Origin of the sequence: Rhodococcus jostii RHA1, assembly GCF_000014565.1 — a bacterium.
GTDB lineage: Bacteria > Actinomycetota > Actinomycetes > Mycobacteriales > Mycobacteriaceae > Rhodococcus_F > Rhodococcus_F jostii_A.
Map to the genome: position 1 here is coordinate 172,024 of NC_008269.1, position 57,671 is coordinate 229,694.

Annotated in this window: 49 protein-coding genes and 4 pseudogenes (2 of these 53 only partly in view); 26 read left to right on the forward strand and 27 right to left on the reverse strand. The window is 65.3% G+C overall.

Annotation, left to right across the window (positions count from 1 at the left end; genetic code table 11):
• The 5 genes in view from RHA1_RS36460 to RHA1_RS36480 are tightly spaced (at most 57 nt apart) and all read left to right on the forward strand, a layout consistent with a single transcriptional unit that may run on beyond the window.
• A protein-coding gene (locus RHA1_RS36460) for an aromatic ring-hydroxylating dioxygenase subunit alpha (RefSeq protein ID WP_011599110.1) crosses the window boundary here: on the forward strand, positions 1-478 show its final stretch. The gene continues 788 nt to the left of window position 1, outside the view; 478 of the gene's 1,266 nt are visible here — the last part of the coding sequence; the start codon falls outside the window, past its left edge; the stop codon is at positions 476-478.
• The gene (locus RHA1_RS36465) at positions 475-945 is read left to right on the forward strand and encodes an aromatic-ring-hydroxylating dioxygenase subunit beta (protein WP_005256013.1); all 471 of its coding nucleotides are present in this window, start codon (positions 475-477) and stop codon (positions 943-945) included. Before RHA1_RS36460 ends, RHA1_RS36465 begins: the two co-directional genes overlap by 4 nt.
• Positions 942-1,958, forward strand: coding sequence for a PdxA family dehydrogenase (locus tag RHA1_RS36470; protein ID WP_011599111.1), 1,017 nt, complete (start codon positions 942-944; stop codon positions 1,956-1,958). Before RHA1_RS36465 ends, RHA1_RS36470 begins: the two co-directional genes overlap by 4 nt.
• A complete protein-coding gene (locus RHA1_RS36475; protein ID WP_011599112.1) occupies positions 1,955-2,965 on the forward strand; it encodes a 2Fe-2S iron-sulfur cluster-binding protein in 1,011 nt (336 codons plus the stop codon). Before RHA1_RS36470 ends, RHA1_RS36475 begins: the two co-directional genes overlap by 4 nt.
• Positions 2,966-3,022: 57 nt before the next feature.
• Positions 3,023-4,402, forward strand: a complete 1,380-nt coding sequence (locus RHA1_RS36480) for an MFS transporter (protein ID WP_011599113.1) — start codon at positions 3,023-3,025, stop codon at positions 4,400-4,402.
• A 785-nt stretch (positions 4,403-5,187) separates the two neighbouring features.
• On the opposite strand, the gene RHA1_RS36485 is transcribed toward RHA1_RS36480, so the two are convergent.
• The gene (locus RHA1_RS36485; protein ID WP_007297316.1) at positions 5,188-5,391 is read right to left on the reverse strand and encodes a hypothetical protein; all 204 of its coding nucleotides are present in this window, start codon (positions 5,389-5,391) and stop codon (positions 5,188-5,190) included.
• A 105-nt stretch (positions 5,392-5,496) separates the two neighbouring features.
• Here RHA1_RS36485 and RHA1_RS46920 point away from each other — a divergent pair, with 105 nt between their 5' ends.
• Positions 5,497-5,733 carry a pentapeptide repeat-containing protein gene (locus RHA1_RS46920; RefSeq protein ID WP_237727048.1) on the forward strand — a complete coding sequence of 79 codons (237 nt, stop codon included), beginning with the start codon at positions 5,497-5,499 and terminating at the stop codon, positions 5,731-5,733.
• 158 nt (positions 5,734-5,891) lie between these two features.
• Entirely contained in the window at positions 5,892-6,707 is an 816-nt protein-coding gene (locus RHA1_RS36490) for an IS5 family transposase (RefSeq protein WP_050787620.1), read from the forward strand.
• A 143-nt stretch (positions 6,708-6,850) separates the two neighbouring features.
• Here RHA1_RS36490 and RHA1_RS36495 read toward each other — a convergent pair.
• A pseudogene (locus RHA1_RS36495) lies at positions 6,851-8,006 on the reverse strand (IS30 family transposase).
• Between the two features lie 208 nt (positions 8,007-8,214).
• Here RHA1_RS36495 and RHA1_RS36500 point away from each other — a divergent pair.
• The 5 genes and pseudogenes from RHA1_RS36500 to RHA1_RS36520 all read left to right on the forward strand — a co-directional run bounded on the left by RHA1_RS36500 (position 8,215) and on the right by RHA1_RS36520 (position 14,315).
• Positions 8,215-9,855 carry a flavin-containing monooxygenase gene (locus RHA1_RS36500; RefSeq protein ID WP_011599118.1) on the forward strand — a complete coding sequence of 547 codons (1,641 nt, stop codon included), beginning with the start codon at positions 8,215-8,217 and terminating at the stop codon, positions 9,853-9,855.
• A 37-nt stretch (positions 9,856-9,892) separates the two neighbouring features.
• Positions 9,893-10,954, forward strand: coding sequence for an alpha/beta fold hydrolase (locus RHA1_RS36505; RefSeq protein ID WP_011599119.1), 1,062 nt, complete (start codon positions 9,893-9,895; stop codon positions 10,952-10,954).
• Between the two features lie 116 nt (positions 10,955-11,070).
• Positions 11,071-11,382 (forward strand): EthD family reductase, encoded by a 312-nt coding sequence (locus RHA1_RS36510; protein ID WP_005564687.1) that lies wholly within the window; start codon positions 11,071-11,073, stop codon positions 11,380-11,382.
• Between the two features lie 93 nt (positions 11,383-11,475).
• A pseudogene (locus tag RHA1_RS52420) lies at positions 11,476-12,404 on the forward strand (AMP-binding enzyme); the annotation flags it as partial.
• A 177-nt stretch (positions 12,405-12,581) separates the two neighbouring features.
• Entirely contained in the window at positions 12,582-14,315 is a 1,734-nt protein-coding gene (locus tag RHA1_RS36520) for a sigma-54-dependent Fis family transcriptional regulator (RefSeq protein WP_237727049.1), read from the forward strand.
• Between the two features lie 586 nt (positions 14,316-14,901).
• Here RHA1_RS36520 and RHA1_RS36525 read toward each other — a convergent pair.
• Positions 14,902-15,906 (reverse strand): nucleotidyltransferase family protein, encoded by a 1,005-nt coding sequence (locus tag RHA1_RS36525; protein ID WP_237723823.1) that lies wholly within the window; start codon positions 15,904-15,906, stop codon positions 14,902-14,904.
• A 522-nt stretch (positions 15,907-16,428) separates the two neighbouring features.
• Here RHA1_RS36525 and RHA1_RS36530 point away from each other — a divergent pair.
• The 4 genes from RHA1_RS36530 to RHA1_RS36545 all read left to right on the forward strand — a co-directional run bounded on the left by RHA1_RS36530 (position 16,429) and on the right by RHA1_RS36545 (position 22,649).
• Entirely contained in the window at positions 16,429-17,886 is a 1,458-nt protein-coding gene (locus RHA1_RS36530) for a class I adenylate-forming enzyme family protein (protein ID WP_011599125.1), read from the forward strand.
• Between the two features lie 146 nt (positions 17,887-18,032).
• Complete coding sequence (locus tag RHA1_RS36535) at positions 18,033-19,898, forward strand: DUF3556 domain-containing protein (protein ID WP_011599126.1); 1,866 nt, start codon at positions 18,033-18,035, stop codon at positions 19,896-19,898.
• A 4-nt stretch (positions 19,899-19,902) separates the two neighbouring features.
• On the forward strand, positions 19,903-21,318 hold the full coding sequence (locus RHA1_RS36540; protein ID WP_011599127.1) for a phytoene desaturase family protein: 1,416 nt from the start codon (positions 19,903-19,905) through the stop codon (positions 21,316-21,318).
• Positions 21,315-22,649, forward strand: coding sequence for a PucR family transcriptional regulator (locus RHA1_RS36545; RefSeq protein WP_011599128.1), 1,335 nt, complete (start codon positions 21,315-21,317; stop codon positions 22,647-22,649). Before RHA1_RS36540 ends, RHA1_RS36545 begins: the two co-directional genes overlap by 4 nt.
• A 151-nt stretch (positions 22,650-22,800) precedes the next feature.
• Here RHA1_RS36545 and RHA1_RS46935 read toward each other — a convergent pair.
• Positions 22,801-23,500, reverse strand: a pseudogene (locus RHA1_RS46935) (IS1380 family transposase); the annotation flags it as partial.
• 705 nt (positions 23,501-24,205) lie between these two features.
• Between RHA1_RS46935 and RHA1_RS49755 the strand changes: the two are divergent.
• Positions 24,206-24,511 (forward strand): hypothetical protein, encoded by a 306-nt coding sequence (locus RHA1_RS49755; protein ID WP_007295561.1) that lies wholly within the window; start codon positions 24,206-24,208, stop codon positions 24,509-24,511.
• Between the two features lie 444 nt (positions 24,512-24,955).
• On the opposite strand, the gene RHA1_RS52425 is transcribed toward RHA1_RS49755, so the two are convergent.
• A complete protein-coding gene (locus tag RHA1_RS52425; RefSeq protein WP_237720323.1) occupies positions 24,956-25,210 on the reverse strand; it encodes a hypothetical protein in 255 nt (84 codons plus the stop codon).
• A gap of 37 nt (positions 25,211-25,247) precedes the next feature.
• Here RHA1_RS52425 and RHA1_RS53000 point away from each other — a divergent pair, with 37 nt between their 5' ends.
• From RHA1_RS53000 to RHA1_RS45375, 4 genes are all read left to right on the forward strand, one after another.
• Positions 25,248-25,418 carry an excalibur calcium-binding domain-containing protein gene (locus RHA1_RS53000; protein WP_272942787.1) on the forward strand — a complete coding sequence of 57 codons (171 nt, stop codon included), beginning with the start codon at positions 25,248-25,250 and terminating at the stop codon, positions 25,416-25,418.
• Between the two features lie 626 nt (positions 25,419-26,044).
• Positions 26,045-26,620: a TerD family protein gene (locus tag RHA1_RS36570; protein ID WP_007295564.1), complete on the forward strand. Its 576-nt coding sequence runs from the start codon at positions 26,045-26,047 to the stop codon at positions 26,618-26,620.
• Positions 26,621-26,746: 126 nt separating this feature from the next.
• Positions 26,747-27,889, forward strand: coding sequence for a DUF475 domain-containing protein (locus RHA1_RS36575; RefSeq protein WP_041813152.1), 1,143 nt, complete (start codon positions 26,747-26,749; stop codon positions 27,887-27,889).
• A 155-nt stretch (positions 27,890-28,044) separates the two neighbouring features.
• Entirely contained in the window at positions 28,045-29,232 is a 1,188-nt protein-coding gene (locus RHA1_RS45375) for a TerD family protein (protein WP_007297000.1), read from the forward strand.
• Between the two features lie 810 nt (positions 29,233-30,042).
• Here RHA1_RS45375 and RHA1_RS36585 read toward each other — a convergent pair.
• From RHA1_RS36585 to RHA1_RS36600, 4 genes are all read right to left on the reverse strand, one after another.
• A complete protein-coding gene (locus tag RHA1_RS36585) occupies positions 30,043-31,080 on the reverse strand; it encodes an ABC transporter permease (protein WP_007296999.1) in 1,038 nt (345 codons plus the stop codon).
• Between the two features lie 6 nt (positions 31,081-31,086).
• A complete protein-coding gene (locus tag RHA1_RS36590; protein WP_007296998.1) occupies positions 31,087-32,613 on the reverse strand; it encodes a sugar ABC transporter ATP-binding protein in 1,527 nt (508 codons plus the stop codon).
• Positions 32,610-33,830, reverse strand: coding sequence for a substrate-binding domain-containing protein (locus RHA1_RS36595; RefSeq protein WP_011599134.1), 1,221 nt, complete (start codon positions 33,828-33,830; stop codon positions 32,610-32,612). The genes RHA1_RS36590 and RHA1_RS36595 overlap by 4 nt, the downstream gene beginning before the upstream one ends.
• A gap of 274 nt (positions 33,831-34,104) precedes the next feature.
• A complete protein-coding gene (locus RHA1_RS36600) occupies positions 34,105-35,553 on the reverse strand; it encodes an aldehyde dehydrogenase (protein ID WP_007296996.1) in 1,449 nt (482 codons plus the stop codon).
• Between the two features lie 186 nt (positions 35,554-35,739).
• Here RHA1_RS36600 and RHA1_RS36605 point away from each other — a divergent pair, with 186 nt between their 5' ends.
• Complete coding sequence (locus RHA1_RS36605) at positions 35,740-37,014, forward strand: ROK family transcriptional regulator (protein WP_237720390.1); 1,275 nt, start codon at positions 35,740-35,742, stop codon at positions 37,012-37,014.
• An 846-nt stretch (positions 37,015-37,860) separates the two neighbouring features.
• Here RHA1_RS36605 and RHA1_RS36610 read toward each other — a convergent pair.
• The 6 genes from RHA1_RS36610 to RHA1_RS36635 all read right to left on the reverse strand — a co-directional run bounded on the left by RHA1_RS36610 (position 37,861) and on the right by RHA1_RS36635 (position 44,163).
• On the reverse strand, positions 37,861-38,673 hold the full coding sequence (locus tag RHA1_RS36610; RefSeq protein ID WP_011599136.1) for a mycofactocin-coupled SDR family oxidoreductase: 813 nt from the start codon (positions 38,671-38,673) through the stop codon (positions 37,861-37,863).
• 152 nt (positions 38,674-38,825) lie between these two features.
• Positions 38,826-40,166 carry an MFS transporter gene (locus tag RHA1_RS36615; RefSeq protein WP_007296993.1) on the reverse strand — a complete coding sequence of 447 codons (1,341 nt, stop codon included), beginning with the start codon at positions 40,164-40,166 and terminating at the stop codon, positions 38,826-38,828.
• A gap of 10 nt (positions 40,167-40,176) precedes the next feature.
• Positions 40,177-41,196: a Gfo/Idh/MocA family protein gene (locus tag RHA1_RS36620; RefSeq protein ID WP_007296992.1), complete on the reverse strand. Its 1,020-nt coding sequence runs from the start codon at positions 41,194-41,196 to the stop codon at positions 40,177-40,179.
• The gene (locus RHA1_RS36625; protein ID WP_007296991.1) at positions 41,189-42,448 is read right to left on the reverse strand and encodes a Tm-1-like ATP-binding domain-containing protein; all 1,260 of its coding nucleotides are present in this window, start codon (positions 42,446-42,448) and stop codon (positions 41,189-41,191) included. The genes RHA1_RS36620 and RHA1_RS36625 overlap by 8 nt, the downstream gene beginning before the upstream one ends.
• Positions 42,449-42,460: 12 nt before the next feature.
• Positions 42,461-43,270: an SDR family NAD(P)-dependent oxidoreductase gene (locus tag RHA1_RS36630; RefSeq protein WP_011599137.1), complete on the reverse strand. Its 810-nt coding sequence runs from the start codon at positions 43,268-43,270 to the stop codon at positions 42,461-42,463.
• Between the two features lie 56 nt (positions 43,271-43,326).
• Positions 43,327-44,163, reverse strand: coding sequence for a phosphoenolpyruvate hydrolase family protein (locus RHA1_RS36635; protein WP_007296989.1), 837 nt, complete (start codon positions 44,161-44,163; stop codon positions 43,327-43,329).
• Between the two features lie 912 nt (positions 44,164-45,075).
• Here RHA1_RS36635 and RHA1_RS36645 point away from each other — a divergent pair.
• Positions 45,076-45,783, forward strand: a complete 708-nt coding sequence (locus RHA1_RS36645; RefSeq protein ID WP_007296988.1) for a hypothetical protein — start codon at positions 45,076-45,078, stop codon at positions 45,781-45,783.
• Between the two features lies 1 nt (position 45,784).
• On the opposite strand, the gene RHA1_RS36650 is transcribed toward RHA1_RS36645, so the two are convergent.
• The 4 genes from RHA1_RS36650 to RHA1_RS44885 all read right to left on the reverse strand — a co-directional run bounded on the left by RHA1_RS36650 (position 45,785) and on the right by RHA1_RS44885 (position 49,264).
• Positions 45,785-46,024, reverse strand: coding sequence for a hypothetical protein (locus tag RHA1_RS36650; protein WP_237720389.1), 240 nt, complete (start codon positions 46,022-46,024; stop codon positions 45,785-45,787).
• Between the two features lie 366 nt (positions 46,025-46,390).
• The gene (locus RHA1_RS36655; RefSeq protein ID WP_007296986.1) at positions 46,391-47,305 is read right to left on the reverse strand and encodes a nucleotidyl transferase AbiEii/AbiGii toxin family protein; all 915 of its coding nucleotides are present in this window, start codon (positions 47,303-47,305) and stop codon (positions 46,391-46,393) included.
• Positions 47,302-48,267: a type IV toxin-antitoxin system AbiEi family antitoxin domain-containing protein gene (locus RHA1_RS36660; RefSeq protein WP_011599139.1), complete on the reverse strand. Its 966-nt coding sequence runs from the start codon at positions 48,265-48,267 to the stop codon at positions 47,302-47,304. The genes RHA1_RS36655 and RHA1_RS36660 overlap by 4 nt, the downstream gene beginning before the upstream one ends.
• 799 nt (positions 48,268-49,066) lie before the next feature.
• Positions 49,067-49,264 carry a three-helix bundle dimerization domain-containing protein gene (locus tag RHA1_RS44885; protein ID WP_007296984.1) on the reverse strand — a complete coding sequence of 66 codons (198 nt, stop codon included), beginning with the start codon at positions 49,262-49,264 and terminating at the stop codon, positions 49,067-49,069.
• A 246-nt stretch (positions 49,265-49,510) separates the two neighbouring features.
• Between RHA1_RS44885 and RHA1_RS36675 the strand changes: the two genes are divergently transcribed.
• Complete coding sequence (locus tag RHA1_RS36675; protein WP_007296983.1) at positions 49,511-50,500, forward strand: pentapeptide repeat-containing protein; 990 nt, start codon at positions 49,511-49,513, stop codon at positions 50,498-50,500.
• A gap of 399 nt (positions 50,501-50,899) precedes the next feature.
• Here RHA1_RS36675 and RHA1_RS36680 read toward each other — a convergent pair whose 3' ends face one another.
• On the reverse strand, positions 50,900-51,103 hold the full coding sequence (locus RHA1_RS36680; RefSeq protein WP_007296982.1) for a hypothetical protein: 204 nt from the start codon (positions 51,101-51,103) through the stop codon (positions 50,900-50,902).
• Positions 51,104-51,290: 187 nt separating this feature from the next.
• Between RHA1_RS36680 and RHA1_RS53325 the strand changes: the two genes are divergently transcribed.
• The gene (locus RHA1_RS53325) at positions 51,291-51,602 is read left to right on the forward strand and encodes an adenine nucleotide alpha hydrolase family protein (RefSeq protein WP_011599145.1); all 312 of its coding nucleotides are present in this window, start codon (positions 51,291-51,293) and stop codon (positions 51,600-51,602) included.
• 1,010 nt (positions 51,603-52,612) lie between these two features.
• Here RHA1_RS53325 and RHA1_RS50810 read toward each other — a convergent pair.
• Positions 52,613-52,828, reverse strand: coding sequence for a hypothetical protein (locus RHA1_RS50810; RefSeq protein WP_039951055.1), 216 nt, complete (start codon positions 52,826-52,828; stop codon positions 52,613-52,615).
• A 195-nt stretch (positions 52,829-53,023) separates the two neighbouring features.
• Between RHA1_RS50810 and RHA1_RS46990 the strand changes: the two are divergent.
• Positions 53,024-53,179 (forward strand): annotated as a pseudogene (locus RHA1_RS46990) (GmrSD restriction endonuclease domain-containing protein); the annotation flags it as partial.
• Between the two features lie 377 nt (positions 53,180-53,556).
• On the opposite strand, the gene RHA1_RS49775 reads toward RHA1_RS46990, so the two are convergent.
• From RHA1_RS49775 to RHA1_RS36715, 6 genes are all read right to left on the reverse strand, one after another.
• Positions 53,557-53,772 carry a hypothetical protein gene (locus tag RHA1_RS49775; protein WP_007296976.1) on the reverse strand — a complete coding sequence of 72 codons (216 nt, stop codon included), beginning with the start codon at positions 53,770-53,772 and terminating at the stop codon, positions 53,557-53,559.
• 273 nt (positions 53,773-54,045) lie between these two features.
• Entirely contained in the window at positions 54,046-54,324 is a 279-nt protein-coding gene (locus RHA1_RS49780; protein ID WP_007296975.1) for a hypothetical protein, read from the reverse strand.
• 1,452 nt (positions 54,325-55,776) lie between these two features.
• On the reverse strand, positions 55,777-55,947 hold the full coding sequence (locus RHA1_RS50815) for a hypothetical protein (RefSeq protein WP_007296974.1): 171 nt from the start codon (positions 55,945-55,947) through the stop codon (positions 55,777-55,779).
• Between the two features lie 67 nt (positions 55,948-56,014).
• Positions 56,015-56,185, reverse strand: coding sequence for a hypothetical protein (locus RHA1_RS50820; protein WP_007296973.1), 171 nt, complete (start codon positions 56,183-56,185; stop codon positions 56,015-56,017).
• A gap of 58 nt (positions 56,186-56,243) precedes the next feature.
• Positions 56,244-56,600, reverse strand: a complete 357-nt coding sequence (locus RHA1_RS44900) for a hypothetical protein (protein WP_007296972.1) — start codon at positions 56,598-56,600, stop codon at positions 56,244-56,246.
• A gap of 318 nt (positions 56,601-56,918) precedes the next feature.
• Positions 56,919-57,671, reverse strand: partial view of an Lsr2 family DNA-binding protein gene (locus tag RHA1_RS36715; RefSeq protein ID WP_041813391.1) — the 3' portion only. 372 nt of this gene lie beyond the right edge of the window; 753 of the gene's 1,125 nt are visible here — the last part of the coding sequence; its start codon lies beyond the right edge, outside the window — the gene reads right to left on this strand; it ends in the stop codon at positions 56,919-56,921.

Genomic DNA, 57,671 nt, shown 5'->3' on the forward strand with positions numbered 1-57,671 from the left:
CGCGTACTCAGATCAGAACATCCGGTCCGAAAGCGCCTACACACTGGCCGATCCAACCTTGCTCGAGGGGTTCAGCGAGGTCGGTGACGATACGACGCTGCAGATCCTCTCCGTCTTCCCGGGCTTCGTGTTGCAGCAGATCCAGAACTCCGTGGCTGTGCGCCAGATCCTGCCGACCGGGGTCGAACGAACACGGCTGAACTGGACGTACCTCGGCTTCGAAGAAGACACGCCCGAGCAGCGGGAAGTACGACTCAAGCAGGCCAACCTCGTGGGCCCCGCAGGCTACATCTCGATGGAGGACGGCTGTGTCGGAGGGTTCGTGCAACGCGGAATCGCAGGTGCGGCAAGCCAGTCCGCCGTGCTCGAAATGGGAGGCAGTCTCGCCGAATCCAGCGAAAGCCGTGTCACCGAAGCATCGGTCCGCGGCTTCTGGAAGGCATACCGGGCCGCGATGAACCGACAGGAAGAGGCATGAGCGTGAACGACTTCCAGCGAATCGGCCGCGTGCAGGCCGACTACTCCCGCTGCATCGACGAGGGGCCGCTCGAGCAGTGGCCGGACTTCTTCGTCGAAAACTGCATGTACCGGATCACCACCGCACAGAACTACAGCGAAGGCCTGCCCGCCGGACTGGTGTGGGCCAACACTCGCCGGATGCTGGTCGACCGCGTATCGGCGCTGCGTGAAGCCAACATCTACGAGCAACACACCTACCGTCACATCCTGGGCCAGCCCTCGGTCCTGGAAGAGAACGGTGACGGTATCCATGCCGAGACCAGCTTCCTGGTGGTGCGGGTGATGCGCGACGGCCAATCCGACATCTTCGCCAGCGGGCGGTATGTCGACCGGTATGTCGACGTGGACGATCAGTTGAAGATTGCCGAACGAGTCGTGGTGTGCGACAGCACCAACATCGATACCCTGTTGGCGCTCCCGCTATGAGTGGGTCCCCCCCGCGGGTCCTGCTCACGATCGGCGATCCGAATGGAATCGGCCCCGAGCTCGCGGTGAAGGCCGTCATGGCAGCGCAGGAGCATCCCGCATTCAATCCGGTCCTGGTGGGCGATCGATGTGTCGTCGAGCCGCTCGCCCACCGGGCAGGCATGACGGTCCGCGAGACAGCCGACGGCTTGGCCACGCCCATGGCCGATGTCGTCGACCTGCTTCCGGTGCCCTCGCTGCCCGCCGGGGCCTTCGCCCCGGGCCGGGTGACAGCCGAAGCCGGGAAGGCGACGGTGGCGTACCTGGAACGGGCCGTGCGCTGCCTGCAGGGCGGCGGAGCCCGCGGCATCGTCGCGTGCCCGCACTCGGAAACCGCGGTCAACGCCGCCGGCATCTCCTTCGACGGATATCCGAGCTTGCTGGCCGAACTCGTCGGCGCGCGGCCCGATCAGGTGTTCTTGATGTTGATCGGTGCCGGTTTGCGCATCGTGCACGCAACGTTGCACGAATCGCTGCGGGATGCGCTTGGGCGCCTCACGCCCGAGCTGGTGCACGGGGCGGCACGTGCCGCGGTGGAGACGTTACAGGCGCAGGGCATCCCGTCCCCGCGCATCGGCGTCTTCGGCATCAATCCACACGCCGGCGAGGGCGGTTTGTTCGGTGACGAGGACCTGCGGGTGACAACGCCAGCGGTGGAGCGGCTGCGCGCCGCAGGGATCGACGCCTCGGGACCGGTCGGGGCCGACCTCATGCTGGCAGACCCCGGCTTCGACGCGTTCGTCGCCATGTACCACGATCAGGGCCATATTCCCGTCAAACTCCTCGCTGGGCGCAGCGCAGCCGCGATGACGATCGGCGCCGGAGTGCGGTTCTCCAGTGTCGGCCACGGCGCGGGGTTCGACATTGCCGGCAAGGGCACAGCCGACCCGGATGCGGTAGTCGGGGCGTTGCGACTCGTCGGCGCCGCCGAAACCCACATGTCCGCACCCGGCCCCTTTGGAGCTACCTCATGACCTACACAGTTACTGTCACCGGAACGGACATCAGCTTTCCGTGCGAGCCCGATGAGAGCGTGCTCGACGCGGCGGAACGTTCCGGATACGCGATCCCGTACTCGTGCCGCAAAGGCGTGTGCTCGAGTTGCGAAGGCGCACTCGATGCCGGCTGCCTCGATGTGCGCGGCTGGGGGATGTCGCAAGGCCCTCAGAGTGGAGTGCTGTTCTGCCAGGCCCGGCCGAGCACCGACACCTCGATCACGCCCAAGCGGATCACCCAGCAGGACAGGGTGATACGCAAGACCCTGACCGCAAAGGTCCATCGGATCACCCGTCCGTCGCCCGATGTCACGGTGGTGCAGCTGCGTCTCCCCACCGGGGTGCGTGCGAAGTTCGCTGCCGGGCAGTACCTGAAAGTCTTTCTCGACGACGGTGACAGCCGGAATTATTCGATGGCGAATCCGCCGCATGAGAACGACGGAGTGCAGCTGCACATTCGTCGGGTGCAGGGTGGACGCTTCTCCGATGAGGTGCTCGGCGGGCTCGAAAAGGGAACCAGACTGAGGATCGAGCTGCCCTACGGCGAGTTCTCACTGAACCCCGACTCGGACAGGCCGGTCATCTTCGTCGCCAGCGGCACCGGCTTCGCCCCGGTCAAATCGATCATCGAGGACCACCTCAAACGTGGTGGAGAACGGTCCGTGCACCTCTACTGGGGCGCACGAGGACAGGGCGACATCTACCTACCCGAGTTGCCCGAGAAGTGGGCCTCGGATCCGGGTCGTGTCTCATTCACTCCCGTCCTGTCACATCCCGCGGAGGACTGGACCGGACGCACCGGGCTCGTTCATCGAGCGGTGCTCGAGGACTACGCGAACCTCAGCGACCACGAGGTCTATGCATGCGGAAGCCCCGCAATGACCTCGGCGGCACGCGAGGATTTTGTCCACGAGGCCGGTTTGGCGCCAGACAATTTCTATTGCGACGCCTTCGTACCGTCGGGCGAGCCCGTTGTCACCGCGTGATCCGCTACCACAACCACATCATCCGGGCAACCGGGCATCAGATAATGTGAGGCAATCATGTCCTTAGCACCATCGCGCGTGACACTGCCGGATTTCATCGATTCGCGGCCAGTGAGTCGATACCAGTACATCGTGATCGCCCTGTGTGGGGTGGTCATGTTCATCGACGGCTTCGACACCCAGAGCATCAGCTACATGGCGCCCCACATCGCCGAGGAGTGGGGCCTGTCGAAACAGGTGCTCGGGCCCATCTTCTCCGCCGCTCTCGCCGGTCTCATGGTCGGCTATCTGGCGCTCTCGCCGCTGTCCGAGCGGTTCGGCCACCGCCGGATGATCCTCACGAGCACGGTCATCTTCGCGCTCGGCACGTTGGCGGCGGCCTGGTCACAGAACGTCACCGAACTGATGGCGTTGCGCTTCATCACCGGAATGGGGCTCGGTGCCGCCGCGCCGAGTGCCATCGCACTGACGGGCGAATTCAGCCCCAAGCGTCTTCGAGCAACCTTCGTCCTGGTGATCTATTGCGGCTTCTCCCTCGGATTCGTCGCGGCAGGGCTGGTCTCCGGTTGGCTGATCCCGATCCTCGGCTGGCGGTCGGTACTCGTCGTCGGCGCAGTAGCACCGCTGCTCCTGCTCCCGGCGTTGCTGCGCTACCTGCCGGACTCACTCACCTCAATGATCAACCGAGGCGCGGAGCCCAACAGAATCCAGGCGATCTTCCGCAAAATGGATCCCGCCCTCGCCGTCGGCCCCGACATCACCTACGAGGCCGAGAAGCGGACCGACGGACAACGCACTGCACTGAGGAGCCTGTTCACCCGTGACCGGGTCTTGGGAACCCTGCTGCTGTGGCTGGTCTTCGTCATCAACCTCGGCGAGTTTTACGCGCTGCAGAGCTGGCTACCGTCGATCATGACGAGCCTGGACTACGACATGGGTACGGTGGTCACCGCCACCACCCTCACGACTGTCGGCGGCATCGCCGCTGCATTTGTCACCGGGCCCTGTATGGACCGACTCGGCGCGTACGTCACCCTCGGAACCGTTTATGTCGTCGGATTCGCATTCGTTGCGCTGACCGGTGTCGCCTTTACGGCGCCGTTGTGGGTCCTATTGACGGCCAATTTTTTTGCGGGGGTCTGCATCAGCGGTGGACAGAAGAGCCTCATCGCGCTGTCCGCGGTGTTCTATCCGACACCGATGCGGTCCACCGGGGTTGGATGGGCGTTGGGTGTTGGCCGCCTCGGCGGCATCGTCGGGCCGATCGCGGTCGGAGCGGCACTCGGCATGGGCTGGTCCGCCAGTGCAGTCTTCTACGCAATGTCAGTCCCCATGCTCGTCGCCGGAGCTGCGGTCTTCCTCCTCGGCCGCTGGGTCCGAAGCGACAATCACCCCGATCGCAAGTCGGCAGAAAGTCATTCGCTCGCCCGCAAGTAGTGTGGATCGGCAACACCGGCCGGGTGATCTCAAGGCCTGCGATCTCCAGCTGGGTCGGCTACCACGACCGCGGTGCACGGGCAACGCGCTGCCACCCCGCCTGGGCGATGTCACCCCCTTCGTGATCTCGCGGCCGTCCAGTCCGAGACCGAGCTCGCCGAACCGTGGGAGGGCGGTACCGTGGATACCGAGGACATTCTGGGCCGAAACCCAAAGACCCGGCCTCGGCGTCGAACCTCGGATTTCGCGTTCACCGCCACACCCCAAGGGCGAAGATCTGCAAACTGTTCGGCCGCCCGGCCTGGACGGCACCCGGCGCTGTTCCAGGCCCTCGACGGCCCGAGTTCTGGTGGGTCATCGCAAAAGTACAAGACGTCAACCTTTTGAAAAAGTGGAGTCGGCGGACGAACTCCATGGAACCCGCAGTTCGTCAAGTCAAATGAGCACCCAGTTCCGTTCCCGGGACGCCTCGCAGGCCTGAAAATGGGGTCGGGTCGCCCGCCGACGCCGACGTTTTCTTGGGAGTGTAAGCCCGTAAATAAGCCTGGCGCCGGGGCCCGACCTTGGAAGGGTCACGCACTGTTGCTTCGAGCACGCCGGTCAGAATTTCGGATTCCCTCGACCGAGGCCCCCAGGCGGCCCGCCCGTGGAGAGTTCCGACGCGACTGGAGGACAAACAAAGTGGAGCCGGAACTGGAAGAGATTCCCGACGATGATCACGAGTTGGTGATCGATCGGGTTGCTGCGATCGATGTGGCCAAGGCGGCGGGCAAGGTGGTGGGACGTCAGCGCCGCCCGATCCCCGTCGCCGGCGCACACGTGACGGTCGCTTCAGCGCGTCGAGGACGGCGACGTCCTCGATGGTGGAGGGCACGGTATTCCTCGTGGTCGGCGATCTGCCGCATCGTCTTGCGCAGGATCTTGCCCGAGCGGGTCTTGAGCAGCGCCTGCACCACCGTCAGCGACGCGTCCGGGAACCACCGGTACATTCGCCTCCCCCTCGTATGTCGCTTGCCAGGGTGATGGGACCACCTCGTTGCCACGAGCATTGGACCATCCGTAGGTGTCATCGAGCATCGCCTTCTGAACTGCCAATGGGACTGCCCCGGCTCTGGTTGTCACCCGCGCAACCACCGAAGCCAGATCCACAAGAGCAAAAAGCGCGCATTGCAATATTGAGTGCGATCCGGAAGCGCCCTCGGGGAGACCAAAATCGCTGGGCGGGTTGCCGATTCGACTTGTCATCTGCAGACCTACCATCTGCAGACCTGTCCGGCGCGGACCTGCTCAAGGCAACTTTGACCCACGCGGACCTGACTGACGTGTTTTAGAGCGCATCTGAAAACTCGGGGTGATCGGCGTGTGACTGGTGAGGAATGGGTGAACTCCTGGTAGGTCAGTAGGTGCTTACGCCACGACCCGACCAGGAATTCACTTGCCATCATCGCTCATCGCACTGTGTCCGTCATGCCCTACCCCGGATCCGGGGATCGGGCATCGGTGCGCGGTCTACTCGTCATCCTCGGTGACCGATGCTCAATGGGCGATTCTCGAACCACTGCTTCCTCCACCCGGCAACACCACCGGCAGCGGTGGTCGTCCCGAAAAGCACTGCCGCCGTCTGCTACTCGATGCGATCTTCTATGTCGTTCGAGGTGGGATCGCCTGGCGGCAGTTGCCGGCGGAGTTTCCTCCCGCGACCACGGTGTACGCGATCTTCGTCCGCTGGGTCCGCGCGGGAGTATGGCAGCGGATCCACGACGCGCTGCGCGATCGAGTGCGGGTCCAGGGCGGCGGCCACCCGTTGCCGTCCGCGGCGATCGTCGACGCCCAATCGGTGCAGGGCGCCGACACCGTGCCCCGGTCGAGTCGTGGATACGATGCGAGAAAGAAGACGAACGGCCGTAAACGGCACATCGCTGTGGACTCGAACGGGCTGCTGCTGGCGGTCGTGGTGACGATGGCCGGGATTCAGGACCGTGACGGCGCGTTCCGGCTGCTGGCTGCGTTGCGCGCCCAGTTCTCGACAATCAGCCTGGTCTGGGCGGACGGTGGCTATGCCGGACGGCTGATCGACTGGTCGAAACGAGTTGTGTCACTGACGGTTCAGGTCGTCAAGCGCACCGACGATGTCAAAGGGTTCAGGGTTCTTCCCCGTCGGTGGGTGGTCGAGCGGACCTTCGCCTGGATCTGCAAACACCGCCGATGCGTCCGCGACTACGAGACTCGACCCGACCACCACGAAGCCATCGTCTACATCGCCATGATCGCGACCATGTCACGCCGACTCGCCCGCACAGCGTGACCCGAGCCAGAGTTTTCAGATGCACTCTTACACCGACGAAACGGTATAGCCAGCCGGTTTCACTCCTCCACCGAGCCGCGTAGCACCGACCGAACGTTGGGGCGATCGGTTCCCGGTAGCGGAACGGCGGATTCTGGCGGTCATCACAACAGCAGTCGTTCCATCTCTTCGATGGGTGTGCGAAATTCTAACCGTTTCCGGGGACGCTCATTGAGTTGCCCTGAGACCCACTCCCAGGTCTGCTTTCGAGTGCACACTCAGGTCCGAACCTTTGGGGAAGTACTGACGGAGAATGCCGTTCGTATTCTGGTTGGTCCCGCGCTGCCAGGGTGCGTGTGGATCACAGAAGTAGATGTCGATCCCGGTGGCCGCGCTGACGCTCTTCCAGTCCCGCATCTCCGAACCCTGGTCCCACGTCAAGGTTCGGCGCAGGCTCGTGGGCAGCGTCTCGAGCTGTTCGGTCAACGCGGGTGCGGTCTGCTCGGGCTTGTATCCGTCGGGCAGATGAACGAGCATGACGGTGCCGGTGGAACGTTCGACGAGTGTGCCGATCGCGCTCAGATTCCGTTTGCCGATAATGAGATCACCCTCCCAATGTCCCGGTACTGCACGGTTTTTCACGTCTTTGGGGCGGTCCGCGATGTTGGCCATGTCGGGGATCCGATTCTTGCGCTGGCCGGCCTTCCGACTGGGTCGGCGCAGCCCACGTCCGGTCCGCAGCGATCGGGTGAGGGTGTGTTCGAGTCCGCCGCGGGCGGGTTGGTAGAGCGATTGGTAGATGGTCTCGGTGCTCACCCGCATCTGTGGATCGTCGGGGAAATCGAGTCGGAGGCGGCCCGCGATCTGCTCGGGTGAATGGCGCTCGGTCAGGGATTTCTCGACCGTCTCGCGCAGCGGCGGATTGGTGGCGAGCTTGGACGGCTTGGGCCGCGAGGCCCGATGGTAGGCGGCTGCGTGAGCCGATCTGGCTCGGTACCGCCCGGACGGCTCACGATTGCGGGCGATCTCGCGTGAGATCGTCGAGGGACTCCGGTTCAGGGTTTTCGCAATGTCACGAAGCGTGTGACCTGCGGCGATGCCGATGGCGATCTCTTCCCGTTCCGCGAACGTCAAACACCGGCCCTTGAGGTTGCGGCCACGCCGGGGACGCACCCCACCGCATGCCGCAAGCCACCGAGCACCCTGCTTGCGATACGAGCCGGCCGCCTCGGCCGCGTCCGTGATGAACTCACCCGCAGCCATCCCGGCCCAGAACGTCTGAAAGATCTCCGGAACCATCCGATGAGAATATTTCGCCATGTGCAACACCCTTTGATCAGTGGTGTTGCGATCACCGCACGAACCCAAGGAACGCCTACCGGGGCACCGTCCCGGAAAGGGGCGTTCACCGGCATAGGCAGTAGCTTCCGAACACGGGCCTACCGAACTGTCCGAAGCTGGGACAGTTGGCGGTGGCGGTTGTCACAAAAATGACTTCTCAGTGACCTGAACCACAGAAAGGTATGAGATGTCGACTACGGCTTCTGCGCCCACGGAAACTTCGGCAACGGAATCGCTCGAACTGGATGCGCTGATCATCGGCGCGGGGGTTGCCGGTCTGTACCAGCTGCACCAGCTCCGCGAACAGGGTCTGCGAGTGCGGGCCTACGACACCGCCGGCGACGTCGGCGGCACGTGGTACTGGAACCGCTATCCCGGTGCGCGCTTCGATTCCGAGGCGTACATCTACCAGTACCTGTTCTCGGAAGAGCTGTACAAGAACTGGAGTTGGAGCCAGCGTTTCCCCGGCCAACCGGAGATCGAGCGCTGGATGCATTACGTCGCAGACACCCTCGACCTTCGCCGCGACATCCAACTGTCCACCATGATCACCAGTGCGCACTACGACGAGCGGGCCGACAAGTGGATCGTGCGGACCGATCGCGGCGAGACGATCACCACCCGGTTCCTGGTCACCTGCAGCGGAATGCTCTCGGCTCCGATGTCGTACGTGTTCGAGGGCCAGGAAGAATTCAGCGGGCCGATCTTCCACACCTCCCGCTGGCCGAAAGAGGGCGCCGATCTCGACGGCAAACGTGTCGCCGTCATCGGCGTCGGTGCCACCGGCATCCAGGTGATCCAGACCGTGGCCGACAAGGTCGAACATCTGAAGGTCTTCATCCGCACACCTCAGTACGCCCTCCCGATGAAGAACCCCACCTTCGACGAGTCGGACGTGGCGGCGTACAAGAGCCGGTTCGCCGAGCTGAAAGAAACATTGCCGAATACGTTCAGCGGCTTCGAGTACGACTTCGAGCACGTGTGGGCGGATCTGACACCGGAGCAGCGCAACGATGTACTCGAGGAGATCTACGAGAACGGCTCGTTGAAGCTGTGGCTCGCCTCGTTCGGTGAGATGTTCTACGACGAGGAGATCAGCGAAGAGATCTCGGAGTTCGTTCGGCGCAAGATGCGCGCACGGCTCCAGGATCCCCACCTGTGCGACCTGCTCATCCCCACCGACTACGGCTTCGGAACACATCGTGTGCCGTTGGAAACGAACTACCTCGAGACCTATCACCGCCCGAACGTCGAGGCCATCGGAGTCCGCGACAACCCGATCACCCGGATCGTGCCCCAGGGCTTGGTCCTGGCCGACGGAACGCTGCACGAGGTCGATGTCATCGTGATGGCCACGGGCTTCGACGCCGGCACCGGATCTTTGACGCGGATCGACATCCGCGGGCGCGGCGGCCGGGCACTGAAGGACGACTGGAATCGCGACATCCGCACGACCATGGGCTTGATGGTGCACGGCTACCCCAACATGCTCACGACCGGTGCCCCTCTGGCGCCTTCCGCGGCACTGTGCAATATGACCACCTGCCTGCAGCAACAGACCGAGTGGATCGCCGAATGCATCCGGTACATGCGGGCGCACGACCACACCGTCATCGAGCCGACGCGGGCCGGTGAAGACGAGTGGGTTGCCCATCACGACGAGACCGCGAATGCCACGCTGGTCTCGAAGACGGACTCTTGGTACAACGGCGCCAACGTCCCGGGCAAGCCTCGGCGAGTGTTGTCCTACATCGGCGGAGTCGGCACCTATCGGGAGAAGACCCTCGCCGCAGCGGCCGCCGGGTACAAGGGTTTTCAACTGAGCTGATCCGACATCCATTTCATCGGTCCAAAGGAGGACGACAATGATCGAGAACCCGTACTACACAGACGAATTTCATGGCGATTACGAACTGATCGGCATCGGACAGCTCGACTTGGAGGAAGGCGGTTCCATCCCCGACTGCCAGCTGGCGGTGGCAACCTTCGGCGTATTGAACGAGGCCAAGGACAACGCGATCCTCATCCCGACGTGGTATTCGGGTACACACCAGATCTGGCGGGATGTCTACATCGGCCCCGACCACGCGCTCAACCCGGAGAAATACTTCATCGTCTGCATCGACCAGATCGGCAGCGGGCTGTCGGTCTCCCCACATAATGCCGCCGGCGCCAACGCCGGTATTGCGATGTCGAAGTTCCCGCACGTCCGCATCGGCGACAACGTGGTCGCGCAGGAGCGACTGCTGCGTGAGCACTTCGGCATCGAACGCCTCGCCCTGGTGACCGGCGGGTCGATGGGCGCCCAGCAGACCTACGAGTGGGCGGTGCGCTTCCCCGACAAGGTGCTGCGCGCCGCGCCGATTGCGGGCACAGCACAGAACACGCCGGGCGACTTCCTCATCGCCGAGGCGATGCGCGAAGCGATCCAGTCGAGTCCGGGCTGGAACGGCGGGGAATACACCTCCAACGAACAGGTCGTCGACGGGCTCATCCGGCAGGCCCACATCTGGGCCATCGTCGGATTCTCCACCGAGTTCTGGAAGCATGAGGGGTGGCGGGCGATGGAGTTCGACTCCAAGGAGGCGTTCCTGAGCGGATTCCTCGAGCCCTACTTCACTGCGATGGACCCCAACGCGCTCCTCACGCAGTCGTGGGCGTGGCAGCGCGGTGACGTCGCCCGCCATACCGGCGGTGACCTGGCGGCAGCACTCGGCCGCATCACCGCCAAGACCTTCGTCATGCCCATCGACGAGGATCAACTGTTCCCGGTCGGGGACTGTGTCCCGGAGCAGGAATTGATCAAGAACAGCGAACTGCGGGTCGTCGAGGACACCCTTGGTCACTTGGGTCTGTTCGGTGTTTCACCGACCTACATGCCCCAGATCGACCGGCACCTCGGGGACCTCCTCGACATCGAGGTCTGAAGCCGGGCCGGGCGCGGCGTCGAGCTTGATCGACACAGCCAGCTCATCCGCCGCGAACCACCCGGTCGCCCGAGTCCAATAATCCTGCTGTCTGACAACCCTTTCGGAGAAAATCGATGCACCATCTGATCGTCTGTTACGGCCACCCGGACGAACCCGCGTCCTTCGACCAGTACTACAGCACCACCCATCGCCCACTGGCCGACAAGATCCCCGGTGTTCGCACCTGGCACGCCGGCAAGGTCAGCGCCCTCGACCAGTCGCAGGCGCCCTACCACCTCGTTGCCGTCTTGAGCTTCGACTCCCGGCAGGCACTCGACGACGGACTCGCCTCACCCGAAGGGCAGGCCGCCGCCGCCGACATCGGAAACTTCGCCACCGGCGGAGCCACCCTGTTCGTCACCGACGACTTCATCCCCTCCGCCTGACCTGAGGCCGCGCACATCCCGGACCGTGAACGCCCCGCGGTCCGGGATGCGCCGTTCGGTGGCTCCGCCAACCACCCGTCACACGCAATGTCCGCTCTCTGGCGGGTCATTTCCGAATACGGAGCGAAAGCCCTGTTCACCGCCCTACCGCGCTGCGCGCGGTCAGAAAGGTGGATCCCGAGGCGGCCGAGGTGGCGCACTACGATCTGTCGAAGTTTCGGTCATTGTTCCTGGCCGGTGAGCGGCTGGACCCGGAGACCTACCGGTGGGCGCAGGCCAAGTTGGGTGTACCGGTGGTCGACCACTGGTGGCAGACCGAGACCGGATGGCCGATCGCGGCGAGCCTGCGCGGGTTGGAACCGATGCCGATCAGGCCGGTTCGCCGTCGGTGCCGGTGCCCGGGTACGACGTGCGGATTCTGGACGAGGACGGCACCGAGATGGGGCCCGGTCAGGAAGGCGCGGTCTGCCTGAAGCTGCCGATGCCGCCGGGCACCTTGCCCACCCTGTGGGGCACCGACGAACGGGTATGTCGCGTCCTACCTGACGCGGTTCCCTGGCTACTACCTCACCGGTGACGGCGGATACCTCGATGATGACGGCTACCTGTTCGTGATGGGACGTACCGACGACGTGATCAACGTCGCCGGGCACCGGCTCTCCCCTGGGTTGATGGAGGCGGTGCTGGCGGCGCACCCGGCGGTGGCCGAGTGCGCGGTGATCGGCGTGGCCGACCGGTTGAAGGGTCAACTGCCGCGCGGGTTCGTGGTGCTCAAAGATGGAATCGACATCGATCACGACACGCTGCAGGGCGAGTTGATCGCCGCGACGCGTCGAGACATCGGCGCCGCGGCAGCCTTCCGGCAGGTGACCATCGTGGACCCACTGACGAAAACGCGATCGGGCAAGATCCTCCGCAAGTCGATGCGGGCCATCGCCGACGGCCACGACGAGCCGGTCCCCTCCACCATCGAGGACCCTGCGGTGCTCGACGCGCTGAGACCGACGCTCCGCGGCGAATAGCTCGGCGCTGCGAATCCGCAGTGCCGGCATCCGCCCGGACGGTCGGTCGCGGGTCGACGCAGGTTTCCGATGTCCTATTCTGGGACACTCAGGGAAAGTGACCTGCGACACAGTAGTGGGGTGAGTCGGAGACACCAGGACGGAGATTTGATGGACAGCGACCCTAGGCGGCGGCGAGTGACTACCGATCGTCGCCCCGCTTCATCCCTGTCCGCAACGGACGAGGTCTCCAGCTTCATCGCCCAGTCGTGGCAGCGATCTCGTCAGGCGGGCGTGGTGCCGGACGGTTCGAGCCCTCCTCGTCTCCAGTTCGTCGAAGACCTCGACCTGCGTCGCCGACTGGTGCAATGCGCCTCACCGATCCTCGATCGCCTGCACGACGACCTGTCCGGAATGTCACTCAGCGTCGCGCTGACCGACGAGCATGCCCAAGTCATGCTGCGGCGCGACAATGATCCTGTCCTTGCCGCCAAGCTCGACAGCGTCTATTTCGCGCCCGGGTTCAACTACTCCGAGGAACTCATCGGCACCAATGGCGTCGGCACCGCCCTCGAGACCGGCATGGCCGTCTACGTCGACGGCCGCGAGCACTTTCACGAGGCAATCCACGATTTCACCTGCGCCGGCGCGCCCATTCACAATCCGATCCTCGGACGTGTCGAAGGATTGATCGATATCAGCGGTCTCGCCCGAGAGGCGAACCCGCTGATGCGTCAACTCGCGCTCGGGGCTGCACGGGACGTCGAGTCGGCACTGCGTTCGACAGGATCGGCGAAACAACAGCTCGTGCTGGGAGAGTTCCTCGCAGCCTGTCGACGTCGACAGGTCGCGGTGTACTCACTGAGCTGCGGCGTCTTCATGTCGAACACCATCGGTTCTCGCCTGCTCGATCCGATCGACGAGGCGTTCCTCCGCGAGGAAGCACATTCGCTGCTCGGCCCCTCGCGGATCACCCAGCTCGCCCTTCACCTCCCCTCGGGCGGCACCATCACGGTCAAGCGCAACATCATCGAGGACGGTGCCGAGGTCGCGGGAGTGATCCTCGAAGTTGAACGGCCTCCGCACCCCAGGTCCTCGACCACGCACCACCGCAGCCTTCCTGCGCTGCCCGGATCGACCGGATCCTCACCGCAATGGACCCGGTGCAGCAGGGAGCTGATCTCCCTGGCATCCACCGATGCCAACACGATCCTGCGGGGAGAAGGTGGAAGCGGCAGGCTCACCCTTGCGCGCGGGGCACATCTGTACAAGAACCCCCAAGCACCGATTGCCGTCGTGGACTGTAACCCCACGGAATCCGTCGAGGAACGCCTGAGAAACGCGCTGGATTCCGCCGCCACCACCGTCGTTCTCCGCGATATCGACCTGCTCGACGCACGCCTGGACCAGGCCGTCTCCGATGTGGTGTCCACCGATCAGCGCAGCTATCCGGCACGGTGGATCGTTGCCACCTCTTCCACCGACGGAGATCGGCTCCTGCACTCCGCCCTTGCTCGCAACTTCACCACGACAATCGATGTCCCCGCGTTGCGACACCATCCCGGCGACGTACCGGCAATCATTCGAATGTGCTTGGGGCAGCTCGCACCTCACCGCGACGCCGACATCCCCGACGACGTGTTACGGGTGCTGAAGAAATACCACTGGCCGGGCAACATCACCGAACTCGTGGACACGCTCAAGCACGCTCTGCGCGCCAAGCCGGCGGGGGTGATCACCGCAGTCGACCTGCCACCCGCACTCAGTTCGGCGCCTCGGCGAACGATGACGGCGATGGAGAGCGCCGAACGCGATGCCATCGTGGTGGCGCTCCGCGAATGCGGCGGCAACCGCGTGGCAGCCGCGAAATCACTGGGGATCGCCCGGTCGTCGCTCTATCGAAAGATCGACACCTTCGGCATTCACCTGTGACCTCCTCGGCGCAGGCTCATCGGTCCAGACATCCGATGTCTCGACGCCGGAAGTCGACGATCACGACCGAGGGTGTCGTGAATCTTCATAAACCTGTCCCGCTGGTTCTAGTTTCGCCGCACCGCCGGGCAGAGAGGCCGCACCGCCGGGCAGAGAGTGTGACAGCAGCGCTCAGCAGATCGCAGACCGCGACGGCAGGGCAGTACCGTGGATCACCTGATCCCGGGTGGGCAATGCGGCCCGCGGAATGGAGAAGACGATGACAGCACGAGACGACGAATACCGGCTCCTGAACTGGCGGACCACGAAGCCGCAGGCGAGAGGGTGCAGCGGTGGGAGCAGATGCTGTCCACGACCCACCTGCCGTGGTCGGTGACCGTTCCCGACGACACCTCGCGGCCGTTCGACGCCTACGTTCGGCGCTGCGCTGCCGATGCTTGTACCGAATCCCTATTGTGTAGTGCACGCTCATCGGCGTTGGTTGCAGAGTGACTGGCCAGACCAGAGTCCCGGACTTCACGGCAGGTGCAGGCTCGTCGGGAAACTGCTGCCGTAGACGAATAGCTGTTGAGTGATGCTCAGCTGCCTACCGTGCGGTTTCGCCACCAAAGAACCTATGTGCCGGGACGGCGGTTGCCGTCGATGCTGTCGTGAGGAGCCCCCCGGTTGAGAAGTGGACGTTCCCGTTTTCCCGGGCGGTGTTGGTCCGTGCGCCGAGCGTTTTCAGGGCCTCTTCGACCGGGGCGTTGCCGAAAGCCTTCGCGATCCGCTGGTGGAGCGCGACGACTCTCTTGGTCTCCAGGAGGAATTCGTTGAGATCGCGCTCGACAGTCGCTCGCCAGTCTTCGAACTTCAGGCGTCGAGTCTCGTACTCGTTCCACTTGTCGGCGAAGTTTTCACCGTCACAGGCGGGGTTTTCCACCCAGTACCGCCCGCTGCGCTTTTCGATGTGCTCGGGCATTCGCTGTACTGCGCTCATGGTCGCGTCGACGAGGTCCGTTTCGCCCTCGTATCCCTTGCCGGCGAGGGTCGTGATGAGGCTGGACGGGGGGCGGTCGTCGAGGTCGTTGGCGAAGTAGATGTCTCTGTGTCGCTTGAGGATTTGTACGACGCGGTGGAGTGGGGTGCGTACGCGGTGATTGGGCACCGCGTCGACCGAGCCGTACGAACTGGCCAGTATGGCGCGTTCTTCCTCGAACTGCTTGGCGCACTGGGTGCGGAACCACTCGACGTAGGCCAGCGGGTTGGATTTCTGCCAGTTCCGTAGGTTGCGGTCCGTGAGCTCGATCGCGGTCGCCGATGGGGAATCGGCATCCGGAATGGCGGGAAGCACGTCCATGTGGAAGTTGTCGTAGTGCAGGCACCAGGAGCGTCGGCCTTCGGAGACTTTGCCGGGGCTCTCGCACGCCTGACCGTCATGATCCTTGCGGTAGTCGTCAAGCAGTGCGCCTACCCTGTTTTTGAGTTCCTGCTGCGTGGTAGAGGTCTTTGCGACGTCGAGTTGGGACACGAGGTCCAGGTCGTACTCGTTTCGCTCTCCCACACACCCCAGGCAGCCTCCAGGATCGACCACAACCGGCGCAACGACCACCCCGATAGGGAAGACCGACCCGGCGGCACCCGTCCCGGTCGACAACCGCAGGGAGCTACCGCCCCGACCCCGGGGTCGCAAACGAAAAGACGTGTTTGCAGCACCCCCGGACCCGGCACGGTCCTGACGCACCCAGCCGACGGGACGCCCACCACCTCCACACCCGCCCTTGCAGGCACCCTGCAAACCTGCAAAACGACCCGCAACCTGCAAACGCCCCCCTTCGGACCTAGGAGTTCGTCGTAGATACTGCGGCGCGGGGCCGGCTTTTTCGCGCTGAGTGCGACGAGGTTCGCCGTGGTTGCGACGAACTATGGATGCCGGCGAGCCGCCAGGGCAGTAATGGCTGCTATCGCGACCACAGGTGCACACCGGCGGGGCGGAGGCGTTCGGGGGTCTCGCCTTAATTGTGCACCGTGCACTACTGCTCCTATGAAGTTCGTCATCGCAGCCAATGTATTGCGCAGTAGCCCGCCGTAGTGTTCCAAGTCACATACATCCATCTACTGCACAGGAGTGCACATGGCACCGGCTTACCTCCCTTGGCTGCTGGCTGAGCCGTTCGGGTCTGCACCCGCGATCCGAGACGACCTCCGCGAGTTCTCATTCGAGCAACTCGACGCGAGGGTGGCCGCCGTTGCCGCCCAGTTCGCCGGACGAGATGTGGGTCGTGGCGACGTTGTGGCCGTGATGCTGCCCAACCGCAGCGAGCTTGTCGTCGCCATCTTTGCCGCCTGGCGCCTTGGCGCCGCCGTGACTCCGGTCAACCCAAATTTCACCGAACAGGAGGCCACCCATCAGATCGCCGATGCCGGCGCCACGCTGGTCGTGAACGCCGGTCCCGGCGCCCCCACCGGCGGCAAGCCAACAATCGCCGTGGACGACCTCGCCGAACATTCCACCGGGGAGGTGCCTGCACCGGTCGTACTCGCAGACAGCGACATGGCCCTGGTGATCTACACGAGCGGCTCCACCGGCCGACCCAAGGGCGTCATGATCACACATGGCAACGCCGACGCCATGACGGCTTCGATCGTCGAGGTGATGGCGCTCACCACCAGTGACCACTGCCTTCTCATCCTCCCGCTGTTCCACGCAAATGCGCTCATGGTGAGCCTCCTCGCGTCCCTGCGCGTGGGCGCCCAACTGACCGTGGTGGGCAAGTTTTCTCCAGACACCTTCTTCCACGCCGTCGAGAAGCACCGCCCCTCCTACTTCTCGGGCGTCCCCACCATCTTCGCGCTCCTGGTGACCAAGGCCGCCGAACGCGACACCGACCTGTCCTCGCTGCGCTTCGCCATCTGCGGCGCCGCCCCCGCCACCCGCGAACTGCTCCAGGCCTCCGAGGAGATGCTCGGAGCCCCGCTGCTGGAGGGCTACGGCCTCACCGAAGCCACCTGCGCGTCCGCCATCAACCCCCTCGTCGGCCTCCGCAAGATCGGCACGGTCGGCCCATCCCTTCCCGGTCAAAGCATCCGGGTGGTCGACGACGAGCTGCGCGACGTGCCCACCGGCGAGACCGGCGAGGTGCTGATCACCGGACCCGTCGTGATGGCCGGCTACCTCGGGAACCCCGAGGCTACCGAGAAGACCATCGTCGACGGCTGGGTCCGCACCGGCGACGTGGGCGTGCTCGACTCCGACGGCTACCTGACCCTGGTGGACCGCATCAAGGACATGATCATCCGCGGGGGAGAGAACCTCTACCCCAAGGAGATCGAGAACGCGATCGGCAGTCTGCCCGGTGTGCTCGAAGTGGCCGTGATCGGCAGACCTGACGACGTGATGGGAGAAGTGCCTGTCGCGTTTGTGGTCCCGTACCCGGACGCCTCACTGACTCCCGAGACCGTGATCGAGCACTGTCGCAACCTGCTCACACGGGTCAAGGTGCCCGTCGCCGTGGACATCGTGACCGAACTCCCCAAGAACCCCGTGGGGAAGATCGACAAGCCCGGACTGCGCAAGGCGCTCGTCGGCTGACCTCGCGCGAGGGCGAGGCCACTCCGTCGTCGTACGACCTCCCCGTGTCCCTTCCGTCCCTTCTTTTCTCATATCGACAGTCGACGATCGTCGATTTTCGTTTCTTCGTGCCCAAACGCACCACTCAACTCGCCCCAGGAGGAGTCATGGGTTTTCGCCAAGCCGACGTTCCCGACGTGGACCCGGCAGAATTCGAAAAGATACCGACCATGGAGCGGATGAAGCTGCTCTGCCTGCACTGGGTGGACTATGGCTTCGGCGCCCCCAAGATCATGCACTCGTTGTACCTGGTCAAGGGCCTGTTCTTCATCATCGCCGGCTGGCTTCTCATCGGCCTCACCACTCCCGGCTTGCCGCTGCTCGACCTGGGCGCCTGGTGGGGCGAGATGATCGTCCTACAGAAGTCCATGCTGTGGGTGGTGCTCTGGTCTGCCACCGGCTTCAACGAATCGTGGGGCCCGCTGGCGTTCAAGTTCACACCCAACACTGCCGGGTACCGCTACTGGATCCGCACCGGTACCCTGCGGCTCCCGCCCTGGCCCGGCAAGATCCCGCTGACCGGCGGTGACGAGCGCAAGGCCATCGACGTGTGGCTGTACCTCGGGATGCTCGCCTCCCTCGTCGCGGGCCTGGTGTTGCCCGGCCAGCAGACCGCCGCCGCCTACAGTGAGCCCGGCCTCCTGCCGATGTGGCCCTTCATCGCCTTTATCGCCTTTCAGCTGGTCATGGGACTGCGGGACAAGGTCGCCTTCCTGGCCTCCCGCCCCGAGCAGTACTCCGTGATGCTGCTCGCCTTTGGTGTCCTGACCAACTACGCCGCCGGGCACGTGGACATGATCGTGGTAGCCAAGATCGCGATCTTCGCCGTCTGGTGGGGCGCGTTCCTGTCCAAGATCGGGCATCACTTCACGCCCACCGTGCAGACTATGCTCACCAATTCGCCGATCAACAAGTCCAAGACCCTGCGACGCGCGCTCTACCGCAACGTGCCCGAGGACCTGCTGCCCTCCCGTCTCGCCTGGTTCTGCGCACACGTCCTCGGCACGGTCGTCGAGTTCCTGGTGCCGATAGTCCTGCTCTTCACCACCAACTGGGTGGTGGCAGTGCTCGCCGCAGCGTTCATGACGTGCTTCCACGCCTTCATCTACTCGATGTTCGCCGTGGCCATGCCGCAGGAATGGAACCTCTACTTCGGCTTCCTCTCCCCGTTCGTGTTCCTCGGCTTCTTCGCCGGCGACGGCTACGCCGTGTGGGACGCGAGCAATCCCTGGATCGTGGTGGCGGCCGCGGTCTTGACCCTCACCCTGCCGATCGTAGGCAACTTCCGACCCGACCTGATCTCGTTCCTGCTGTCCATGCGTCAGTACGCCGGCAACTGGTCGTCCGCCACCATGGCGTTCCGGAACAACGGCTGCGAGGCCAAGCTGGACAGCCCCGACTTCATCACCGAGATCACCTCGCACAAGCACCAGCTGTCCAGCCTGTTCGGGCCTGAAGCCGCCGAGATCTTCCTCCAGAAGACCGCCGCCTTCCGGCTCTTGAATTCTCAAGGACGGGGCCATATGTCGCTGATGATGGATCACCTCGACGACCTGGACAATTACCGGTTTCGCGAGGGCGAGATGATGTGCACGTTCTTCGTGGGCTGGCAGTTCGGCGACGGGCACCTGTTCAACCCCTTCACCATCGCCGCCATCCAGAAGCGGTGCCACTTCGAGCCCGGCGAGTTCATCACCGTCTGGACCGAGTCGCAGCCACTGCACAAGAAAACCCTCGAGTACAAGGTGATCGACGCGGCGCTCGGTGTGGTCGAGACCGGCTACTACGTGGTGAAGGACGCGCTCGCAGAGCAGCCGTGGCTGCCCAACGGGCCGATCAACTACACCGTCACCTGGCGCGATCCCGACTATGTTCCCGCAGGGGCCAGTCCCGACTATGTTCCCGCAGGGGCCAGTCCCGACTATGTTCCCGCAGGGGCCAGTAGGGATCCCATACCAGAGGTGGCAGGCTGAACTGATGACCACCGCCGTCGTCGTCGGTAGCGGGCCCAACGGCCTAGCCGCCGCCCTGACACTCGCCGCCGAGGGAGTGGACGTGACCGTTCTGGAAGCGTCCGACTCCCCCGGCGGCGGCACCCGGTCCGGCGAGGTGACGTTGCCCGGACTCCTCCACGACCACTGCTCCGGCTTCCACCCGCTCGCGTTGGATACCGGATTCAGCCGACAGTTCGACCTCGCCGCGCACGGTCTCGAGTGGCTGTGGCCCGAGGTCCAGTACGCGCACCCGCTCCACGGCGGGCGGGGGGCCGCGGTGGTGCGGTCCGTCGAAGAGACCGCCGCGGGGCTCGGCGGTGACGGTTCCTCGTACCGCCGGATGTTCGGCCCCCTCTCCGCGCATTTCCACGACATCGTGGGCGAATTCCTCCAACCGATGGTGCACGTGCCCCGCCACCCCTTCGCCCTGGGCTGGTTCGGTGTGCATGCAGCGTTGCCGGCCACCGTGCTCGCGCGGCGCTGGCGGACCGATGGGGCGCGGGCCCTGTTCGGCGGGGTGGCAGCGCACGCGTTTCGGCCGTTCGGTTCGGTGATGTCGTCGGCGATCGGCGTGGCGCTGGGGACCGCGGCGCACCGCTACGGTTGGCCGGTCGCGCGCGGGGGCTCGGCTGCGATCTCGCGGGCGATGGTCTCGGCGCTCGAGTCGTACGGCGGACGGGTGGAGACCGGAGCCCTGGTGCGCGACCACCGCGAGCTGGGCCGGCCCGACATCCTCATGCTCAACACCGCGCCCGCCGCAGCTGCATCGGTGTTGGGCTCTGCGCAGCCCCCGCGGATCGCCCGCGCCTACAGCCGGTTCCGGCACGGGCCCGGCGCGTTCCAGGTGTCGTATGCCGTCGAGGGCGGCATCCCATGGGAGTACGAACCCTCCCGGCGTGCGGGGACCGTGCACGTGGGCGGGAACTTCGAAGAGATCGCCGCCGCCGAACGCGACGTGGTGCGCGGCGTGATGCCCGATCGGCCATTCGTGTTGGTGGGGCAGCAGTCCGTCGCGGACACTGGGCGTGCATCGGACGGGGTGCATCCCGTCGACGTCTACGCCCACGTGCCGTCGGGTTGGAGCGGCGACGCCACCGAGATCATCACCGCGCAGATCGAGCGGTACGCTCCGGGCTTCCGAGCGCGGATCCTGTCGACGCGTTCGCGGTCGGTGGCGCAGATCGAGCAAGCCAATCCCAACTACGTGGGCGGCGACATTATCACCGGTGCGAATACGGCCCGGCAGTTGGTGTTCCGTCCGCGCGTGACTCTGCAGCCGTATGCCACCGGCGTCCCCGGCGCCTACCTCTGCTCGGCCGCCGCCCCACCCGGAGCAGGCGCGCACGGCATGGCCGGCTGGAACGCCGCCCGCGCCGCGCTGGCAGACCTGGCGCGATGACTGAGTCTTGGAGCCTTCCAGGCAAGCTCAGCGTGGATCCGCAGAATCTCGAGCGGCTCCGTGAACTCACCAGGAAGATCGGGGAGCGCCTCCAGCGAGAGACCGATGCGATCAGTCACGGGATGACCGCCGAGATCGCGGCTGCGGTCGGTGAGCTCGACGACCGGGCGATGCGTGACGCTCTCCACTCCAGCGTCACGGACAATGTCGAGGTCATGATCGATCAGCTTGCGCACTCCAAAGAGGTGTCCGACCTGCCTTCGTTGCCGCATGCGCACCGGTACGCCGAGGAGCTCGCGCGGCAGGACGTTCCCGAGTCTTCATTGCGTCGTGCCTATCACGTGGGATCCCACTACTTGCTGGCTCGCATCTTCGACCAGGTGCAGGAGATTGACTGTCCGCCTCACGAGCAGCCGCCGCTCTACCGTCACCTGGCGGGCTGGCTGTACCAATACATCGACGCGATCACGCGCCAGGTGATTGCCACATATCAGGAGGAGCAGCGGTCCTCCCACGAGCGGGCTGCGCGCACCACTTTCACCTGGGTCAATCGTGTCCTCGAGGCCGAGGACGTGTCCCCTAGAGAGTTCTCCGCTGCCACCAAATACCGGCTCGACCAGGTACACGTGGCATGCCGAGTGTGGGTCGACGATCGCGCCGACCAGCCCGCGCATACCCCCGCGCTCGCCCCTCTCATCGACCAGGTCCGCGCGATGCTTGGAGGTCGCGACGATCCACTCGTGGTAGTGACCGGTCGGCGCGAGGCGGACGTGTGGTTTGGTGGCGTGCACCGCGTCGACACCCGTGCTTTTGACTCGGTGGTAGCTTCTGCAGGTGGGTCCCGCCTCGCATTCGGTTCACCTGGGTTCGGACCGGCCGGATTCCGCGCAAGCCGGTCCCAGGCGCACCAGGCGTCGCGGATCGCGCACGTCGCAAGTGACCCGACCGCGCGCGTGACCTCCTATGCGGACGAGGGGATCCCGGTGATCTCCCGACTCATCGACGACCTCCCCGCCACCCGCGCCTGGGTTCACGATGTGCTGGGGGAGTTGGCGGTCGACTCCGACGCCGCCGCTCGTCAGCGTGACACCGTACGCGTGTTCCTCGAGTCCGCGTTCAGCTACTCAGCGACGGCGTCGCAGCTCATGCTCCACCGCAACTCGATCCGCTACCGGCTGGAGAAAGCCTCGCTGCAACTGGGCCGCGGCGTCGCCGACAAGCCACTCGACACGCAACTCGCGCTGGCCCTGTGCCGCGTCCTCGGCTCAGTCGTACTCGTGCCCGAGAGCGGGCCCGGGACAGCCGGCGCATCATCTCCCGCGCGGGAATGAGAGCCACCGGCTATAGCGTTTCGGGTTGGGTGTTTCGGGCGTGGATTCGGTGCTCGGCAACGCGTGGTCGCCCGACGCGGTCGGGTGGTCGTCGGGGTCCAGGGCCGCGAAGGTTGATTTCCTTTCGTCTCGATCGTCGGATTGGTGCTGGTCAGTGGGGGTCGGGGATTGCGTTGAGACGGGCCAATGCGGATCAGCAAGTCGATCCAGGGTGCGTGGGCGGACAGCCGCAGGTGCACTTTTCGTGCGTGGCGGGCGATGCGGCCGGCGGTCGCGAACAGGCGTAGTCGTAGCCGTTTTGGCTCCCACCGACTGGCTTGGTCGTCGGTGAGCGCGAGCATCTGCATCCATGCAGTGACCTCGACGGCGAGGGCGACGAGGGCGAGCCAGATCCGATTCTGATCGAAACCGTGCAGCGGAAGGTTCTCGAGGCCGGTGTCTTTCAGGATGCGGATCCGGTCTTCGCAGCGTGCCCGGCGCCGGTGCCGCAGTTCCAGATCGGGCAATTGTCCACCTTCGGTGTTGGTGACGAACGCGGTCAACCGCAGCCCGTCACGGTCGGTGAAGCGCAGTTGTGCACCGGGGTGTGGGCGTTCTTTGCGGACCGTGACTCGCATCCCGTCGGGCCAGCCCGGCAGCTCGAGCAGACTGGTTACCTCCGTCACCCAGGCGCCGTCGCGGGGTTGCCCGTCGGCGTTGTAGGCGGGGATCCAAGCGTGTTCGGAAAGGGCGTCGATGGCGGTGACGATGGTGTCGGTGAGACCGAATCCGATCGAGTACGACAACTTCTGTGTGGTCAGGTAGTCGATGAGGGCATGGGTGCCGCCGGCCGCGTCGGTTCGGATCAGTACCATTCAGGTGAATGGCAGGCGGGCGCATACGAAGTCGTGCACGTGTAGACATCGATGGGACTGGGTCGACGCGCCTTCTGGTGCGTCGCAGTTCGACGTCCGGTGTGGCGGGGGGAGGCGATCATCCACGTCCACTGAACCGTCTAAGCTGCATCGGATCTCGGTGACGGCACCGGCAGTAATAGAGGAGTTCGTGGTGGCCACAAGGCGGAAGTTCGGTTGGGGGCTCGGGGCGGTTGCGGTGTTGGCACTGTTCGGCAGCTGCATCGACGAGGACTCCCGATCGGAGCGATCCGTCACTCAGGCCGCTACACCTTCGGCTCGCACGGCTACCGCCGCGCACGTTCCGGTGCCGCAGCGGCCTGAGTGGCGGGGATCGGTTCTCGAGTACGACGTGGCCGCAGGGTCCGGACCTGGTCTATTCATCGACGTGGACGGACAACGAACCCGTGTCGATCTCAGTCATGTCGGTGCGGTGAGTTGCGGCGGGTATGCATCGCTGGAGTCGAATCGTGCTGCGGTGTTGGGTCGGTTGGCGGAACTCGCGCCGATCGGCACCGGGGTGCGGGTTGTTCGTGCCACCTCGTCCGCTGGGGAAGCCTGACTCCCGGTGGGTACGTGTATCTGAGCGCGCCTGCGGACGGCACGTCGGAGATATCCACCACGACCACACCCGCCCCGACGACCACGCCCACAACGACGCGTGTGTCGTCCACGACATCCACCTCCTCCACCACCTCAACGACCGCCCCCGCGGCGGCTCAGTCCTCAACCGACTCCGATGTGCTCCTCAACGAGATACTGCTCGCCGAGGGGTTCGGCACACTCGACATGCCGGACATCAACCTTTCCGCTCTTGCCCCGATCCCCCTCGACCAGCAGCTCGCATCGGCCGAGAAATCCAACGCGGCGGCCACGAACGCTGCGCGCTGGACCAGAATGTTGACGGCATATCGGGCATGCGTGGGACACCCGCTCGGGGCTGCAAGCAGTGTGCCGCAACGACGATGACACAGCGATCGTGAAAGCGGATCAGAAGGCGGAACTACCGGTTGCGTGCCGGACCCGATGGCCGGCTCTACACCAGCGATGACGATCACTCGATGTACAAGTTCGACGAGAACGGGAACATTTACGTCGAGGCGCCCGCCTACACCAGCAGTGGCGGTGGCGGTGGCGGTGGCGGTGGTGGTGGTGGTGGCTTTTGCCGCCGTAGCCGTTGGTGCTGAGACCGCGCAGGGCGCGGGAGCGACGCGAACCGTTGCGGTGTCCCGACGAAGCCGCTGCGGTCATCGCGATCGGGCCCTCCGAGAGATCAGCCCGCCACCCTGGCGCACTCACCGTGACCGCACCGACACGACGGGACGGCGGCGGCTCGGCGACGCACGCCGTGAGAGCCCTCTCCCATCGGCGATGTATACCGGCTGACCGATACACATGATCCGGTTTGTCTGATTACATGCCCTGGGTGAAGAAGACGACCTTTGCGATCACCCTGATCGTCGGCGCTGTGCTCGTGACCGGATGCGGAAGCAGCAAGACCGAGTCCAGCACCACACCGACCACGACAGCGTCCGTTGCCCGAGTCGTCGACGCATCGAGTGCCAGACCGGCCACCACCTCACGACCGGCACCGACGACGACCACGGTTGCCGCTCCGGTCAGCACCTCACCGGCTGCCGTGCAGCCGGTCGCCCCGGTAGTTCCCACCACCACTATTGCCGTGGCGCCACCACCGGCGCCGGTCGTGATTCCGACGAGCCCGCCCGCGGCCCTCCCGCCCGTACCGAAATCGACGGTCAGCTACGGATCTTGCGATGAAGTGCGAGCCGCCGGCGCCGCCCCGATCTACAAGGGTGAGCCCGGATATTCGACGAAGCTCGACCGCGACAAGGACGGAATCGCCTGCGACAAGTGACACGTCGCGGAGCTTCCCTGAAACGTCGCCCGCGCTCGGCGCACTCGGCGGCACCCCGTGAGGACCGGACGCACACAGGACCGCAGTGTCAGGCTTGCATGCGCCAGCTGAGCTGATCCGCACCACCTCCGGTAATCCCACAGTCGGGCCGTCACGCCCCTGAGTGCCGTCGACCGGCCACCCGCGGATAAGTGCCGCTGATGTGGACGCCATCGCCGTCCATCACTGTTTCGGTCTTCGTGGGTGCCACCGTCGCCGTTCCGCTGCTCGGCGATATCTCAGGGTCCAGTTCACCCCAGACGAAACGGGGCACGCACGTGCCTCGGTGTGCAGATTGCCCGCCGACCGTGGATGCCCGCTGCGTGTCCGGCCGAGTCATTTACTGGGTATACAGACAGCGCGCACACCCTTCTGGTAGCACCAGAACCGACTCCAGTCGAGGTGCCGGGATCGCTCACTACTCAAGGCAGACAACCGTTCACGCGCCGCGCGAACCGGTTTGCACCGAAATCGCGCGTCCTCTCGCATGACCGAATCCCCACGATCTATGGTGAGCGTGCTCGAACATCTGCGGGGGTGGCACACATCTGTATGCATGCCCCTATCCCCTGTGTGAAAGGACCCCCATGGGCGTCACCCTTGCCAAAGGCGGCAACGTATCCCTCGACAAGCAGGCCCCGAACCTGACCGCGGTCGCGGTCGGATTGGGCTGGGACGCGCGATCGACCACCGGCCACGAATTCGACCTCGACGCCAGCGCTCTGGCAACGGGCGAGAACAAGAAGGTCCTGTCGGATCAGCACTTCGTGTTCTACAACAACCTGCGCTCCCCGGACGGGTCGATCCAGCACGAAGGGGACAACCTCACCGGCGAGGGCGACGGTGACGACGAGGTGATCAACGTCGACCTCAAGGCCGTGCCGCCGAACGTCACCAACATCTTCTTCCCCGTCTCCATCCATGAGGCAGAACTGCGTGGTCAGAACTTCGGGCAGGTCACCAACGCGTTCATCCGCGTCGTCGATCGCAGTACCGGCAACGAACTGGTCCGCTACGACCTGTCCGAGGACGCATCCAGCGAGACCGCGATGACCTTCGGTGAGCTCTACCGGCACAACGGGGAGTGGAAGTTCCGTGCCATCGGCCAGGGCTACGCGTCCGGGCTGTCCGGTATCGCCCGCGACTACGGCGTCAACATCTGACCCACCTCAGTGGGTCGGGGAGGGCCCGCACCACGCGTCCGCGCCCTCCCCCTGGCGTTCGGCCCGCTGGTGTTCACACCATTGCAGTAGCCACCCTGCATGCCCACTAGAGAAAGGCCACGCTTCGTGGTTCTGCGAATATTCGGTCTCTCCTTCGCTGTGACGGTGATCTCCCTCATCATCGCCGCGATCTACGGAGGCCCCCAGGCCGTCCTGCTCGTGGTGATCCTCTCGATCCTCGAGATCTCGCTGTCCTTCGACAACGCCGTCATCAACGCCACCGTCCTGCGCCGCATGAGCGAGTTCTGGCAGAAGATCTTCCTCACCGTCGGCATCGTCATCGCGGTGTTCGGCATGCGCCTGGTCTTCCCCCTCGTCATCGTCTGGCTGGCCTCCGGCCTCGGCCCCGTCGCCGCCCTCGACCTGGCACTCAACCCGCCCGCCGACGGTGCCGCGTACTTCCCCGACGGCAGCGCCAGCTACGAAACCCTGCTCACCGACGCCCACCCGCAGATCGCGGCGTTCGGCGGCATGTTCCTGCTGATGCTGTTCCTCGGCTTCATCCTCGAAGAGCGCGAGATCACCTGGCTGTCCTGGCTGGAGAAGCCCCTCGCCCGCGCAGGCAAGCTCGACCAGCTCGCCGTCATCATCGCCGGCGCCCTGCTGCTGATCACCGCTGCGTACATCGCCCCCGAGGACACCGTCTCCACGGTGATGATCGCCGGCGTCCTCGGCATGGTCACCTACATCGCCGTCAACGGTCTCGGTGAGCTGTTCAACACTCCCGAGGGAGACGAAGACGGCGAACTGGTCGAAGGGTCCAAGGGCGGACCGACCGAGCTGGCCAAGGCCACCGGTAAAGCCGGGTTCTTCCTGTTCCTCTACCTCGAGGTCCTCGACGCGTCGTTCTCCTTCGACGGTGTCATCGGCGCCTTCGCGATCACGTCCGACCCGATCATCATCGCCCTCGGCCTCGGCTTCGTCGGCGCGATGTTCGTCCGTTCCATCACCGTGTTCCTGGTCCGCAAGGGAACCCTGTCGGACTACGTGTACCTCGAGCACGGCGCCCACTGGGCCATCGGCGCACTGGCCGTGATCCTGCTGGTGTCCATCGGCTACCACGTCAACGAGAACGTCACCGGCCTCGTCGGTGTCGCCCTCATCGGCGCCGCGTTCATCTCCAGCATCATCCGCAACCGCCGCACCCTCGAACCGATCGAGGCGACCGGTGAGCGGGACGACGAACCGGAGAAGGCCAGCGTCGGCTGACGCGCCTCACCCGCGACCGGATCCGACCGATCTCAACGGTGCACCCTGCCGCGCCACGCCGCGGCAGGGTGCACCCCCGGAACACGAGCGCCCCCGGTGCCGGCCAAGCCTGGCGAGCAGCACCTTTCATCCGACGCAACACGCAGGAGAGACCCATGACGTCGCTTGTCCGCGGCCAGAACACCCCACTGACCTCACCGCAGCTGACCGTCACCGTGTCCGGTGTCACCCCCGGGTCGGTCGACCTCATGGTCTTCCAGGTCACCACCACCGGGAACGTACGCAGCGACAGCGATTTCGTCTTCTTCAACCAACCCGCCTCCCCCGAGGGAGCGGTCCGGCTCACCGGCCCCAGCACCGTCGACGTCGACGTCACCAAAGTGCCCCACAGCATCGACAGGCTGCGTCTGGCGGTGAGCATGGACGACTCCGCTCCCGGCAGCCTCGCCGCCATCCCCGGTCTCGGCGTCACACTGGGTTCGGTCTCAGCCCCAGCCCTCGGCCTGACCACTGAACGGGCCGCCGTCCTCGCCGAGATCTACCGGCGCGGTGAGCAATGGAAGATCCGGAACGTCTCCGCCGGCTGGGATACCGGCCTCAAGGCCCTCGTCACCGAACACGGTGTCGTCGTCGACGACGCCCCCAGCCACCCGCCGGCCCCCACATACCCGTCCACTCCCCCAGCCCAGCCGCCCGCGCCCGTCATTGCGCCCCCGGCGCCCACCCCCACGCCGGCGCCGCAACCGCGGGTCCAGCGCAGCAAGATCACCCTCACCAAGGCCAGCCCCACCGTGTCCCTCGCCAAGGGCGGCGACACCGGAACGATGCGGGTCAACCTCAACTGGACCCGCGGCCGGCGGGGCCTCTTCGGCGGCAATGGCGCGATCGACCTCGACCTCGCATGCCTGTACCAACTCAACGACGGATCCAAGGGTGTCGTGCAAGCACTCGGCAACGCGTTCGGCGACCTGCACTACCCGCCCTACATCGCCCTCGACGGCGACGACAGATCCGGAACCAACGCCGGCGGCGAAAACCTCCACATCAACCTCGCCCACCTCGCCGACTTCAAACGCATCCTCATCTTCGCCTACATCTACGACGGCACCCCGAACTGGTCCGCCGCCGACGGCATCGTCACCCTGTACCCACCCCACGGCCCCGAAGTGGAAGTACGCCTCGACTCCCCCGACAACCGCGCCCGATCCTGCGCCATCGCCCTCCTGAAAAACGAACGCAACGAACTGACCGTCACCCGAGAAGTCCGGTACATCAACGGAACCCAATCCGACATCTCCAAGGCCTACCGCTGGGGCCTGAAATGGACCGCCGGGCGGAAATGACCGCACCCGTGGGGACCGATCGAGAGGTGATCGCCGCCGGACGGATACCCACACCACGGAAACCGCACCGCGCTGTCAGCACGAGTGACGGGCAGGATGGCCGACTTGGCGAAGCTGGTCGACGTCGCCTGACCGAGAGAAGGACCCATCGCACAGCGACATACCATTCGGCAGATGCTGCCCGAGTGCTGGATCCGCCCGTTGGAATGGTGGGGGCGTTGGATTGGCGGAGACCCACAGATGCGGCAGGCTGCGGGTCCCCGCCCGCGCCGGACGTCTCGGGGAGGACACCCGAGTGAGACGTCCAGCGAGTCTGGGGCAGGATCAATCGGTCTTTCAGGTCGTCGCTCTCGGAATGTCAGAGTTCCACCGGCGAGCAGCCACACAATGGTGTCGAGATCGAGCAGTTGCGACGTCACGGCGCTTGTGACGGCGACTCCTCGCTGGGGTTCGCGCGAACCGAGTCTCGGAGCAACTGCAGTGACCGCTGGTGTGCTCGTGCGGCTTGGGCGCTGTCTCGGGCTCCGTCTGGTCCTGCTCGCAACGAGTCGTGTTCGTATTGGCGTGATTGCGCTTCGTACCATGCGGCCATGGTCTCGGCGCTCGCGCCCGGAGCGGGTCGGGTTATGGACAGTGCAGTCAACTCGATCAGGGTATTCGAGTCCATTGACAATCACCTTGTCATGAAATGTTCGCTAATGATGCCAGGTAGTACTCACGCCTGTCGGTGAGCGGGACCGGCGATGTCAGTTGGTCTTTTTCAGACGAAAGCCTGCGGATCGCGGCCTTCAGGAGTACTGAGGATGTGGTTCACTTCTTCTTCGCGAGGGCGACCGCAATGATAATGATGATGCCTTGGATGATGATCTGCTGGCTCACGTCCAGCCCGGCGAGGATCAGCCCATTGTTGATGAGGCCGATGAAGACTGCTCCGATCGCCGATCCGATGACTCTGCCGTAGCCGCCGAAGAGGCTGGTCCCGCCCAGAACAACGGCGGCGATAACGGAGAGCTCGTCCCCGGTGCCCCATTGATACCGGCCCGACTGAAGGCGGCCCGCGTAGAGCATTCCGGCGATGCTGGCGACGATGGCGGAGATCAACAGCACGTAGAAGGTGATCCTTTTGGTGCGGACGCCGGTGAAGCGTGCTGCGGTCTCGTTTCCTCCGGCGGCCAGTACCTGCCGTCCGAATGCTGTCTTGTTCATCACCACGACACCGATGAGGACGAAGAGTCCTGCCCAGAGCAGGAGGGAGGGAACGGGTCCGAAGTCTCCGGACCCGAACAGATTGGTGAAGGCCTTGTTCAGGATGGGCACCGGCTGGAAGTTGGAGATCCATTGCGCAACTCCGGCTGCGATGCCCAGCATTGCGAGGGTCACCAGGAAGGACGGCAAGCCCAGGATTGCGACGAGGCCCCCGTTGATGGTGCCGACCACTACGCCGGTGCCGAGTCCTGCCAGCACTCCGACCAGGACGCTGCCGGTCGACGAGATGGTCATGGCAGTGACGACACTGGACAGTCCGGCAACGGATCCGATCGAGAGATCGATCTGGGCGGCGGCGATCACGAAGGTTCCGGCTACCGCCATGACGGCGATGATGGCGGTTTGTCTGACGATGTTGAGCAAGTTGCTGGTCAGCAGAAAGCCGTCATCGCGTAGGAAGACTGTGAACAGTAGGAAGATGACGACGAAGCCGATGTAGATTGCGAAGTCGCGCCACTCGAGTTTGCCGAATCGTGCTGCGATGCTCGGTCGGCCGGGGTCAGGAAGCGCTGCGATGCCTGAGGTGGAGGTCGGCTCCTCCGCCCCGGCCGTGGCGTTCGAGGTGGTGGCTTTGGTGGGCATGGGTGTTCACACTCCTTGGATGGCAAGCTGGAGCGACTCTTCGTCGGGGATGGTGTCGCGGGCGAAGTCGGCGTCGATTCGCCCTTGTCGCATGACAAGGACACGATCGACGACGGCGAGGAGTTCCTCGAGTTCGGACGAGATGAGGATGATCGCGGTACCCGCGTCGGCGAGGTCGAGTACGAGTTGCATGATGTCGGTTTTGGAGGCGATGTCGACGCCTGTGGTGGGTTCGTCGAGAATCAGCACTCGCGGTGGTACTCCCACCTCGCCGAGGCCGAGCCACTTGGAGATGACGACCTTCTGTTGGTTTCCGCCGGACAGTCGGCCGACTGGTTGATCGATTGCGGTGGTGCGAATTCCGAGTCTGCGCGTGAGGTCTACGCAGAGGTCACGGCCTCTGTCGTCGTCGATGAACGGCCCTCGGGTCAAGCGGGTGAGGCTGGGTAGCAGCAGGTTGGTCCGGACCGAATGCTCGCGTACGAGGCCTTGCGATTGACGGTCCTCGGGTACGAGCATGACACCCGACTTGATGGCGTCGAGTGGCCGACGTGGGTTGATGGTTGTGCCGTCGACCACTATCCGACCCGAGTCGGCGCGGTCGATGCCGAACAGGCATCGTGCCAATTCCGTTCGGCCGCTCCCGATCAGCCCGGCCAGGCCGACGACCTCACCGGCTGCCACCTTGAATGAGACGTTGTCGAGACGGTTTCCCGCAGTCAGGTTCTCCACGGACAGGGTGATCTCACGCGGAGTGTCGGTATCACGCGTGGTTCTGGTGAAACCGTGCAAGATCTCTCGCCCGACAATGGATTCGGCGACTTGTTCCGGTGGGACTGCGGACACGGTGTCGGTGAGGACCCGGCGGCCGTCGCGGATGATGCTCAGGCGATCGGCGACACGCGCAATCTCGGCCATTCGATGGCTGATGTAGACGATCGAGATGCCTTGTGTCTTGAGCCTGGCGATGAGGGCGAACAGCGCTTCGACCTCGGAATACGGGAGGCTGGCGGTCGGCTCGTCCATCACCAGGATCCGTGCTTGCATGCTCAGTGCCTTGGCGATCTCGGTGAGTTGCCAGTACCCGACGGGGAGATCTCCGATCAGGCTGCGTGGATCGATGTCGGCGCCCATGCGGTCGAGGAGCGTCCTCGCCTGTCGGTTCAGACCTCGATCGTCGATGAGTCCGAAGTGGTGGGGTTCGCGACCGAGGAAAATGTTCTGTGCCACCGAGAGGCTCGGGATGAGGCTGAACTCTTGGAAGACCATGCCTATGCCCGCCGCCGTCGCATCGGACGGTGAATGGAAATTTGCCGGTTCCCCGTTGATTGTGATCTCGCCCGCGTCGGCGCGGTGAACCCCTTGCAGGATCTTCATCAGCGTCGACTTTCCCGCGCCGTTGCCGCCGAGCAAGGCATGGACCTCGCCTTCACGTAGCTCGAAATCAACCCCGCGCAGGACGTCCACCTTGCCGAAGGATTTGTGGATGCCCCGCATGGAGACCGCGATCGAGGCATCGTTCGCGGCTTTCATCGTCCGCTGTCCAATGCCTGCTGGAGGTCGCTGGGGGCATCGGAGTGATACAGCGACTTCCATGAGTCGACAAGGTTGTCGCGAGTGACGGGGAGAGAGGGAAGTTCGACGAAGGCCGGAGCTGGTTTGCCCAGGAGCGCGTAGGCTGCGAGCTTCGCTTCGACGGTTCCCTGGTCGTATGGTTGCGCGGCGGCAATCCCGGCGACGAATCCGTTCTGGGCCATGTCGATGGCGACGTTGTTTCCCAGGTCCACCGTCGTGACGGCAAGGGAGTCGCGTCCCGAGGCGCGTGCGGCATCGATGGCTCCCTCACACGGCGCGTCGAAGAAGCACCACACTCCGCCGAGTTGGGGGTGTTTGGTGAGCCACGCGTTGACGTTCGAGTTTCCCTCGCCCTTCCAGTCCGGACCCAGTAGTCCCTTGTTCTCGACGATGTCGATGTCGGGGTAGTCTTTCGCGATCGTCTCGGTGAAACCCTGTTCCCGCAGAACATTCGTCGGTGCCTGTGCGCCGTGGTGGATCACACCCACTTCGCCTCTGCCGCAGAGGGCTTTCGCCAACTGGTGTGCGCCGAGAACACCGGCTCCGTAGTTGTCGGTCGCGACGACGGAGACATAGTCCTGTCCCGGTTGGAAGTTCTCGGCCGGGTTCTCCATGAAGACGATCTTGACGCCGGCGTCGGCGGCCTTCCGGTAGGCGGGCGCAAGCGCGACGGGGTCGAGGGAAGGGATCGACACGATGATGTTCGGTCTGGCCGAGAGTGCAGTTTCGATATCGGAAAACTGTTTGGCGGGATCGGCCTGGGCGTCGGTCTGGGCGACGATTCTGATGCCGAGCCTGTCGAACTCCGCCTTGAGCGCCTCGACCTGGGCGTTGCTCCAGCTGTCCCCGGAGAAGTGCATCACGACCGCTGCTGTGGAGTTCATGGCGCGGATTTGGGTCACCTCGGCGTCGGTGAGCTCGATCGATGTTGCCGGTACGGAGGTTTCACCGTAGGGGCCTTTGCCGATGACGTCACCGCTGGTGTATGCGGTGATCGCGGCGTCGTACGGGGTTGTGTCGCAGTTCGCGTTCGCAGTGCCGGTCGAGTTCGAGGCGCAGGCGGTGGCAGCGCCGGTGACGAGGAGTGCGGCGGCCACCAGGGCGTATCGGCGGCGGCCTGTCTGACGGTGATGTGCCGGTTTGGGGTTTCGGCTGTGTGCGGACGCGCGGGTCATGCTGCACCTCTGTGATGTGTGATGGGAAGACTGTGGGTCGGTCAGCAAGCGTGGGTTTTCGAGGGCTCCGACAGCGGCTGACTCATTAACGTCGATTTTCACTTTAATGTTGTCGATTCTCGACGTCAATGGTTTCGCGAGATCTCGGTCACACATATCCCGGTCTCGGATGACCGCGAAGGCCGTTGCAGGCGGAAATTGCCGGGCTACCTGATACAGCCTGGGCCGCCGAGCTTTTCGCTCGACGGCCCATGGGAAGTGCAGCGCCGGCCCGCTAGGCAGTCGCGCCAGCAGCGACGGAGAGGGTGATGCTCTTGGTCTGGGTCAGCGCGAACAGCCCCTCAGGGCCGCCTTCGCGACCGAATCCGGACTGCTTCACTCCCCCGAAGGGCGCTGCGAGGCACGGGAATGTGCCGTTGATGATAAAGACACCGGAGCGCACGCGACGTGCGACGTCGAGGCCGGCCTGCTCGTCGGTGGTGAACACCGACCCGGAAAGCCCGTACCGCGAGTCGTTCGCGATGGCGACGGCTTCGTCGAGGTTATCGAACGGAATGACGCAGAAGACCGGACCGAAGATCTCGTTCTGGGCGGCCTCCATGTCGTTGTTGACGTTGGTCAGCAGGGTGGGTTCGAGAAAGTACCCTTCCAAGCCGCTGGGCCTGGCGCCTCCGGTGGCGATGGTCGCACCGCCGGCGACGGCCCGTTCGATGTAGTTTTCGGCGCGGTCCAGGAAACGTGGTGCCGCGAGCGGGCCCCAGGTGGTGTCGAGGTTTGCGGGATCGCCCATCGTCAGCGCCTCGAGGCCGGCGACGAGTCGATCGACGACCTCGTCGTGGATTTCCCGGGCGACGAGGAGTCGCGTCATAGCCACACAGATCTGACCGCTGTAGAGGGCCATCGCGTCGACCAGGGCGGGAACCGCAAGATCGAGGTCGGCGTCGGCGGCGACGATCGCGGCAGACTTTCCACCCAACTCCAGCACGAGGTTGGCTACGCGGTCGGCACACGCGTGCATGACGGACATCCCGACCTCGGTGCCGCCGGTGAAGTGGACGGCCGCGATCCCCGGATGCTCGACGAGGTACTGGCTGACGTCAGCGTCGCCGGCGAGGATGCTCAAGACCCCGGGCGGGAAATCGGCCTCGGCGGCCGCATCGGCAAAAAGATATCCGAGCATCCGGCATTCGGGCGGAAGCTTGATGATCATCGTGTTCCCGGCCAGCAGGCCGGGGATGATTGCGAGTGCGAATTGCATGTGCGGGCCGTTGAACGCCACGATCCCCACGGTGGGCCCGATCGGTTCCTGGCGAACCTCGATACGTCCCATCGAGGTCTCGCGTGTCTCGATCCACGGAGCGGTCCGGGACTCGTCGAGCGCCCGATTCCACAGATCCGAGGCGGCTTTGGTGAGTTCATCGCCGTTGCGGAACGGCATTCCGGCCTCGAGTGCCCAGACTCGGACGATCTCATCGAGGCGCTTGTCCAGCGCGCCACAGAATCTCGTGACGATCTCACCTCTCGCGTCGTGAGTCAGGTCGGCCCAGGCGCCGAAGGCCTCCTGGGCCTGCGCGACGGCGAGTTTCGCGTCGTCAACGGTGGGTCGAGGCAGTTGGCGAATCACCCGACCGCCGAAGGGCGCGACGACATCGGCGAGTTCACTGCCCTGCGGAGCCACCCAACGGCTACCGATAAAGAGTTCGTTCGCGTGTGGGACGTTCATCTGGAGATCTCCTCTGAGTGGTCATTGTTCGCACCGCTGTTTCGAAGGCGGTCAGCGGACCGGGCAGACGGAACGGGCGCACCGAGAACCCACCCGCCACGTATATGTCGGAAATCACCATAATGATGTCGAAATGTTTCGTCAATAGGATGGATACCCACTCACGTCGGCGTATATGCTGATTTCATGACGTTAAATGGGGGTGGCGGATCGCCCCAGGATCTGCCGTCGACGCGCCGGGCACAACGCATCACCGGCAACGGCACACAACCTGTGAAACGGTCCGGTGGCCGAATGGCGAGGACCGGTGAGGTACTGAACCTGGTCCGACTCGGAAAGGTCGAGACCGTCACCGAATTGGCGAAGTCGATGGGGCTGGCCCGCTCGACCGTCAACGAACGACTCGACATTCTCCAGCAGATCGGACTGCTGACGACCGGTGGAGAAACGTCACCGGGTCGAGGCCGGCCCGCGAGCCTGTTGGCGTTCAACGCGGCCGCCGGCGTCACCCTGGTAGCTCAAGTGGGCATGAGTGGGACGATGCTCGCCATCACCGACCTGGATGCGGAGATACTCTGGCGCACCCAGGTCCAATTCGACGTGTCGCACGGACCGGACGCGTTGATCGAGCTCATTTGCACTGTTTTCGGGGACGCCTTGGCGGAACTCGAAATTTCCGCCGACCAGGTGTACGGCGTCGGACTGGGACTGCCCGGCGATGTCGAGATCTCCACGGCTCCGGCGTCGAACCGGGCGGGGGGCAGTCGCGCTTGGGTGAACTTCCCTTTCGCGGAGCGTCTTTCGCAGTCGTTCCATGCACCGTCCTTCGTAGACAGGGACGTCAACCTGATGGCGATCGGAGAACACCGAACGGGGTGGCGCGACGCCAACGTGCTGGTGTCGTTGAAGGTCGGAACTGTTGTCGCGTGCGGTCTGGTGATCAACCACAACGTGGTGCGCGGGGCCACCGGAATGGTAGGCGAGATCGGCCATACCAAGATCGCGGGCGTGGACCTGCCCTGCCCGTGCGGGAGCCGGGGGTGCCTCAACACCATCGCCGGCGGACCAGCCCTGGCGGCGTCCCTCGTGGAGCAGGGTTTCCAGGCGCACACCGCCCGCGACGTGGCCGACCTGGCGAACTCCGGGATCGTTCCTGCGGGCCAGGCCGTGCGCGAGGCCGGCCGTCACGTCGGGGAGGTCATGGCGTCGGTCATCAATCTCCTCAACCCCGACGTCGTGACGGTATGGGGGTATCTGGTCGATGCCGGTGACCAGTTCCTCGTCGGGATGCAGGAGTCGATCTACAAGTCGGCACTTCCCTCATCCGCTCGCGCCACGGTCATCACTCGTGCGCGCCTCGGCGACGACGCGGGGCTGCGAGGGGCCGCGTTGGCGGTCATCGAGGACGCCTTGGCGCCCGAAGCGATCGACGAGTTGGTGGCGACAGCCGACGCCGGATGATGCGCCCGGCCGGTATACGCGCAACACCCCGCCGATAAACTCCCTCCGGAAAGGCCGGCGATTGCCAACCGGCGCCCCCAATCGGTCCGCGGCGGACCATTCCCGTCGCGATCTGACCTCGACTGCGATGACAACGCAATGGTCGCGATGACCCTGCCCGGTCCGTTGACCCGCTCTGCGCTCACCGGTGGTGTCGGCATCGTCTGAGGCCGTGCACCCGTTCACCGGGTGCACTCCTCAACGAGATGGCGGCGGGTAGGCGGCCCAGAGCCGCTGGGCGACGCTTCGATCACATTTCCTCGAGGCGAGGATGTGCCAGAGTCGCTCGGAGAAAGTCGATTTCGTGATCCCATAGGTGACGAATAGCTCCGCCTCCGGCGGGCCACCGAAAGGCGCCCAGATGTCAGCGAACGACAGAAACGCTTCGGTTTCGTCGCGTACGACCCCGGGACGGTGGCGAGTTGTTCCGGATTGTGTTCGTTGCCGATGTCGTTGTCGATACTTACGCACATCGGCTTCTATCGCAGAGTGCTCATGCTCGCGACGGACCTGACGGGTTCGCGGATCCGGTGTCCATCCGGACCTCGTCCACGGATGTTCACGCTGAGGGTGTTCGGGCATGACCGCATCTGTTCTCTCTGATCGACCGGGGTATGCGCCGCCAATCCGGTGCCCTCCGGTGAGGTGTTCTCGGTTTGGAGGGGCACCGGCGGGGTGGGGCTACGGGGACCGTTATTGTCGTTTCCTGCCCGCTCACGTGGCGGGAGAGGACCGGTAGCTACTCTTCCTCTTCCGCCGCGTAAGCGGCGCCCCCGGACCTGGGTGGCGCACTTGGCACCACGGGTGTCAGCGACCGGCGAAACCGGCGTCGACCGGCAAGCTGACTCCGGTGACGTAGCGACCTTCCTCGGACGCCAGCCATACGATGGCATTGCTGATGTCCTCGGGTTCGACCATGTCCACCGGAAGCGCGTTGGCCATGTTGGCGTCCCACTCGGGGTGCGTCTCGAGGAACCCGCGGACGTGATCGTTGTTGATCAGTTTCGTGTTGACGCCAGTCGGATGGAGGGTGTTCACCCGAATCATGTGCGGAGCCAGCTCATTGGCGAGTGTCCGCATCAGGCCGACGACACCGTGTTTGGCGGAGACATAATGTGCGAGGTTGACCATACCCTTGGTACCTGCGGACGAACTGGTGATGGCGATGCACCCTCCATGACCCGCCTCGATCATTGCGGGGATGGCGGCCTTGACGGTCTTCCACACCCCGGTCAGGTTGACACCGATCATCTCGTCCCACTCTTGCTCGGTGATCGACCAGGTGTTGGGAACGAAGCAGGTGAAGGCGGCGTTGGCGCAGATGATGTCGAGCCGGCCGAACTCGGCCACCCCGGTGTCGACGAACTGCGCCATGGTGTCCGCGTCGCGTACATCGATCTCGGCGGTCAGGATGCGCCGTCCGAGTGTTTCGACGAGTCGCTGTGTTTCCTTCAAATCCTCGGAGCTGGCCAGGGGGTATTGCACCGTGTCGAGTTGCCGGCATACGTCGAATGCGAGGATGTCCGCGCCTTCTTGTGCCATGCGGATCGCGTGGGACCTGCCTTGACCTCGTGCGGCACCCGAGATGAGTGCCACTTTTCCTGCGAGTCGTCCTGTCATGACGATTCCTCTCTGCTTGTGCGGTTGCCTCCGCAGGTGTTGCTGATTTCAGGCGGGGGTGGGCGACGACGCAGTCGTGATGTCGGCGCCGATGCGGATCCGTTCTCTGTTTGTCGCTCAGGGTGCGGGGGGTCCGTCGCCCCGCGCGGGGGTCAGCCCGCGGTGTCGTGCATCGTCGCGAGGTCCCTGCGGTGGGTTTCCTTCGCCAGTCCGACTCCGATGCTGGTGATCACTGCGACGGTGACCACGTAGATGGCCACGGGAATCGACGAGTCGAAGGCGCCGAGCAGGGCAATGGCAATCAACGGCGCTATGGCGCCACCGATCACGGTCGTGACCTGGGCACTGATCGACATGCCCGTGTATCGGACCCTGGTGGGGAACTGCTCGGCGAAGAACGCTGCCTGAGGCCCGTAGAGGGCCGAGTGGAAGATGAGCCCACCGACCATGGCCAGAAAAACCAGTGGCGAGCTCCCGGTGTCGAGGAGCCAGAAGAATATCCAGATCCAGACGGCGGTGCCGATCGCTCCGCCGAGCAGCACGGGGCGGCGACCGAGTTTGTCCGACAGCGCACCGAAAAAGGGTGTCGCGACAAGCTGGATGACGTTGGCGAGGACGAGTGCATTCAACACCACGCTCTTGTCGACGCCGCTCCGCTCGACGGCGTACACGAGGATGAACGCGGTCAGGACGTAGTACACGATGTTTTCGGTCAAGCGTGCACTCGCACACGCGGCGAGCTCGCGGCGGTGCTCGCGCAGAACGGTTCGGGCGGGGGCTTCCTCCGCCACCGCCTTCTCTGCCTGTTCGTGTGCCTCCACGAACAACGGTGCGTCCTCGACCTTGGACCGGATCCAGTAGCCCACGACCAGAAGCACGGCGGACAGCAGGAAGGGGATACGCCATCCCCAGTCGAGGAAGGCGTCGTCATCGAGTGTGGCGGCGAGCACGGCGAGGACTCCGGTGGCGATGAGGTTGCCCAGTGGGATTCCGGCCTCGGGCAGGCTGGTCCACGCGCCGCGTCGTCGGGCCGGCACCCGCTCGGCGACCAGGAGCATCGCTCCGCCCCACTCGCCGCCCAGGGCAAAGCCCTGGATGAGGCGAAGTGCGCTCAGTGCGATGGCCGACCACACCCCGATGGCCGCGTAGGTCGGTAGCAGTCCGATCGCGAAGGTGGCGCCGCCCATCAGGACCAGGCTGATGATCAGCAGCGGCTTGCGGCCGATGCGGTCCCCGAAGTGGCCGAAGACGAGTCCGCCGATGGGGCGGGCGAAGAACCCGAGGGCATAGCTGAGGAAGGCGAGCAACGTGCCCACGATCGGGTCCTCGGCGGGAAAGAACAGTTTGTTGAATACCAGGGCAGCCGCGGAGCCGTACAGCAGGAAGTCATAGGCCTCCAGCGCCATACCGGTGGTGCTGGAGGCGACGACGCGGGCGAGCCCTCGACGTGAGGTCGGCGGCGCCTGGTTCGCGGTCGTACTGTTGCTGGACATGGGTTTTCCCTCAGATTCTGGTCGTCAGGTAGGCGTCGAGGTCGACGGGCTGCCCGGTCGCTTGGGATGTGTGGGCTGCCTCCATGAGGGCGACCACTGTTCGTGCTTCCTCCGCGGAGGACTGCGGGGTTCTGCCCGTAGCAATCGCGTCGACGAACTCCCGGAATTGGTTGTCGAAGGAGGAGTCTCCGTTGATGTAGGGAACGACTTCTTCCTGCACCGCGGGAATGTTGTTCACCCAGAGGTTCCGGTCGTCGGTGAGCCGCATGCTGCCCTGCGGTCCGTTGATGAGTCTGTCGTTCACCGGGACTCGGGTGTTCAGGGAGATGTAGCCGGAGGCGAGGCTGCCGTCCTCGAATTCGACCATCAGCATGGCCTCGTCTTCGCCCTCCCACAGATCACGCAGGCGCCGCGTCTGGGCGTACACCCGAGTGGGACGGCTGCTGATGAGCCAGAGCATGGTGTCGAGGACGTGCGGACCGTTGAGCCCCAGAGCGAGCCCGCCGGTGTCGGAGGCGGACTTCCACCACTGCGTTGCCACGTGCTCCGCGAAGACGCCCAGGGTATGGGTCAGGGTCAGGGGACGACCGAGGTCCGCTACCCGCTTCTTTGCGGTCTGGGCTCCCTCGAAGAAGCGTCGGCAGTGGGCGACCATGAGCACGCGGCCATTGGCTGCGGCGGCGTCGATCATGGTGTCGGCGTCCGCTAGCGAGGTGGCGAGCGGTTTCTCGATGAGCACGTGCTTGCCGTTTTCGACCAAGGCCTTGGTCAGCGGCGCGTGCACATGGTTGGGGACGGTGAGGACGACCGCGTCTATGTCGTCGGCCAGGATGACCGCTTCGGCATCGTGGACCGCACGCTCGGCCGCGTATCGACCTGCCAGATCCTCGGTGCGTTCTTTCTCGTGGGGCAGGCCTGCGACCGCGACAAGGGTGGCAACGTCGCTGGCGGAGACAATGGCGGGTAAGTGCGCGGCAGCGATCCGACCGGGGCCGATCAGGGCAACGCGGAGTTTGTCGTTCTCAGGCATGGTTGCTCGCTTGGGCTGTGTAGGGGACGTGGCTGAGGTAGTCGAGCAGTAGACGGGCAGCAGAGGTCGCGAAGACCTCGTCGTTGATGTGCTGGTCGATGTCGATCACGGTCACCGCCGAGCCGTCCAGGGACGACTTGACGGCGTCGAACAGGTCGCGGCGGGCCTCGGGGCGGTCGAAGGGTTCTCCTTCGGCATCGAGTGCCGAGGTACCGCGCAGGGGAATCAGCAGGGTACACGGTCCGGTGGCGAGGCGGAGTTTTCTGCCGATCGCCTCGCCGATTTGTCGTGCCTCATCGCTGGTGACCCGCATCAGCGTGTTCTCGGCGTTGTGGTGGTAGAGCAGACGGTTCGCAAAGGTGCCAGGGATGGTGTCCGGTGCTCCGAAGTTCACCATGTCGGTGGCCCCGAGAGATACGACTTGGGGTACGCCGTGCCGGGCGGCGCTTTCCAGGCGTGTAGGTCCCGCAGACAGAATGCCGCCGACGACCTCGTCGGACCATTCGGTGGTGGTGAGGTCGAGAACTGCGTCGAAGTAGCCCTCCGAGATCAGGCGTTCCATCGTCCGTCCGCCAGTACCGGTGGCGTGGAAGACGACAACTTCGCATCCCGCGTTCTCGAGAATACTTTTGGCGCACATGACAGCCTGGGTGGTGACACCGAACATCGAGGCCGCGACAAGGGGCCGGTCCGCTGTCGGTGAGACGTCCGGTCTGGTGCTCAAGCCGTTCACCATCCCCGCGAACGCGTCAGCGGCTTGGGTGTAGGTCACGCTGCTGATCCGGTTGAGACCGGCGACGTCCACTATCGACGGGAACATCACGATGTCGGAGGTGCCGACGTAGTTCGCGGTGTTCCCCGAAGCCACAGTGGACAAGATCGCTTTCGGAAAACCGAGCGGCAGATCCCGCATGACGATCGATCCGATCGTGGTTCCTGCACCGCCACCGAGCGCGAAGACACCCTGAATGCTCTCGGTGGCGACCAGATCCTCGACTATGCGGCGGGCGCCGGCACCCATGACGTCGACCGCCGACGAGCGATCGTGCCGCCGCCGGAGAACACCCAGGTCCATTCCGGCGGAGTCCGCGACCTCCTCGCGGGTGCTGTCCGCGTGAAGTAGGGGCTCGTCGAGCACGCCGACGTCGATGAGGTGCACCCGCAATCCATGCTCGCGCAAACGCGCGCGGATGTAGCCGGCGTCGTCCGCCTTGGTGTCGAGCGCCGCTATCAGGGCGACTGTTGTGGTCACGGTGTTGTCCTGTCAGAGGGTGAGGATGCCGCCGTTGACGTCCAGGGTGGCGCCGGTGATGAAACGAGACAGATCCGACAGCAGAAACAGTGTGGCCCCGACGACATCCTGCTCGTATACGTTGCGGCCCAACGGGGTCTGCTTGGCCAACTCCACGAGATCCGCTTCACGGTGCAGGTCGGTGAGCAGGTCATTCATGCGGACCCCGATGATCCCTCCAGGACATATGGAGTTTGCGCGGATGTTCTGCGGGCCGAATTCTTTGGCGATGTGCCTGGTCAGCCCGAGAATTCCTGCTTTGGCGGCCGAGTAATGGCAGCCGAGGAACGGACTCGAGGTGCGCCCGGCCAGCGATGAGATACTCACCAGTGCGCCGCCGCCGGATTTAGCGATGTGCGGGATCGTCGCCTGGTAGCTGATGAAAGCGCCCTTGAGATTCGAATCGATGATGAGATCCCATTCCTCACTGGCGATCTCGAGTGTGGGACGTTGGGCGCGGTAGGCGCCGGCCGAGTACACGACATTGTGCAGCGCGCCGAATTTTTCGACGGTCTGGGCGGCCACGCGCTCTGCGTCGTCGGGCCGGGTGGCATCTCCGGCGACGCCGAGGAATCGGTCGCCGTAGTGCTTGAATTCCTCGGCGACGGCATCGACTCGTTCTTTGTCCAGGTCAGAGATGGCGACTCGGGCACCGAGCTGCAGAAGGTTGTCGGCGGTCGTCTTGCCCGTTCCGCGGGCTCCACCGACGACCAGCGTGACGGTGTTGGTGAGTTTGTCGCCGACGGCGTTCCAGTCGAAGTTGTCGTGCAGGTGGGCGGTCATGGTGGTCCTTCTTGATCTGGCGATGTAGTGGGGGTAGACAGGGATCAGTTCCTGGCTCAGGCGGTCGTTGTTGCCTTGAACGCCGCGGTTGTCTGTGTCAGAGCTTCTTCGACCGGAAGCCGTTCCATGCTGGAGGCTCCGACGAAGCCCACGGCGTTCGATCGCTTCATGACGTACTCGGCGTCCGATGGTGTCGCTATGGGCCCACCGTGGCACAGAACAATGACGTCGGCCTTCGCCGCCAGTGCCGCCTCCCCGATCGCCTGAACCCGATCGCAGGCGTCTTCGAGGGAGAATGCGCCGTCGGTCGACATCCCGATGCTGCCGCCCACCGTCAGCCCCATGTGGGCGATCACCGCGTCGGCCCCGACCGCTGCCATGGCCGCGGCTTCCTGTGGGGTGAAGACGTAGACGATGGTGAACAGACCTAGCTGGTGGGCGATCTCGATCATCTCGACCTCACGCTGGAAGCCCAGACCCGATGCCTCGAGTTCCTCCCGGATGCGACCGTCGAACAGGCCCACTGTCGGAAAATTGTTCACGCCGGAGAAGCCTGCGGCCGCAACCTGTTCGAGCAGGCGGCGCATGTCCCGAGTCGGATCCGTCCCATTCACGCCCGCAATGACCGGTGTGTTGTGAACAACCGGCAGAACTTCACGCTCGCCCATCTCCAGAACGATCGCATTGGCGTCGCCGAGCGGAAGGAGCCCGCACATCGAGCTGTGTCCCGCCATCCGGAACCGGCCGGAGTTGTACACGATGATGACATCGGCCCCGCCGCGCTCGATGAACTTCGCCGAGATCCCAGTGCCCGCCCCGGCGCCAACAATCGGACGCTGATCACTGACTTGCGTATTTAGTCGGTCGACAACCTGCTCTCGGGTGAACGACATCGGACCGCCCTTTCCAAAACCGTCGATAGCGTGACCGCCATCACTTATTTATGTCGAATATCAACATAACTCTGTCGACATTCGAAGTCAACCTTCGGGCAGGGGCACAGACACCGTCCGCGCGGACGGGACGAGACCACCCCGAACGAGGGCGCGACAGCACCGGTGAGTCCCCTCGTATCCACCCACACGTCATCAGTACCCACACGTCATCAGCGACGCCCCGGTCCAGCACCAAACAGTTCCCAGAACACGAATGGCTCTTCGACCAGTGACATTTCGGACACAATCGTCATCGGACCGGCGCACCCTCGCCTTCTCGCGATGATGCGTCCACCAGCTCGGGGGCGACAAATACCTCCGCCAAAAGCAGGAAGCCAACACCTTCGAATGCGACGGTGCGATTGGCCGCAACCCCTACACCAACGGCACCTACCCCGATGCCGTCACATGAACACCCGTCGGCACCACCTCCGATCGCGGATACTCCTGCTACAACAGCGGCTGCTACTGACCCGACGGAACCCCCGTCATCGGCGCCGACCGATGCGGCAACAAACCCACCTCAGGTGAGATACAACAGCCAACGGCCGCGAAGCCGGCTGCATCACCGATCCGAAACTCTTTGCCGGCGTGAGCTACTGACACCAACCGGCTGCACCAGGCCGCTACAGAGTCCCAGCCCCAGCGGCCCGCGCCTCCGCCGCCCACGCCGCCACCCCCGCTGGGCCTCGCCGCAGCGCCCCAGCAAGCACAGAGCAGCACGGACCAGACCGAGAACCTGCGCGTTGGGGCCCACGATGTGGTAACGCCAGGTTTCGCCGGCGGCAGGAGTCGACGATCCACAGCCTGCTGGCCGGGAACCCTTCGCGCATACTCGAAAAGCGACGAATCCATAGCGAGGAGCAGTCGATGACCCACGATCCCGATCTGGGCGTGCTGGTGCGCCGTGTCGGATCCACGAGCGCCTGGGCCACCCCGGAGATGACCGCATACGTCAACGAGGATCACCTCCAGCGGATCATCGCCGACGCCCCCGTCGAGTACCTCAACGAGATCACCCGCGACGACATACGCCGGGACGGCGACCTCGAAATCCTCATCCCCTCCACCTACGGCGGCGAGATCGCCGCAGCCAAAACCCGCGCCTCGGCCGGCACCACCACCCGATGGACGAAGGAAACCTTCCTCGACGCCATCGGCTCCGACACCGACCACGCGAGCGCCGAGAAACTCTTCGCGCTACTCGGCCAGGTCGACGGCCGGCGCGGAACCCACGACGACCTCTGGTACGGCAACAAACCCGGCGGTGGAATCGTCTTCCACCCCTACGGGCTGCGGTACGCGCCGATCCAACTGTGGATCAACAAGACCGGGCAGCTGATGGCCTACGGCAACTGGTACCAGTACGTACGACAAGATCAAATACCACCGTGGGTTCGCCGAACTCGCCCACCTCGTCGGCCAGGACACCAATCCACAGAGAAAGGCTTCCCCATCGCCGACCTCCCCGACCTCGACCAGTTCTGGTCCGTCACCCTGCGATGCGCCGAACACATCAACCGGCCGCACGCCGGGTCCGATCACCGGGACGTCGACACCGACACCGCCATCCTCTGATCTACCTGCACGGCTCGGTGTCGGTCCGCACAGCCAACACCAACGTGATCTTCCCGTCACCCTCGGTGCCCGCCACCCCGACACTGAGGGAGGTCGCCCACGGACCGAGACTGCCGACAACGATCGCCAAGCACGCAACCAACCCGGCGACGATGTTCGGCGTGTAGTTCACCGGAAGCGGCGACGGTGGCCGCGGCGGCGGCACACCGACGAAACCGCCCGGAGCAGTCAAGTCCACCACGGGGACGGAGGGGACGAAGGGCTCCGGCTCGTGTGACTCGAGGGTTTGCTGTTGGCCAACCATCGCTCCACCGGACTCAATTCGGCGTCACCGCCGGGTCCGCTCGCTTGATCCGTCACCTCCTGCACCGTCCCTCTCTCGTTACAGCACGAACTACCGCCCCGCCGAGCGTAATGAGAGTGTAAAAGACCGGCCGAGTTCGGTACCGACGGAATCTGAATTCACCCGCCACCCAGCCCGCTCACGGCAGTTCCCCCACTCCTTGCCCTTGCCGTGCGCGTGAACGACGCTCTCCTGGATAGACTCTCGGTCTGCGCGGTCACCCAGGCTCTGGTTTCATGCAAGGTCCGCGTCCCTGACGATGTCCTACTCCGGAGCCTCCCAGGCGCTGCGCCCGTGACTCCACACCGCCGACTCCCGAGCAGTGGGAAGCGCACCCAGGATGCGGTCGTAGCAGCGACCCGCCACAGCCAGCGCCACGTCCAGGTCGTACAGGTCTGCGGTCAACGGAGAGTTGCGGGCGGTCTTGGCCCACTGCGTCGCCCACGCCGGGCCCGGGCTCACCAACGTGACCGGCAGCGAGGGCAGGCCGCGCACCCGCCGCTCCCGCTCGACCGCATCGACGGTGGAGGTGAGATCGATGGGCAGGAACATGCTGATCAGCAGCAGATCCACCAGATCACGGAACCGCCCCGACGCCGCCCCGGCCGCACCGTGCACCTCGTAAAGTGCGCAGATCTTGTCGGCGATTTGATCCGCCAGCGGATACAGCGGGACACTGGTCTCGGGTGGGAAGTCGTCGGTGTCGACCAGCCGCGGGATCGGACGGCGCTCGATCTCCCCGACGAGGGTGCGGCGGCTGCCGACCACATCGAGGGAGAAGCTGTCGTACTTCTTGCTGCCGAGGGAGGCCGTCACGGTGACCGTGACCCCCTTGTCGTGGCTGAGCTCGGTAGCCGGGCCGACCTCGAAACGGAAGTGGTCGAGATGGTGGTCGCGGACCGCGCGGCGCAGCTCGTCGACCGAGTCCGAAAGGTCGGTGGCAGCGAGGAGGTCGATGTCCTTGCTGTAGCGGGCCTGCGGCAGACGCACCATCATTCCGATGCCGCCCTTGAGGATCCACCCGTCCGGGTCGGCATCGAAGACGCGGGTGAGGAAGCGGGCGATGACGAATCGGCGGCGCACCAGGGCGATGTTCTGGCCGTGATCGTGGGCGTATCGGTTGAGGCGGTCGGTGATGCTCGCCCGCACCGCCTGCGGGGACCGCGGCACCGGGCTCACCGGTCGGACACCTTCGCCGGCCGAGCCGAGCGGCCCGGCCGTGCCGTCCGATCGGATCCGGTCGTGCCGGTGTCCTCCGCGACCCGGCGGGCGGGAGCGGCCGCCCCGGCGCCGGAGCTGATATGGCCGGCGGCGGACTGCCCGATCGCAACGGAGAGCGACCGCAGCAGCGCATCCCGCGCCTGCGGCGACTCGGTCATCGCCTTCATCAGGGCGGCGACGTCCAGCTGCCCGGCCTCCGCCGCGGCCACAGTTGGCGCAGTAGTGGTGGTGGTGTTGCGGGCCAGGTCCGCGACCGCCAGCATGGTGGCCGGCACCCCCGCCTGCGCGATCAGCACCTCCAGGAAACCCTGCCCGTCCAGCGCCCGGTGACCATAGTCGAAGGCATGCGGGGCCAGTACCGCAACCACCTCCGCCACCGTGACCAGTCCTCGGGTGAGGGCGTCGCGGACCACCGACGCCAGATGCCCCGCATCGGTACCGGCGGCGGCCAGATCGGCGATGGTGCGGACCGGGGTGGTCACCGGCAGCCCGTCGACGAGCTGCCAATCCTCCCGCGACAGCGCACCCCGGTGCACGATCACCCCCGGCAGCGCCAGCCGGATCCGTCGGGTCGCGGTCAGCTCCACCACATCGGCGTCCAGATCCCCCACCCCGTGCAGGGCGGCGGCGGTGCGATGCGAAAGCACCCCGGTCGGGACCGGCTGATCCAGCCGCTCCCACACCACCACATCCGGGTCCAGCGCCAGCCACGCCACCCGCTCCCCCAGATGCACATCCTCCGGCATCCGTCCCAGCCGGTACAGCCCATGATGCAACCGCTCGAGCACCCCCGAATCGACCATCCGCTTGAGCTGCTGCACCGACACCGACGTCACCGCCCGCGCCTGCCGGCTGGTCACCACACCCCCCTGCTCAGCAGCCAGCGCCACCACCTGCGCAGCACGACTATCCGATCTCATGACACAATAATACACACTTTACCGAATGTTCAGGGCACCGTATGTAATTATCGTGCCAGTCTAAGTTGACGATGATGCCGTTCAGCGCGGCAACCAGACTCCGGGCCTGCCAGTACCCGAGGATGCTCAGCGGACGGTCCGCATCGGGCCGTGCCAGCTCCTCTTCTCCCCCGCGTGCACATGACGAACCAGGACGAACATGCCCACCCTCCGCCACCCCGCCGTTCGGTGCGGTTGCCCGATCGGCACCAGAAGGCGCCAGGCCGCCAGACGGAAGACATCGGCGAACTGGCGACAGGTGTGATCGTCGTCGACGCGCCGCTCCGGGGGCTGTCGTTCGCAACAGAATTCGCCGCCAGGACACCTTCGTCGTCACCGCATCAGCGAGCGAGCGCCGTCGGTGAGCACGGGCGGTGAGCGCGGGCGCCGGCGAACAACGGAACCCGCCGCCCACGGAAGGCCGGGTAGCGGGCTCCTCACACGGCCCCGCAAGGCCGATGGCAGTGACGGGCACCATGTCCGGGTAGTCAGTTCGGTGGCGTGCCGATGCATCGCGGGTCATCACCTCGGGAAACCGGAACACGATCGCATCGATAAGCCGATGCACCTCCTACAGCTCGGCACGCAGCGCAGCGGCCTCGCCGCGCAGCCAGTCGGCGAGCCGGTGGGCCTGGGGCGCCCTCGATGAAGGCATCGACGGTCTCGATCCGCGCCGCGAGGATATCGATCGCCGTGTCCAGTTGGCCAACGGAAGATCCGCGCCTGCGCGCGTCCGAGTCGCCCGCCCTCGCGCCGACGCTCACGCCTCGAGCAACGAGCTTCGTGGTCGCCGCACGCTCGAGAAGCAACGAACGAAATCCCGAATCGGGCATCCCACGAAATGGGCGACCGCCTCCGCCACCGCGGTCCCGACCGCCTCCCGCGACCCGGCCGGGAACTTGTTCAGCAACCGGACGGTGAACTGCGAGATCTGGCGGGCTTTCTCCTCTGCGTTCATACCCCAGAGCCAGCGCTCCCCCGGTCACCACATCAGTCCGTCACCCTGGCCTCTCTGGGCCGGGCATCCTGGGCAGCGAATACTCAACGCTGACCGCGACCGCCGCGTGCACGCAGCTACCGGCCCCAGCACCTGGTCTACGCCCACAGGCGCGGAACCACCTCGTGCGGAAAGACTTCGGTTGGCCTCTCGAATCGAGGCACGAAAGCGGGTCCATCAAGGTGCCGGACGCGCGATGATTGAACGGTGAGCGTCGACTCGGCCTCGACCAATTCCGGACACAAGAAGGACCGACAGGTACCTGCCGTGGGGTTGATCGTCCTCGGCGTCGGTCTCGCAGCAGTCGCCGTCCTCGTGTTCGTATTCCTGAAAGTCCAGTCGTGGCATGACCTGACTCCAGGGCAAGCCACACTGTTGGCGGGTATGGGTGCGATCGTCGCGGCCTCACTCGCTGTGTGGGGTGCATGGATAACCCGCCGAGGCGCGGAGGAGAACACGCAAACGCAGATAGCGGCCGATCGGGAGAACCTGACCTCGCAGATCACGGCGCAATCGGACAACCTGTCGGCCCAACTTCACGCCCAAGAGATACACCTTCGAACGCAGATCGAAGCCCAATCGGAACAGCTACGCGCAACACATGCGCTCGAAGAAGCCCGTGATCTCCGGACTCGGTACACCGCGGTCGCCCAACAACTCGCCGAGAAGACCCTGGTGATCCGCATGGCCGGTACCTATGCGCTGGCTTCACTCGCCGACGATTGGCACGCATTCGGCAACGATAGAGAGCGCCAAGTCTGCATAGATCTGCTGTGCGCCCAACTCCGAGACCTCACCGCGACCGCCGATGACGACCGCAAACTCCGCGCCGCACTGATCAAAGTCATTCATCAGCACACCAAGATCAGCGACGACCGACTACCCGAGAACGGTTGGTCCAGATGCCAATTCGACCTCAGCAGCGCAGACCTACAAGGCATCCAACTACCCCAAACGGTCTTGTTCGACGCGACACTCGACGACTGCAACCTGTCCGGCGCACTACTCATGGGTGTGCAGCTCTCACACGCTCACCTGCGCCGAGCCGACTTGCGGAACGCGATGCTGACCTTCGCCCGCCTACGTCGAGTCGACCTGACAGACGCACAGATCGACGACAGCACGGAGTTGACCGGAATCAAATACGACAACGAGACGACATGGCCCCAGAACTTCACCCCGCCTCCGAGCACATAGCGCTGGTCAAGACCCGCGGCAAGGGCCGGTCCGCGCCGGGACCGCCCGCCACACAGGTGGTGCCATCGAGAAAACGCAAGGGGAGCTGAACCCATCCGCCGGAACGACGGTGGCACGCGAGATGGGTCTCACGACCTCGATCATTGAGCAGGACACAATGTGCGCGCCGCCGGCAAGCCTCCGGCCCTGAGCCGGCCAGGCCGGCCCATGACCGTCGAACGACGATGAACTGCCGCGAGATCACCTGCCCGACCAGTCTCATCACCGGCGTCGCGTGGCCGCACCGCGAGCACCCGGCCACCAGGTCCGCAGGCTCGGCGTGGTCCGGGATACCGACGACGGCGGCGGTGTAGGCGGCCTACACCGCGTCCTACTCCGCCGCAGTGAGGTTCGACGCCGTCACGACACCGAAGTGACGGCGCCGTGCGGGTATTGCTCGGCGATCTCGCTCGTCTCCCGGGCCAGCCAGGTCAGCTCCCCCACCCCATCGTCCGCGGCCGTCATCAGATCCGCCCACTCACACTCCGGGCCCCGGACACACACCAACGCCAACTCGTTCTCGGACAACGTCTGCCACAGCTGCTCCACCGCGGACGACCCCATACCCCCATTCAACCGCAGACCACCGCCGATACCGAGGATCGGCGACGGCCTGTCGCATCTCGGCGCCGCCCCCGACACCACCGTTGCGCCGCTCTATCGACTATTAGCACCCGTACGGCGGATAGGTCCCCACGTCGACGCGGGAGCGGTTCGGTGACGTGTGGGGCGAGTTCGGAGCCTGACCGCTGTGTCGACGACGACACAGGACCCAGGCCTGGGCCTCACCGCATCGAGCGGGCCTCCGGGCACCGTCGGCCAAGCCCGGTGCCGCAGCGCAGCCGTCGCGGACTTCGCGGCCCGGATGGACGCGCACCTGGCCGCCCACGACCGGTACGCGGCGTCCTCCGGCAAAGACTCCCTCGTCGTCCTCGACCTCGCCCGCCGCGTCGAAACCGATGTGCCGGTGGTGTTCTTCGACTCCGCACCGCCCGGCCCGGTGCACTTGGCCAACATCCACGTAGTGGACCTACGCGGGCGGCCGTTGGCAGCGGACGCGTAGGGGTCCCAGTGTGCACCGAACCGGGCCACCGGCGACGCTACGACCGACGCGGGTCCAGCTGTGCTCGCCGCCGGGTCATGCCGACGCCGGGTCATGCGCAGCTCCGACGCCGGGGATCGCGTAAACCGCGTCGGGCACGACGCCGAGGCGTACTTCGATCGCCGCGATGAGCGTGTCGAGCACAGAGGCGTCGGAGGGGGCGGGCGATCGCGAACCGAAGCGCTCGGCGTACGCACTGAGCCTGTAGTCCGCGGGGCTCTGCGGGATGGGACTTCCCCCCACAGCGCCCCGTGCGCGACGTCGGCGGCCATGCGGTCGCGGATCCACCAGCGGCGATACGTGGAGGGGTCATACGGGGAGCGAGAGCAGGGTTTGAAGGGCCTCATCACGCCGTGCGGCAACGATCTCCCACCAATCCTCCAGGAAGCACGGAAGCACGTGACTCCCTGCTCGGTGATGGTGGTGGCGATCTGACTGGCCGTACCCGATCCGCGCCCGCCCAACCAGCCCATGCAGGTGAACTCGGCGAGGACGTCCGCGGCGAAGGCATTGTCAACATCGGGGCCGCCCAGGCGCCGAATCCCGGAAGGTCCGTAAAACCCGGGGTATACGGGTAACTACAGCGCCGTCACCTTCGCCTCCCGCGAAGAAGGCCCGCAATCACATCACGGGCATCCGGATGCTCACGGGTCTGCACTCGCGGACCATCGTCATCAGATACAGAAGCACCCATCAGAGGTGAGGATTCCTCGGCAACCAGCTCAGCGATCCAACGATCGTCGGCCGGTACCCACGCCCGCGGCTCCTCACGAAGCCCCTCCGCGACAGACACCTCACGCCGACGCCCTCCCACACCCGCAGAACCGGAGTCGCTAGCCATACCATTGCCCCTCACTGCCGATCACAGACGCTTCGGATGCCAGACCCCACAATATGCCGATCCACGAGAAGCCCGGTAGCGCCACTCCGAGGAGGGCCGATGCCGGTACAGATGGCAACCTCCACAGACGTCACGACCGCACGAGTACCAGCGGCCACGCCACCGCGGCGATCGCCACCGCATACGTGCGGTGGCACCAGATGGCACGACAGCCCGCGCGGCGCGGCGTCACCGCCGCCGGCGCGAAGAACCGCTCCGCCCGCCACATCACTCCCACCGCGGCGACCATCCCCAACAGATACACCGCACCCACCACCGACACGACTCCCCACCAGAACCCATCCACTCGCCTCCAGCCCTCCCCTCAACGCTCGAATCGCGACAGTGCCAACAACCATATCGGCGGCCCGGGGGACGTTCGCTGATCAACGATAAAGTCCTGCAGCGCTTCCCGAAGCAGACCGGAGAGGCATGCGGCCGCTACCCGCTCTATAGCAACCACCTTCATCTCCCCGCCGCTCAATGGTGTTCGTGGACATACCGGTCACCTGATTCCGACGCCGCATCCTGGTTGCCGCCGAACAACGCCTACCGATGCACCTACATCTCCCGGCAGATCGACGTCAAAGCCCTCTACCGGTTGTGGGTGACCCAGGCGGAGAAGGACGTGATGAGCCAGGTCCTGCACTCCTGCTGACCACTACGCGCTATCCGGATTCGGGAAAAGCCGCCGGTCACTACCGTAGCGTCCGCGGGATCCGGCCTCGGCGTCTCGGATCCGGCCTTCGATGCGTTCCGGGTCTTCCCGGTTGGCCAGGCCGGTGCGGACGGCTGCGGCGATTCCGCGGTGCGCCCGGCCGCACCGCGGAATCCGACGGCGGGCTGGCTGATGTGCGGTGCCGCGGGTCGCACTCGTTGCTGTTGGAGCGGTTGGTTCCCCAGCCGTTTCGCGGTGTGAAAATGCCGTCACCGCCGACATCCCGCATCGGCCCGACGCAGACGGCGACGGGCAAGCGGTATGTATTCCGGCAGCGCGACCTTTCGCGTCGCTGAGGTGTGGTGATGAGGAGGCGGCTACTCGCGCTCGTCGAGCAGCGCGAGCAGTTTCTCCAGGGGGACACCGCTTGTGCCGTCCTGCCCGATCACCCGCTCATGTGAGGAGTTCACCAGGTTCTCGATCTTGGCGAGCTTCGTCTCGGCGGCGTCACGTTGCCGCCGAAGTGCGCGGATCACGCCTTCGTTCTCGATGTTCAGTTCGCGGAGCTCGTCGATGCCTGGTTCGATCGCCATGAGATCTCCCTCCTCGCTGCCTGTGGTTGCGACGAAGTGTAGTGGTGGACACAGACACTCCGCCCAAGCCCGACCGGGGATCGGAACCATGTACACACCGGCGACCGGGGCGCCGCGTGGCGCGGCGGCGCCGGGCGGACACCGCGGAGGGACCTCCATGAAGCCGCGACTGATTGTTGCCGGCGGGGGTTGTGCAGATTCGGCGCCGAGCCGTAAGGCCACCGGTCGATCTGCGTGGGTCATCTCCACCGCCTGGGGCGCGCGAATCACGGTTCACCCACCCGGACGCGCGCCCTCGTCGAACGACTGTGCGGCATCGCCCGACTCGGCGGCGTCGGCCGCCGCAGTCAACACCTCGGCCAACTGGCGCGCACAGGCCGGGGTGAGTTGACCGAGCGCACCGTCGTGGGCGTAGATGCCCACGTACTCGGCAACGATGCGCGTCCCGGACCGGTGCTCGCGCATCTGCCGCGTATCGGCCGATACGTCGATATTCCCGTCACGCAGAATCCAATACGTCCGGTGGCCAACCCGTCCGGTGGGTTCGTTCACAGCAATCCCTCTTCTTCAGCAATGGGCGAGACAGTCCGACAAGCCTTCCAGATCACGCCGGGGGCGGCGTACCGCGTTCCGCTCGGGCGCCGGCCACCCGCCGCATGCCTCACCGCTCGATGAGCGGACCACACGGTGTTCGGGATCGTCGGACCGTCGTGCGCCCGGACCGGGGTGTTCCCTCCATCGCTGGTTGGGGTGCGCTTCGGATACGGCGGAGAAGGGCGGCCGCGAGCGCAACAGGTGGATCCGGTCTCGCGGTTCCCGCACCGATCGCCGCAGGGGCGATCGAGCCGACTGCCGCCGCGGCGCCGGCGTGCCCGCCCGTTGAGACACCACACGTGAGAACGTCCGCCGCACAAGGCAACCCGCCGCCCACCGGGTCTTGAACACCCACCGCTGCAACGACCCTCGAGGACCGTGGGCCGATCAGCCACCCCGGGCCCCGACTGCCCGCTCCGGACTCGGTGTGCCAACTACGGGCCGGACGGCAACATGTCCGGGACGGTCCGGTCGGCGCCGGCCGCGGACAACGCCGCCCGGTTGGGCGATGGCGCAAGCACCGGGCCACGCCGGCACCGAACTCCACTCCGCCGCACGGTTGGGCGGCAATGGGCACGAACAGACCGTGATCGTGGCCGGCTCATCGGTAGCCCCGACGGCATCGAGTTCGGCCGTCGGCCCGCGCCCGCACCACCTACGGATGCGGGCCGCAGCGTGAGGCTACTTCCACCAGTCCCGCCTGCGATGCGGGACAACAATGTCGTCGAAGACCCTGGTGTCACCGGTATCCCACCGGCGACGCCCCGCCGCGAGGGTACGAGCGGTACGGCGACGCTCACGACGGAGATCACGAGCATGACCCTCACCGTCGTAGCACAGCGAACACGAGCAGATCCTGGTGCCCGTGTACGTGAAAGCCCAGAAGCACTTCGTCGCGGGCAACCAGGCCCGACCCTCCTGACACCGGTCAGGGAGGTCGCACACGTCGTGGTAGTCGGCGTGTAACGGTTCAATGGAAAGTTCGCCACGGCGAAGACGAACCCAATACGGAGAATGCGCATCGGTACGGGACAAGGCGGTGCCTTTCAGCGCTCAGGCGCCCCGGCCCGCTACCCCCGAATGAGGACGCACCGGGGCGGCGATAGGAGCACCGCATCCCTCGCCCGCCGAAGCGGGCATCGCCATCCACCAGAACTCATGCCGCCCATTCTGACATCCACCTACGACAGACCCGAGCAGACCACACCCGCTTGCCATGGCGGCCCGGCAACAGCAACCCCCGCCCACCGGAACCCCATCCCCCATCTACCCTGCGTCTGCGGGCCACACCCGCTCCGCTGGGAGTCGTTTGCCGGCGCCGGACCGACCAGCACCACCCCGGCACCACCACCTCGGCACCACCGGTGAGTTGCATCGCGACCACCGCACCCCGGGGTGCCGCCCCGACATTCACGTCGGATCCCACGGTGATCGTTCGACGCTGTTCAGCTCATCGAGAACCTCATCGACCGTGGTCGTCGGGATGCGGAAATCCTCGCCCTCCGACGCGCGGAGGCGACGACGTACCTGGGCGAGCATGGCGAGTTCACGCTCGAGGTCTGCTGCGGCTCGATCACCCACGACCTCACCCTGCCCTGAAATGGGTGATAACCAGAGCGAGCCGCACGACAGACGCGAGAGTCCACCCTCAGTGCGGTGCAGCATCCGCGTCGCGGGGAGGGACTTGGCGTTCGAGCAGCTCCGCCAACTCCTCAATGGTGACCTCCACCGTGCCGAACATCGGATCCCCCTCCATAGCGGCGCGGGCGACCGCCCGACCGAGACGTTCTATGAGGTCGGCATACAACGGATCCGTCATACCGGACAAGTCTGCTGCACCCCCGAGCGTTCACCCCACCCACCCGAAAAAATCGGGTTCAGCTCTCCGGGTGTGTCGAGTCCGCCGCATCGAGTGCATGCAACGCCCGGGACGCCTTCCTCGACTGGCTCACGAATCGGAGGTGAATGGTCGCCGACACAAGCGCCCCCACCGCGAAGACGATCGCCAGAAGCCACCACCACGCACCAAACACCAGGAAAAGCCCCAGGCAAACGCAGGCGGCGCCCAGGAACGCCCACTGCACACGCAGCACCTTCCGAGCCTTCTCATTGGCACGGGCCATCTCGGAAAGATAAAAGTCCTTGCTCATCGAATGAATGTCGACCTCCCGTTCACACTCGGTCCGGACACTGGGGGAAGCGGTCAGCACCGACGAAGAAAGAAAACTCGCCATCACCCACCACTACCTCCCTCACCGAACACACCCCCAGCGTAGGGGGCATGGCCGACAGTGTGCGGTGCCGACGCGTCTGACCAGGGCTGTCGGTGGCTCCGCGCCGCGGCGGGAAGGGGCCGCCGGCGACCACGGAGCGCCGGAGCACCCAGGCCCCGTCCTCGTCGCCGGCGCGCTTCTGGCTGTGCGCGCAAAGATGTCCGCACAGAGCACCGATGGCTCGCCAATGCTGCGCCACAGAGGCCGGGCCGACCGAGAATGACTGCGCTGATGGCCGGCGACAGGGCCGCCGAATCCATCAGGCCAGTGTCCACAATGTCACGCGACCGGAAACGCTGCCTGCGCATCATGGAAGGCCCGCTCGACCTCGGCCGGAATCCGGCCGCGGGAGGACACCACGTGCCCCTCCCCGATCGCCCACTCCCGAATCTCCCTGGACGCCCTCTTCGCCGAAACCTTGCTCACCGACGCGCTCGTCACCGGAGCCTTCTCCGCGGCCGCCGGTTTCGCGGCCGTCCTTGTCGCCGGAGCCTTGCTCGTCGCCGACCTCGTCACCGGAGCGGCCGGCGGGGCGGTCTTCTTCCCGGCCGCCTTTGTCGCGGAAGGCTTCCTGGCCGGCGCCGTTCGTCTCCGAGCCTTCGTGGCCTGCGCGTCATGGAAGGCGCGCTCGAGTTCAGCGGGAATCCGGCCGCGGGAGGACACCACGTGCCCCTCCCCGATCGCCCACTCCCGAATCTCTTTGGTCGTCTTCTTCGCTGGCGCCGTGCTCACCGACGCACTCGTCACCGGAGCCGCCGCGGACTTCTTCTGTACGGCCGCCTTCTCCGCCGGACCGGTGCTTGCCGCCGACCTCTTCACCGGAGCGGTCGCCGCGGACGCCTTCGTCGCAGCTGCCTTCTTCGCGGGCGCCTTCCTTGCGGGCGCCGTGCTCGCCGCTACCGCCTTGGCCGGAGCGGTCGGCGCGGCCGTGGTCTTCGCAGCTGCCTTCTTCGCACTCGTCTTCTTCACCTTCGCCGGCTTGGCCTGAACCGTCTTCGCCTGCGCGTCGTCGAAGGCTTGCTCGATCTCGGC

What these genes read in the sequence shown, in the direction of transcription:
- RHA1_RS36540 (WP_011599127.1), top strand. Translation starts at nt 19,903, where the DNA reads ATGACCACCGCCGTCGTCGTCGGTAGCGGGCCCAACGGCCTAGCCGCC.
- RHA1_RS36630 (WP_011599137.1), bottom strand. Translation starts at nt 43,270, where the DNA reads ATGACCGCCCACCTGCACGACAACTTCGACTGGAACGCCGTCGGCGAC.
- RHA1_RS36475 (WP_011599112.1), top strand. Translation starts at nt 1,955, where the DNA reads ATGACCTACACAGTTACTGTCACCGGAACGGACATCAGCTTTCCGTGC.
- RHA1_RS36505 (WP_011599119.1), top strand. Translation starts at nt 9,893, where the DNA reads ATGATCGAGAACCCGTACTACACAGACGAATTTCATGGCGATTACGAA.
- RHA1_RS36530 (WP_011599125.1), top strand. Translation starts at nt 16,429, where the DNA reads ATGGCACCGGCTTACCTCCCTTGGCTGCTGGCTGAGCCGTTCGGGTCT.
- RHA1_RS36680 (WP_007296982.1), bottom strand. Translation starts at nt 51,103, where the DNA reads ATGGGGTCGTCCGCGGTGGAGCAGCTGTGGCAGACGTTGTCCGAGAAC.
- RHA1_RS36635 (WP_007296989.1), bottom strand. Translation starts at nt 44,163, where the DNA reads ATGTCGTTCACCCGAGAGCAGGTTGTCGACCGACTAAATACGCAAGTC.
- RHA1_RS36610 (WP_011599136.1), bottom strand. Translation starts at nt 38,673, where the DNA reads ATGACAGGACGACTCGCAGGAAAAGTGGCACTCATCTCGGGTGCCGCA.
- RHA1_RS49775 (WP_007296976.1), bottom strand. Translation starts at nt 53,772, where the DNA reads ATGGCGATCGAACCAGGCATCGACGAGCTCCGCGAACTGAACATCGAG.
- RHA1_RS36620 (WP_007296992.1), bottom strand. Translation starts at nt 41,196, where the DNA reads ATGCCTGAGAACGACAAACTCCGCGTTGCCCTGATCGGCCCCGGTCGG.
- RHA1_RS36500 (WP_011599118.1), top strand. Translation starts at nt 8,215, where the DNA reads ATGTCGACTACGGCTTCTGCGCCCACGGAAACTTCGGCAACGGAATCG.
- RHA1_RS44900 (WP_007296972.1), bottom strand. Translation starts at nt 56,600, where the DNA reads ATGGCGAGTTTTCTTTCTTCGTCGGTGCTGACCGCTTCCCCCAGTGTC.
- RHA1_RS36470 (WP_011599111.1), top strand. Translation starts at nt 942, where the DNA reads ATGAGTGGGTCCCCCCCGCGGGTCCTGCTCACGATCGGCGATCCGAAT.
- RHA1_RS36615 (WP_007296993.1), bottom strand. Translation starts at nt 40,166, where the DNA reads ATGTCCAGCAACAGTACGACCGCGAACCAGGCGCCGCCGACCTCACGT.
- RHA1_RS36600 (WP_007296996.1), bottom strand. Translation starts at nt 35,553, where the DNA reads ATGAACGTCCCACACGCGAACGAACTCTTTATCGGTAGCCGTTGGGTG.
- RHA1_RS36660 (WP_011599139.1), bottom strand. Translation starts at nt 48,267, where the DNA reads ATGAGATCGGATAGTCGTGCTGCGCAGGTGGTGGCGCTGGCTGCTGAG.
- RHA1_RS36485 (WP_007297316.1), bottom strand. Translation starts at nt 5,391, where the DNA reads ATGTACCGGTGGTTCCCGGACGCGTCGCTGACGGTGGTGCAGGCGCTG.
- RHA1_RS50820 (WP_007296973.1), bottom strand. Translation starts at nt 56,185, where the DNA reads ATGACGGATCCGTTGTATGCCGACCTCATAGAACGTCTCGGTCGGGCG.
- RHA1_RS36605 (WP_237720390.1), top strand. Translation starts at nt 35,740, where the DNA reads ATGACGTTAAATGGGGGTGGCGGATCGCCCCAGGATCTGCCGTCGACG.
- RHA1_RS36545 (WP_011599128.1), top strand. Translation starts at nt 21,315, where the DNA reads ATGACTGAGTCTTGGAGCCTTCCAGGCAAGCTCAGCGTGGATCCGCAG.
- RHA1_RS36590 (WP_007296998.1), bottom strand. Translation starts at nt 32,613, where the DNA reads ATGAAAGCCGCGAACGATGCCTCGATCGCGGTCTCCATGCGGGGCATC.
- RHA1_RS36480 (WP_011599113.1), top strand. Translation starts at nt 3,023, where the DNA reads ATGTCCTTAGCACCATCGCGCGTGACACTGCCGGATTTCATCGATTCG.
- RHA1_RS46920 (WP_237727048.1), top strand. Translation starts at nt 5,497, where the DNA reads ATGGGACTGCCCCGGCTCTGGTTGTCACCCGCGCAACCACCGAAGCCA.
- RHA1_RS45375 (WP_007297000.1), top strand. Translation starts at nt 28,045, where the DNA reads ATGACGTCGCTTGTCCGCGGCCAGAACACCCCACTGACCTCACCGCAG.
- RHA1_RS36465 (WP_005256013.1), top strand. Translation starts at nt 475, where the DNA reads ATGAGCGTGAACGACTTCCAGCGAATCGGCCGCGTGCAGGCCGACTAC.
- RHA1_RS36585 (WP_007296999.1), bottom strand. Translation starts at nt 31,080, where the DNA reads ATGCCCACCAAAGCCACCACCTCGAACGCCACGGCCGGGGCGGAGGAG.
- RHA1_RS36535 (WP_011599126.1), top strand. Translation starts at nt 18,033, where the DNA reads ATGGGTTTTCGCCAAGCCGACGTTCCCGACGTGGACCCGGCAGAATTC.
- RHA1_RS36570 (WP_007295564.1), top strand. Translation starts at nt 26,045, where the DNA reads ATGGGCGTCACCCTTGCCAAAGGCGGCAACGTATCCCTCGACAAGCAG.
- RHA1_RS36510 (WP_005564687.1), top strand. Translation starts at nt 11,071, where the DNA reads ATGCACCATCTGATCGTCTGTTACGGCCACCCGGACGAACCCGCGTCC.
- RHA1_RS36645 (WP_007296988.1), top strand. Translation starts at nt 45,076, where the DNA reads ATGACCCACGATCCCGATCTGGGCGTGCTGGTGCGCCGTGTCGGATCC.
- RHA1_RS36595 (WP_011599134.1), bottom strand. Translation starts at nt 33,830, where the DNA reads ATGACCCGCGCGTCCGCACACAGCCGAAACCCCAAACCGGCACATCAC.
- RHA1_RS44885 (WP_007296984.1), bottom strand. Translation starts at nt 49,264, where the DNA reads ATGAACGCAGAGGAGAAAGCCCGCCAGATCTCGCAGTTCACCGTCCGG.